The organism is Streptomyces sp. NPDC058469 (assembly GCF_042721125.1).
Lineage (GTDB): Bacteria > Actinomycetota > Actinomycetes > Streptomycetales > Streptomycetaceae > Streptomyces.
This window is the reverse complement of record NZ_JBHXME010000002.1, coordinates 1-56,643: the sequence shown is the minus strand read 5'-3', so window position 1 is coordinate 56,643 and position 56,643 is coordinate 1. Positions and strand designations below refer to the sequence as shown.

Genomic DNA, 56,643 nt, shown 5'->3' with positions numbered 1-56,643 from the left:
CTCGCACGCCGCCTCACCGCGCTCGGATTCGCCGTGGACCAGCACGACTTCCTCGACTTCCTCCCCGCCGGCCTGGGAAACCTGCTTTGCGGCAGCTATCACCGCCTGCTGACCCTGGCCCCTGCCGGCTACCAGCGGATCTACGCCGCCACCGAACACGCCGGGCGCCCCGGCCCTGCGGTGCGTGCCATGTTCCGCAGCGCGGAGCGCCGGATTCTGCGCGTGATCACCCCCGATACCCGGGCGGTCGTCTCGACCTATCCCGGCGCCAGCCAGGTCATCGGCGCCCTGCGGCTGCGCGGCCGACTCGCCGCCCCGACGTTCACCTACCTCACCGACTTCTCGGTCCACGCCCTGTGGGTCGCCCCCGGTATCGACGCCCACCTCGCCGCCCACGCCGTCCCCGCCGGCCAGGCCCACGCCCAGAACGCTGCCGGGGTCGTTGTCACCGGCCCCGTCGCCGACCCTCGCTTCACCACCGCCACCCCGGCCCAACGGCACGCCGCCCGCAGGCAGTTCGCCCTGCCCGCCGACGCACCCCTCGCACTGCTGGTCGCCGGGTCGTGGGGCGTCGGTCCGGTCCGGCAGGCCGCCGCCGAGATCCGCGACAGCGGCATGGCCAGGCCCGTCGTGGTCTGCGGACGCAACGAGGCCCTCGCCGACCAGCTGCGCGCCGACGGCATCGAGCACGTCCACGGCTGGACAAAGGACATGCCGGGCCTCATGCACGCCTGCGACGTCCTCGTCCAGAACGCCGGCGGACTCACCTCGCTCGAAGCCCTCGCCTGCGGGCTTCCCGTCGCCAGCTACCGCTGCATCCCCGGCCACGGCCAGACCAACGCCGCCGCCCTCGAAGAGGCCGGCCTGGCCGTATGGATCCGAGAGGCCGGGCAACTGGGCCCGATACTCGCCGAACTCCTCGACGGCCCACGCGGCCAGGCGCAGCGAGCGGCAGGCCTCGCCCTGCACCAATGCCGGCCGGGCCCCGCCGAGGCCATAGCCGCCGCAGCCACCCACCGGCCACCCGCCTCCGTGGCCCGCACGCGGATACGCCGACCGGCCCGGCGACGCGTCGCCGTCATGACCGCGGCCATGGCGATGACCGTCTCCCTGGGCATCGGCGCACCGGTCGCCTACGCCTACGGAGGGGCCGGCGCCCACCTCAGCGCGGTCGCCCGATACTTCGACGGAGACGACCGATGAGCCCCCGCTCACTGACACGAACCGCCCTCACCGCGGGCGCGGCACTGCTCCCCACGCTCGCCGCCCTCCACGGCGCACCCGTCATCTCCACCCTCGGGCCGCTGCGCAACCGCACCATGCCCCGCCTCGCCGGACAGGGCCGGCCCGACCACATCGCGCTGACCTTCGACGACGGACCCGACCACCTCTCCACCCCGCACTTCCTGCGCGCCCTGGAGGCCCGCGGAATCCGCGCCACATTCTTCCTGCTCGGCTCCATGCTGGTCCGAACCCCTGGCCTGGCCCAGGAAATGGCAGCCGCCGGACACGAGATCGGCATCCACGGCTGGCACCACCGCCCGCTCCTGCTGCGGCGCCCCCGCACTACGTACGACGACCTCGCCCGCACCCGCGATCTCGTCACCCAGGTCACCGGCCGGCCGCCCCGGCTCTTCCGGCCGCCCTATGGGGTGATGACCACTGGCGCCCACCTCGCCTGCCGACGGCTCGGGCTGACCCCCGTCCTGTGGACGGCCTGGGGCGAGGACTGGCGCAGCCGGGCCACCCCATGGTCCGTCCACGACACCGTCACCCGCGATCTCCGTGGTGGCGGCACCATCCTGCTCCACGACTCCGACTGCACCTCCGCGACCGGCTCCTGGCGCACCACCCTCGCCGCCCTGCCCCGCATCCTCGACACCTGCGCCGCCCACGACTGGCACACCGGCCCGCTCCGCGAGCACGGAACACCCCGGGTGAGCCAGGACGACCTGCACATCAAGCTCAGGAACCGACGCGCTCGTCCTGCTGGTATGCCCGCAAGGTGACGGAAGCACCCGGCCACGGCTGCTGAAGAGGGCGGAGTCGCCGCCAGTCGTAGGGCGGGTGCCCGAGCTTGGGACGCAGACGGTCGTAACCGTTGCTGACCACCCAGCATCCGACACAGACGACGATCAGTACCCGCGTCGCGAAGTCGGCGGGACCGGACCCCGGCGCCGTCAGTCCGCCGATCCCGGCCGTCCACAGCCAGTAACCCAACAGCGGATACACGGCCAACTGATGCCAGATCTTGGTCGGGGCGAGGGCCTGCTCCCGGGTGAAGAACCCTGCCCGCAACTCCGCACGCCACTGCACAAGGCCGAACCCGAGCCACACGCCGAGCGACGCCAGCCCGAACCACGGACCCGCCGGCCCGGTCGGCGCCCTCCCCTGCATCCGAGCGACCCCGAGTGCGACCGCCGCGGTCAGCAGGGGATCGCCGAGCAGGACCGCGACGAAACCGCTGCGCACTCCCATCAGCCGCCGCTCCAGCACCAGAGCCAGCAACCACAACGCCCCCGGGGTGACAGCAAACGTCGCCGCCGCCGCGACCCAGGGGCCGTGCTCCAGCGGCACGCCCAGCCAAGGGAGATAGAACCCGCTCACGCCATTGCCAACCGCGGGAGGTCGACCATGATTCCGCCGGCACCCACCACACGGCCACCGGACCCGTCTCAGCGCGCCCGCCCTTCTCCTTGATCCGCCCGGCTCGGTCAACGGACCGGGCTGCCAGGCTCCCCGTCCCGGTCCTGAGGACGAACTCCCGCTGATGGACGTACAGCGACGTCAGGAGCTGAGGGTAGTCCTGCGGATAGACGGCCTGACCAGCGAAGAGGTCGCGCGGCTCCACCCTCGGGCGAAGAGGGCGGGGCCTTTGCCATCGGTAAGGAACTCCGCTGCGCGCGGGTTCACTTCTCTCGGCTCCCAGGCGATGTGACCTGCGCATCCGATGCCGGGACTCTGCGTCTCGCATCTGGGGACGGTCCCGCATGGGCGCATAGTGGGCGTGCAGTGGACGTGCAGTGGACAGAAGGACCGGGAAGGATCAGGAAGGCCACAGCAGGGTTCGATCTCCTACAGCCTTCTGAACTGCGGAAACGGGACGATCGAGGCACGATTGGGGCAGGTTCGGAAGATCCCCAATGGACTCACAATCCGTCGGCCGTGGGTTCGAGTCCCACCCGCCCCACCTGTGCAGGTCTCTGACCTGCGGAAACGTTCATTTTTGGGTGTCGGAGCGTCAACTTCGCCTGAACGGACTGAATCCGCTGCTCGTGGGTTTGGAGTCTGGTGACGCTCTGGGGGGTTCCAAACCCTCTGACCTGCGGCGGAGTAGGTGATCGAGGTTGTCGCTCGCCGTCTTGGCGACTGCCCTGAGGGGCGGTGTCAAGGCCCAGGGGCCGTACAGGGGTCGGGACAGTGTGGCCGTGTCCAGGCGACGGTGCCTCCCGGTCGATAGTGCACCTGGTGTTCGGGGCGGCAGGTGGCTGCCGAGAGGGCGTCTGGCGATGGCCGAGCGGTCTGAAGGCAAGGAAACGGCCCGAAGAGGAAACGGCCCTGAACGCGCCAACCGAGTCGCTCGGCATGCGTCGTACCGCCCTGGCGGGAGGGCGGCCAGGCCCAGTACATCGTCCAGCCCATGTCGACGGAGGGCGTCAGCGGTACCGGCGCGACCCGCGTCCGGGCCCTGGAGCGCCTCGATCGGCCGCTCGCGCTACGGGAATTGGCCGTGCACGCCCGGATGGGCCCGCGCACGTTTGCCCGCCACTTCCAGGAGGAGACCGGCACGGGCCCCGGCCGCCGGCTGACTCAGCAGAGGGTGCATCGTGCCCGGCACCTCGTGGAGAGCCGCGACCTCCCGGTCGACCGGATCGCGGCAGAAGTCGGCTTCGCCACGACGGCGTCGCTGTGACAGCACCTGCACGCGACGATCGGGATCTCGCCCCAGGCATACCGGAACACCCTCCGACTCCGCCGCGCGGCGCCGGGCGGGCAGTGAGCTCTCCGACGCTGGTATTGGTGTGGTCGCTGGTCGCGAAGCCCGGCATCGTGCACGCGAGGATGTCGCTGCGCGGGCTCCGGTACTTCAGGACCAAGGCCGACGTCGTCTATCTGGATCTTCACAACGCCGTCGACGAGCATCTGGCAGCTGTGGACCGGCGGTTGAGCGAGGGGCATGACGCGGCCGGGGACGTGGCCGAGAGCTCGGTCGAGATCCTCAACCGGTTCATCGCCGACGAGGACAACAAGGCACGCGTGGTGCGCTCGTTCAGGTCGCCCAACTTCGACGCCAGGTCTCTGTGGACGGGTCGCTGGAGTGACCGGCTCGCCGGACTCCTGCGCGCGCACCTGCCCGAGAGCGATGACCGGGACCTCCGGGCGCGTACCACTGCGACCGTCTGCCTGAATACCGTATGGGCCGCCGTCCAGCAGTGGGCGGAGGAAGGCCTGGACGAGCCGCTGGAACCGATCCTGAGGAAGGCATTCGGACTTGCCACCGCCGCGGCGCGTGATGCGGAGGCGGCCGTGAAGGCTCGGCCGTTGTCCGGTCAGCTGGGCAACGACAGTCCGTTGAGGAGCACTTCGGCCACGTTCTCGGCGTAGAGCCGCACGCGCGTCTCCTCCGTCGACGTCAGCTCCGGGTTCATCATCGAGGCGAGCGCCATCTGGCCGTAGAGCGCGGATCCACCCGAGGTGAGGAGGAAATAGAAGGTCTCGTAGGGGACGTTCTTGATTCTGCCCTGAGCGTTCAGGAGTTCAAAAACGGGGATGAAGCGCGACCTTATGGGCTCGATGTAATGGTGGTAGAGATAGTCCAGGCGATCCGTGGCGGCCGCGCCTTCCAACGTGACAATGCGAGCCAGATGAGGGCGCGTTGCCGAGTACTCGATGAAATTACGGATCAGAACCCTCAACCGCACCATGGGGTCGGCCGATTCGTCGTCCGCCGCCACCAGGTAATCCACCAGCGGGCGAAAAGCCCAGTCGACGGCCGCCCGCCACAGATTCGCCTTCGACCCGAAGCGTTGGTAGAGCAGATTACGGCTCACGCCCAGCTCGTCATTTACCGTCCGCAGCGACACCCCGTTGTATCCATGCACCGAGAAAGCCTCGATCGCGGCGGCCATGACCTGGTCGGTCGGGGCGAGTTGCGCGTCTTTGGGCGGGCGACCTCGTGGGCGGGCGACGCGGGGCGGAATATCAGACATGGGGCCAGCTTAGCGGCCCCTCCTCTCCTCCGTGGGGGCGGAGGAGAGGAAGGAGAGGGGGACGGAGACGGGCGGACAGGGCGGCTACTCCTTTACCTGGTGAGCCTGTCGACGGGCTTGAATTTCGCTTCGCCGCCTTCGAGGTTCGAATTGAGGAATGCGTGACGATCGCGGCGATTGACCCGGTCGATCCAGCCGGCCACGCCGGGGACGTTCCGGCGCAGGGTCTCGCGCGTGAGGTTTCCGGGCACCCGGGCGAGAGGAGCGAAGCGCCACAGGCCGGTGTCGGGCAGGCCCGTATTCCGATAGCTTTCCTCGCCCAGGTAAAAGCGCGCATGACCGAGTTGTGCTTTGTAGCGCAGCTTGCCGTAGACCTGGCGCAGTCCCTGCGCGTCCTCCGGGGGGAGGTAGGTGTCCATGAACGACCTGCACAGTTCGCGGGAGTCGTCGTCGATCTTCGGCTGCTCGGAAAGTCCGAGCAGTAGGTTGGCCTTGAATCCCTCAGCCACCGTTTCCGGGTACCACGGTGCGTCGACGCCCATGAGGTATCCGACATAGCGCCAGTGATGCATCATCGCCTCGACATCGGCGTCGGTGGGGCGGTATCCGAGCAGCTTCAGCTGCATCCCGGGCGCGAACGAGCTGAGCAGCAGGGTCCCGGTCTGCGCGAACTGACTGATGGGCATGCCCAGCCGGTCCCGGTCCCACTCGGGGTGCGGCAGCAGGGTGTGACGGATCATCGAGTGCAGGACACGCACGAACACCGCCGAGCGGCGTCCCACGGCACCGGGTCGCATGGCCCCCGGTTCGGTGGTGTCCGTCCAGAGCCGCGAGGTCTCCACGAACCGGCCGAACGCCGACCCGCCGGTGTAGGCGCCGGTCAGCGCCAGCGGCTTGGCGACGGTCTCCAGGCCGTACGCGTTGAACGTCGACATGCCGAAGTACGGGTACAGCTCCTTGTACCGCCGGAACACCTCCGCACCGTGCTCGACCTTGTCCCAGTCCACCCACTCGGGGTCGGTGGTGATCTGGTCGAACAGCGCCACCAGTTCCGGGGACGGATCGCTGACGGTCTTGATGCCGCCGTGCAGCGCCAGCTCGACGTCCTTGCGCGCGCGGGACTTGCCCTTGGGCGAGGCGAAGGCGGCGTCGATGTAGGCGTCGCCCAGCCGGTCCCCGGTGTTCATGGCCCGCCCGAATGCCTTCGCCAGGTCCTCGGGGACGTCGAGTCGGCACTTGGCGAAGCGTTCGAGTTGCGCTTTGAGCGCGCGGCCCTGCGGGCTGTCGGCGGTCTCGAAGTACGTGAAGATCTTGGGGATCGCCACTTCGGTCGCTTCGGTCGACTGCGTCATTGATCTCACCGCTTTCGGGTAGTTTGGGTGTTTCCGGCGGCCAGTTCGCCCGCCAGGTCGCGGGCGACGCTGAGGGCGGCCGCTTCGTCCGCCAGGGAGGCATCGCGTCGTAGGAGTCCCGTGATGAACTCCGCGCCTCGCACGTCCAGTTGGGGCGGGCCCAGCAGCACATGGGTGTGGGGACTGCCCTCGCCGAGCGAGTAGGTATAGACCCGTTCCGAGCCGGTCACCCGCGTCACCGCCGCGCTCAACCGGGCCAGGAGCGGGCCGAGTTGGGCGGCCTCGGCGTCGTCCAGACACGCGAGTCCCTCGGTGTGCCGCAGCGTCTGGACGGCGACCCAGCCGGGCGCCGGTAGCGCCGGATGCGTGGACACTCCCCAGTGCCCCGTCCGCAGCAGCCAGCCGGGATCCGAGTCGGCGAGCGCGACGGCCCGTGCGCAGAGAAGGCATCCTTCGCCCGTCATGCCTCCTCCCGCCGTATTCCCGCATGCGGAGGGGCGATCGTGTTGGTCAGCGTGCCGATCCTGTCGAGCGTGACCGACACCACGTCGCCCGCCGCCAGGAACCGCCCGTCCGCGATGCCGGTCCCTCCAGGGGTCCCGGTGAGGATCACGTCACCGGCTTCCAGGGTCAGGAACGAGCTGACGTACGTGAGGAGTTGAGGGACTTGGAAGATGAGCTCGGCCGTCGAGGAACGCTGGCGTACGACACCGTTGACCTCGGTGGTGAGGTCCAGCGCGTCGTGCAGGCGCAGTTCGTCGGCGGTGAGCAGGGCGGGTCCGAGCGGCTTGAAACCGTCGAACCCCTTGGCGAGGGCCGGGCTGGCCATCGGGAGCGCCGGATTCTCACCCGACTGGACGTCGCGCGCCGAGATGTCGTTGGCGGCCGTCCCGCCGGCGACGAAGTCCCAGGCGGCCGCCTCGGGAATGTCACGGCCGGTTCGCCCGATCACGACGGCCAACTCGCCCTCGTAGTCGACCCGCTTCGGCGCGGATTCCGGCAGGCGGACGACGGCACCCGGGAAGGTGACGGCGGAACCGGGTATCAGGTGGAAGCGGGGGAGGGAGGGCAGCGGGCTGCCCGTCTCGGCCGCGTGGTCCCGGTAGTTGAGACCGATCACGACGATCTTGCCGGGACGCCGCACCGGGGGCGCGAATGTGGCGTGCTGTCTGCTGATCTCCTTACCGAGCCGCAGGCTCGCCACCTCGGCCAGCCTTCCCTCGACGATGAAGTCCTCCAGCGATCGGCCCGGGGCGTCGAGGAGTCGCAGTCCGTCGGGATCGACCCGGGCGAGGCCGTGGTCGGTCTGTGCGAGCAGCATGGTGTTTTCTCCGTTCCTCAGGCTCCGGCTGTTCCGCAGCACCTGGCAGACCGGCCGGTGACCTGGTCCACCAGGGCGTCGGTGTCCGCCGGGCAGGTGTCTCCGCGCCAGGCGACGATGCCGTCGGGGCGTACGAGCGTGATGGCCGCTCCGTACGCCTGGCGGGCGCCGTCCGCGCCGATCCACTCCTCGTCGAGGGGTATTCCCCGGGTCCGGAATGCCTGGGCCAGCGGCCCGCTGTCCACGGCGGGGGCGAGGTTCAGCAGGACGAAGTGCCCCTGGAAGAGGTCGAGGACGGAGCTGCCGTCGGCCAGTGCGACGTGCGGTGCGCGATGCCCGGGGCGGGCCGTGGGCACGTACTCCTGCGGGTCCGCGCGGGGCTCCGGGGTTCCGTCGGCGACGATGAGTGGCGACTGCAGGTAGTGCAGGCCGAGTTGAACCCCGAGGGAGCGCCACTCGGTCTGGCGGGTGGCCACGATCCGCTGACCTGCCAGGTCGCGCGCCTTTTTCTGGGCCGGGTCGTCCAGTTCCGGGTCGGGCAGGATCGCGTTGTCCGCACGGTAGTTGTGCCACGCACGGCGGACCATGCGCTCGGCGTGCGGGCGGCGCTCGGCGGTGTACGTGTCGAGCAGGGCGTCAGGGGCCCAGCCCCGCAGTACGCCCTCCAGCTTCCAGCCGAGGTTGGCCACATCGCCGAGACCGGTGTTCATCCCGTGCCCGCCCGAGGGCCACATCCGGTGCGCGGCATCGCCCGCCAGCAGCGCATGTCCCGACCGGAAGGACTCGGCGACCACCGCGTCGCCGCTCCACTCCCGGGAGTCGAGCACCTCGACGTCCCCGACCGGGCAGTCGAGGGCGTCGGCGATGGTGGCCCGCACCGCGGTGGCAGCGGGCGACTCGCCATCCGCGAGTGGGTAGGTGACGCGCCACAGGTCACCGCCGTCGAGTGAACCGAGGATCATGCGCCGGGGGTTGATCAGGTAGTACTGCACGGCAGGGGCGTGCGGAACACGGTCGCGCAGTCCGGGAAGCCGTACGAAGGCTCCTTGCCAGCGGGCCCGGACGTCGGCCGAGTTCCGCAGCGACCCGATGCCCAGGGCCCTGCGGACCGGCGAGGCCGCGCCGTCGCACGCCACCAGGTAGCGGGCCCGCACCGTCCTGCGGCCGTACGCCTGCGAAGAGAGCCGTACGGTGACGCCGTGCGTGCCGTCGTCGAACGCGTCGCACGTCCACCGGTAGCGCAGGTCCACCGTGGTCTCGGCGGCGGCGCGGGCCCGCAGGGCGGGGTCGAACCAGAACTTCGGCCACCACACGCCCCCTTCGGGGCTCAGCCCGTGCGTGGTGGCGTGCCGGTCCGCGTTGCAGGGGCGGGAGAAGCGGGCCAGCTCGTACGTGGTCATGCGGGACACGAACGAGATGTCCCGCGGAGCGTCCGCGGGGAAGCCGCTGCGGAGTACCGCGCCGGCGATCCCCCACCGGCGCAGGAGTTCCATGGAAGCGGTGTCGACGGACTCCGCCGTCGGATAGCGGACCACGCCGTCCTCGCGCTCGACGAGGAGCACGGACAGTCGGCGGGAGCCCAGTTCGATGGCGGTCGCAAGCCCCACGGGGCCGCCGCCCACGATCACCACGTCGTACGTCGTGTCGTCCGAGAGGTCGCCGGTGGGGCCCGGCGCCGAGGCGATGGTCATCGTTCCCAGACCAGTGCGCTCAGGTCCCGGCCGGCCTCGCGGCCCTTGAGCAGACGCTCGGGGTCGAGCGGGAAGCCGTTGGGATCGCTCCGGAACTCCTCGGTCGCCATGAAGTCCCGCATCTCCTGCTGCGAGGAGAAGTTCAGGGACGACAACTCGACGCGGTTTCCGTCCGGGTCGAGGTAGTAGAAGCTCGTCCCCGGGCCGTGGTTGGACGCCTCGACCGGAAGGAAGCCCGCCGCCTTCAGGGTGCCGTAGAGATCCAGCAGGGCGTCGGCGCTCGGCGTCCGCAGCTGGAAGTGGTGCAGTCCGCGCGAGGACCTGCCCGGTCCGAGGTCCGCGCATTCGAAGACGGCGATGCGCTCGGTGTAGGGGTGGTCGAAGTAGAAGTCGAAGAAGCAGATGCGCGACGGCTCGTCCGGGTCGTCGGACGGGGGCGGTGTCATCTCCACGCTGCGCGGCTGACCGAGCAGCAGCGAGTAGAAGTCACAGAGGCGGTCGTAGTCGGTCGTCCGCAGCACGACCTCGGACAGACGAATCCCTGACATTGTCTTTCGTCCTTGCCTGATAGGGGAGTTGGCGGCTCGTAGGAGCGTTGGTGGCTCAGTGGACGAGGACGGCCTTGACGGCCGTCCCCGAACGCACCTCGTCGACGGCCTTGTTGATGTCGTCCAGCGCGTAGGTGCGGATCATGGCCTCCAGCGGGAAGCGGCCCCTGCCGTGGAGGTCGAGGATGCGGGGAACGAGTACTGCCGGGGTCTGGTGGCCGACGATCGAGCCGGTCACTGTCCGTCCTTCGAGGAGTGCGAACGCGCTGGTCCGCAGCTCGGCGTCCGGAGCGACTCCGAGAATCGCGGCACTTCCCAGCGGAGCGAGCGCGGCTACGGCCTGCGACATCACCTCGGGTACGCCGCTGGACTCCACGCTGAAGTCGACGCCCGGTCCGCCGGTCAGTTCCCGTACCCGCTCGACGGCGAGGCCGTCGGCCGCGTCGACCACATCGGTCGCGCCCAGATGGGCGGCGAGGTCGAGCCGCGAGGAGTGCGGGTCGGTCACGATGATCCGTGCGGCGCCCGCCGCCGCGGCCGCCATGACCGCGCTCAGCCCGACGGCTCCCGCGCCGAAGACGGCCACCGTGCTGCCGGGCGTGACCTTCAGCAGGTTCCAGACCGCGCCGGCGCCGGTGACGACACCGCAGCCGAGGGGAGCGAGCACATGATCGGGCAGGTCCGTCTCGCCGACCTTGATCAGGCTGCTGGGCCGGCACAGCCCGTACCCCGCGAAGGACGACTGTCCGAAGAAGTGGTCGTGCACCGGCTCGCCCGCGGCATCGCGCAGCCCGACCGAGCCGTCGGCGCGCTGAGCACCGAAGTTCAGCGGGAAATGGAGGGGACAGTACGCGGGCCGTCCGCTCAGACAGTTGTGACAGGTGCCGCAGTAGCTGAAGCTGGCCACCACCCGGTCGCCCGGCCCGAACCCGGTGACGGCGGCGCCGACCGCCTCCACCACGCCGGCCCCCTCGTGCCCGGCGACGACCGGGAGGGGTGTGGGCATACGTCCGGCCGCCACCTCCAGATCCGTATGGCACAGCCCGGCCGCGGTGAAGCGCACCAGCACCTCGTCCGGGCGGGGATCGCCGATGCTCAGCTCCTCCAGCGCGAAGGGATCGTCGCTGTCCGGCCGGCACACCGCCGCTTTCACACTGTTCATGGCAAGACCTTCGGAGGGTGCGGCAGGTTCATCGGAGCGTGACCGGCTGGAGCCCGGGGAAGTGCGGGCCGACGAGCGGCGTGTCCGTGGCACGGAGCGTCTCCAGCCAGAGGACCCGAGTGGCCGCCGCGGCTGCGTCGTCCCAGTCGAAGCCGCAGCGCCAGTGCGGATGATCCAGCGCCGCCGGGTGGTGGAAGAGGTCACCGACCAGAGCGAGGCTCTGGCCCTGGGACTCGATCAGGGCGACGGACGCGCCTGGCGTGTGGCCCGGCGCGTGCACGAGACGCAGCCACTCGTACGGCGAGACGGCATCGCCCTCCCACAGCACGGCCGCGCCCCGCAGCGGAGCGACCTTGCCGTGTACGGCGTCGTCGGCGTCCCCGTCGACGAAGTGCTTCCAGTCCTCGGCATGGATGTGATGCCTGGCCTGGGGGAACGTGGGGACACTCGCGGTGGAGGCCCAGCCCACATGGTCGATGTGCAGATGGCTGAGGACCACATCGGTCACCGAGTCGAGCGGGCAGTCCAGCTTCTCCAGCCGCTCCGGCAGCAGTTCGAAGACCGGGGGCAGCTCGCCGTCGGGCAGCAACTGCGGGGCGAGCCCGCCGCCCAGGTCGAAGACGACTCGGTGTCCTCGCCGGTCGGTCGCCAGGAATCCGCCGAACGGGATCCGAAGCATCCCGTGCTGGTCGAGGACGCCGGGCAGTGCCTGCCAGACGGACATCGGAACGTCCGGGTAGAGCAGGTTCGGCGGCATCGGTATGACGCCGTCGGTGAGGGGTTCGACTGTCACATCACCTATCTGCATGTCTCGACCGTAACCATTAAAGTGTCAAGCGTCAATTTAATAGAGCTAGGGATGAAGCCTTGCTGGTTTCGCAGCGTCCGGTATGGGTGTGTGTAAATTGACGCACAACAGTTTGATGCTTAGGCTCGATGGCACACCCAAGAGCAGAGGAGCACCGTCGTGCCTGGTCAACGGATTGATGTGCACACTCATGGCGTGTCGGACGAAGCGATGATGGTGATCGCGGGCCGGGGCTTCCGGCCGACCGGCGGATACCGCATCTCGGTGCGATGGACGCCGGAGGCCGCGCTCGCCTACATGGACCGGCAGGAGATCGCCGCCCAGCTCGTGTCCATGCCGATCTCGTTCGCGGGGGCGAACGACGACCCGGACTTCGGCACGCGGCTGGCCCGGCTGATCAACGAGGGGCACGCCGAGCTGATCGCGAAGCACCCCGGCCGCTTCGGGGCCTTCGCGACGCTTCCGGCGGACGGTCCCGACGAGGCGCTGGCGGAAGTCGCGTACGCCCTGGACGAGTTGAGGCTCGACGGAGTGGTGCTGACCTCGAACGTGCTGGGGCGCTACTTCGGCGACCCGTCCCTCGAACCCGTACTCGCGGAGCTGGCACGGCGCGAAGTGCCGGTCTTCGTCCACCCCGAGGACTGCCCGCACATCGACGTCCTCGGATTCGGCCGGCCGAGCTCGATCGTCGAGTTCCCCTTCGACACCGCGCGCACCATCACCAACGCGCTGTACACCGGTGTCTTCCAGCGGCATCCCGGGCTGCGGCTGATCCTGGCGCACTGTGGAGGGGCGCTGCCCACGCTCGGGTGGCGGATCGGCGAGCACACCGTCATGGGGCGGGGGCCGGAGGACGCGGACATCGATCCCGCCCACGTCGCCGAAGTCCTGCGGGGGCTCTACTACGAGACGGCACTCGCCGGCAGCCGCAACTCCCTGCTGCCGACGCTCGAAGTGACCTCGGCCGACCACATCCTGTTCGGAACCGACTGGCCTGCGGCCCCGGAACCCACGGTCGTGCGCAACATCGAAAACCTCACCGGCTTCGACGGCTTCACCAAGGACGAGCTCCGGGGTGTGGAGCGCGACAACGCGCTCAGGCTGTTCCCGAGGTTCGCCTGACACTGGGTGGGTGTCGTAACTCAGGACCAGTCTCCGACGAGTTCGAGGTAGGCGTGGCCGGTCACCTGCTGTCCTTGATGGATGCCGGTGACGGTGGCTGCGCCTTCGAACTTGGTCAAGGAGGGTTCCTTCACTGTCGGGGCGACTGCTCTGAGGGTCGATGCCAAGGCGCAGGGGCCGTGCAGGGGCCGGGACGAGGCGGTCGCGTCCAGTCCGGCGGTGTCTGCGGGCCGATTCGGTGTCCCCCGGCTGCACGGCATGGGCTGCCATCCACGGCACGGCGCCAGCGGTCGTTGTCGGGCCGGCAACGAAGGCGGGGCGGAGGCCGACGTCTGGTGAGCACGCGTGGGAACCCCTACGGCTACCACACCGGATCCATCCGGCCCCACGACACCGCCGTCTCCCTCCAGGGTCTCGTCCGGGCTGGCTTCCCTCGGGCAGCGGCCTCGCTCGCGGCCGGCTTGCTCACCGCCGCCGCGGACTTCGACACCCGCCTGCCCGAACTGTTCGCCGGCCACGGCGCCGAAGCCGGCGGACGCCCTGCTTCCTACCCCGCCTCACCCCGCCTTCTGTCGAGCGCAGGCATGGGCAGCGGCGGCGTCGGTCCTCGTGCTTGAGGCCGCCCTCGGCCTCGACGCGGACGTGCCTCGCGGCACGGTGACGGTTGCACCCGCGTTCGCACGCGCATACGGCCCACTGCCGGTGAGCGGGCTCCAAGTCGCCGGACGCCCACTGAGAATCACCGTCGGGCCAGACGGCACGGTAAACGTGGTGGCGCCGGAAGGGCCGGCGATCGGCACACCCAAAACGGTGCAGACGGGTCGAGCATGATCAACCTCGACATGGTCTGCCTCCTTGGGCCGCTGCCCGGCGGAGTCGGTCTGCCCCTCCGCCCCGCGGGGCAGCACGCACCGCACACCGCGACGCGCATGGCCTGACCTTTGCGGTTCCCTTGGCTTTCGGGTCCGTCCCGGCAGCGTCCGGGGTCCGGCTCGCGGTGTGCCGGTCCGCTGAACGGAACAGGGCGAGACGCGCGGCTCCCGGGGCGTCAGCCTGATTGCTCACAGGCCGGTGCCATGGGGGAGTTGGGCGGTGGGCGTTGCGGCCCGCTGTCGTCCCGCGAGTTCAGGGGGAGAGTTCGGCTCGCTACGCCGCGGGTCTCCGCCCTTCCAACGCCGGTCCTGTGACGGAGCCGCTTTCTATCGGAAGGACGGGAAACCGAGTGTCCAGATTCGCGAGAACCTTGTTCAGAGCGTTCGCGGCAGTCCTGTTGGCCGCGGCCGGCACGATCGCCTGGGGTGGGGTGGCAAACGCGGAGTCCGTCACGCCGCTCGCCCCCGGCGAGTTCCACGAGATTCGCAACAACTTTCACACGCCCCCGATGTGCCTTCAGCCACGCGAGCAGGCATTCGGCTCACCCATCATCCAGATGCCGTGCGACGGCAGCAGCGCCCAGGGCTGGCTCAGGCTGGACATGGGCGGCAACCACTACCGGTTCGCCAACACGCTGGGCCTGTGCATCTTCACCGACGACAACCCCGTGAACGGGTCGCCGCTCTGGCTCGACGAATGTGCGGTCAGTGGCGGCACCACGGTCAGCAACGCGGAGTGGACGTCCACGCACCCGCTGCCCAATGTCGACGTCCGGCTGAGCACGCATGTGCACTTCGCAGAACACAACTTCTGCATTGACGAGCCAGGTGGCTCGGGTGCCTCGAACCTGGCTGTTCAGCTCTTCGCCTGCAACACCTCGATCGCCCAGAGGTGGAGCGTCGGCTTCAACTGACCGCCTCGACGTCCCGACACCGGATCGGCCGCCCGCGAGTCCCTGGGCGGCCGATCGACACGGTCTGCCCCACTGGGGTCCCGCCCATCGCGAAGGGATCCGGGGACGCGGGCGTGATCCGAGCGGCGCGGCGTTCCTGGCCAGGGCCGACGCCTCGGGCATGGTCGCGTGGTGCCGGGTGGCGATGCCTCGCGCGGCCTTGCCGAACATGGATGTCCACACCCGCCCACCCGCGAAGCGACAGCGACAGCGCGTACGTACATGGAATACGTACTCCTACCGACGTGCCCCTGACACCCGTGCCGTGTCCTTGAGGTCATGACGACACCGAGCGTGAAACGCGCAGATGCCGAAGAACGTCAGGTCGGCGGTGGTGGGCGTATGGGTCCACGCCATGCTGAACCCGGCGCCGGGCGCCCTGATCCAGAAGGGCGCGCAGGCGATGGCCTGGCCTCCCGTGTGCACCGCCTCGCTGAGCTGCGGAAGCGGCAGCGCACCAGACCTACGTCCTCGGCTGACCTGTCGACACGCTGCGGCCCAGGTTCATGCGCAGTCTGGAGGACTGCACAGGGCTGACACTGATCAGCACGTCTGACCTGCAAGAACGGCGTGAATCGGCAATGATCGGCAAGGGCCGCCCGAGTGAATCCGCTGCTCATGAGTTGAACAGCGTTGCTGGCAGCGTTAGTTCGGACTGTTCTGACCTGCACCGATGTCGTGTCTCGCAGCCGGGAACATGGCCGCGAGCGGCCTCTGTGGGCGGCCGGGTGCCCAATTCGGGACGCCGGCAGGACGCGGGGAATCGGAAGTGGCTGCTTCGGTGTCATCCTCACGCCCGCTCGGCACTGCTGTTCCTCACGCCTGCCCGGCACCGCTGTGGTGGGTGGCGCGCTGTGTCGGCAGACGATCAGGGTGCTGTGCGGCTCTTGGACGGCCGGGCAAGCGCCCCCCGTGGTGCCGGAGAAACCGCCCGTACAGAAAACGGCCCGAAGGGATGCCCACCGTGCGGCCTGTGCTGCCCGGTTGTCCTGGGCCGCTTCCCGGTTCTCATGGTCGTCGTCGACGAGGGTGACAGCCTCCGAACCATCGCCATGACGACCTGCTTCCCGGAAGCTACGTCTGGGCGGACCATCAATTCGCCCAATTCGCCGCCGAACACGACGTCTGATGCGTGTACTGCCCGGTTGTGCCCCGGTCGCCGTTACCGTCGCCGTCCTGCGCAGTAGCTTCCTGGAGGTCCCTCAGCCATGGCCGAGCCCACCACCCCACCGCCGCTGCCGGCAGGACGACGCCCTGCGTGGCTGACCCGCAACGTGAGGGTGCTGTGCGGGGTGTCCTTTCTCCAGGACGCGGCCAGCGAACTGCTCTACCCGATCCTGCCGATCTTCCTGACCGTGGTGCTCGGCGCCCCGCCCGCCGTCGTCGGTGCGATCGAGGGACTCGCCGAGGGCGCGGCGTCGATCACCAAGGTGGCCGCCGGGCGCCTCGCGGACCGGTTCGACCGGCGCCCCCTGATCGGCGTCGGCTACGGGCTGGCCGCAGTGGGCAAACTGCTGATCGCGCTCGCGACCGTCTGGCCCTTGGTGCTTCTCGCCCGGGTCACCGACCGGCTCGGCAAGGGCATGCGCGGGGCGCCTCGCGACGCCCTGCTCGTCGAGGGCGTCCCGAAGGGGCAGCGCGGCAAGGTGTTCGGTCTGCACCGGGCCGCCGACACCGCCGGCGCGGTGGTCGGCCCGCTCGTGGGGCTGGTCCTGTACGAGGCGCTCGACCACCGGTTGCGCCCGCTGTTCTGGATCGCCGTGATCCCCGCCGTCGCGTCGGTCGCGCTGGTCGCCGCCGTCCGCGACCCACGAACCAAAGGGACAGGCGGTTCCTCGACGCGGGCCTCCCACACACCCTGGCGGTCCCTGCCTCGCCCCTACTGGCGCGTTCTCGGGGTGCTGCTCGCCTTCAACCTCGTCAACTTCCCCGACGCGCTGCTCCTGTTGCGTGCTCACGACCTGGGCCTGTCCACGGCTGGCGTGGTGGGCGCGTACGCGGTCTACAACCTCGTCTACGCCGCCTTGTCCTACCCCGCCGGGGCGCTGTCCGACCGCTTGCCGCGCTCGCTGGTCTTCGCCTCCGGCCTGGTCTTCTTCGCGATCGGCTATCTGGGCCTCGGCCTGATCCACAGCCCCTGGCCGGTGTTCGTGGTGCTGCCGCTCTACGGCGGTTTCGCGGCCTGTACCGACGGCGTCGGCAAAGCCTGGATCTCCACGCTCGTCCCCGACCACCAGCAGGGCACCGCGCAGGGCCTCTACCAGGGCGCGACCGGTGCCGCTGTCCTGGTGGCGGGCGTGTGGGCCGGGCTCGCCTGGGGCGCCGACGGCCACCTCCCGCTGCTGGTGGCAGGTGGCATCGCGCTGGCCCTCGCCGGTGTGCTGCCGGTCATGGCCCGTGCGCGGACCGTAGCCATTTGACCCGGAGTCCCCGATGAAGGCGAGACGAGCCGGTCGGCTTCCAGCCATGTGTAGTGACAGGTTCTGGTCAAGGGCTGTCCAAAAGCCGGACGCCTCGGGCCACCGGTGGTCGGGTCGTCCCCGACGGCTGTATCCGTGCCCGTTTGGGAGGACCTGGTGTCAGCACCAACCCGCAAGAGACGGTGGCTCACGATCTGCGCCATCACCGCATCCGCCGCACTTGTCGCGATACCCGCCGGCGCCACGCCCGGCGCGGACGGCAGCCCCTTCGGCGCCCGCGCACTCGCTCAACTCGCCGCAGAGCGAGGCCAGTCGGTGGGTGCCGTCAGCCCCAAGGCGAAGGCCGAGGACGACGGCGGCGGTGACGACGGCAACGAGGCCGACGAGATAGCCGAGGGCGCCGACCAGTACGCCGAGGCCCGCACCTCACCCGGCATCGTGGCTCCGGGCGCGTACGGAGCCGCCTGGACGAGTCTGACCAACCTGCCGAGCACCGGCGGTAGTTGGCGCAACATCACAAACCTGCCGTACAACTCCGACGACCCGCGCTACCGCGACTACGACTCCAACTCCAGCGGCGGCTCGGGCAACGTCACCGGCCGGATGGCCGCGATGGCCGCCGACGACGACGGATACGTGTACGCGGGCAGCGCGGGCGGCGGAGTGTGGCGCTCGCACACCGGAGGCGGCCGCTGGCAGCCCGTCAGCGACAAGCTGCCGGCGCAGTCCACCGGCGCGCTCGCGCTGGACGGCGCCGGGCGGCTGTGGCTGGGCACCGGCGAGGCGACGACCAACGCGGACGCGTACCTCGGCAGCGGTGTCTATGTCCTGTCGAACCCCCGTCACGGCACGTTCTCCTCCCGCAGCCGGGTCGGCGGCGACGAGCTGGAGTCCACCACCGTCCACGAACTGCGCTTCGGCGGCGGCAAGGTGTGGGCGGCGACCAGCGAGGGCGTGTGGAGCCACTCCACGAAGAAGCTGAGCGGCGCGTGGAAGCTGGAGTTCGCGCCCAACCCCGACTATCTGCCGGGCGGTTCACTCGCGAACGACGCCTCGGCCGCGTACAAGAACATCGCCAACGACATCGCGATCGACCCGAAGGACCCCTCGAAGGTGGTCCTCGCGGTCGGCTGGCGCAGCGGTGACGACTACAACGGCTTCTACACCAAGGTGAACGGCGTCTGGACGCGGATCACCAGCGGCCTGGGCGACCTGCCGTCCGACGCGGACAACGTCGGCAACGTCACCTTCGCCCGCTCCGCCGACGGCTCCCGGTACTACGCCATCGACCAGTCCCCGGAACAGCTCAACACCAACCCGGACAGCGGCCTTGAGGGCATCTACGTCTCCAAGTCCGGTTCTCCCACCGGCCCTTGGACGAAGATCGCCGACTACAAGGGCCTGGCCGCCGACGGCTCGGCGCTGACCTCCAGCGGCTACATGCCCGGCGTGCAGGCCTGGTACAACCAGTTCCTGACCGTGGACCCGGCGAACGCGGAGCACGTGTACGCGGGTCTGGAGGAGGTCTACGAAACGAAGGACGGCGGCAGTACCTGGTCCACGGTCGGCCCGTACTGGAACTTCGGGTTCCCCTGCTGGAGCATCGACCCCACCAAGCAGACCGGCGACTGCAGCCCGACCACCCACTCCGACCAGCACGGTGTCGCGATCGGCAGCTACCACGGCAAGAGCTTCGTCTACGTCGGCAACGACGGCGGCGTCTACAAGCGCCCGCTCGACGGCGCCCAGGACTCCTCCGGCCACGCCACCGACTGGACCTCGCTGAACGACGGCACCATCGACACCCTCCAGTACTACTCGGTGGGTGTCGGCAAGGACCTGACCCACGGCGGCGTCTCCGTCACCGGTGGCCTGCAGGACAACGGCCAGTCGATCCTGCGCAGCAACGACACGGTGATGGGCTCCGACTTCGGCGGCGACGGCGGCGACACCCTCACCGATCCGGCCAACGGCTGCAACATCGCCGAGGAGTACGTCTACCTCGCCATCCAGGTGACCCAGAACTGTGCTGTCAACGACGGCAGTTGGGTCACCGACCCCAGCAAGATCACGTCGTACAACGTCGCACCCGCCGACAACGCCACCGGTGAGGCCCGCTTCATCGCACCCATCACGGCCGACGCGAAGAACAGCTCGACCTGGATCGCCGGCGGCCGCCACATCTGGGTCCAGACCCACGGTTACGCCATCCGCAGCGGCGACGAGTGGACCAGCGTGTACGACCTCGGCGCCGGCCGCACCACGACCGCCGTCGCTGCCTCGGGCGGCAAGGTGTACGCGGCATGGTGCGGCCCCTGCAACAACCAGGGCTTCGCCCGCGGCATCTCCGTCGGCAACGTGGACGGCACCGGCTGGCACGACATCACGCTCCCGGCCACCGGCACGGACGGCACCGTACCCAACCGCTACCTCAGCGGCTTCGCCATCGACCCCAAGAACGCCGACCACGTCTACCTCGCGGTCAACGGCTTCTCCCGGCACTGGACCGAAGGCCCCGGCGCCGGAATCGGCCACGTCTTCGAGTCCGCCGACGGCGGCACCACCTGGAAGGACATCTCGAAGAACCTCCCCGACGTGCCGGCCAACTCCGCGGTCGTCACACCGAACGGCGGCCTCGCCGTCGCCACCGACCTCGGCGTCGTCTACCGGGCGCCGGGCCGTACGACCTGGAAGCGCGTCGGCAACCTCCCGGCTGTCGCCGTACTTCAGTTGAAGCTGAGCCCCGACGGCAAGACGCTGTACGCGGCCACCCACGGCCGCGGCATCTACACGATCAACGTGCGCGACTGCGACTGACGCAGCGACGTCCGACGGGGTGATCCCGGATTGTCGGGGTCACCCCTGTGCCGTGTACGGCACCACGCTCACGTCGAGCGTGAAGGCGACGCGCGCCGCGCCCGCCACGTCCGGCGCCTTCGCCGCTGCCGTGATCTTCGCGGTACCGCCCCGGGTACCCGCACAGCGCAGCGAGGCGTGGGCCGAGCCGTCCGGCGCCAGTTGCCACCCGGACACCACCACGAAGACGGGAGCGGAGCTCCGCAGGGCCGTCCACCGCTTGTCGTCCGTACGGGGCTTCAGGACGAGGGACACCACCGTCCCGGGCCGCACGCACAGCCGCTGCTCGACCGGTGCACCAGGGCTGACGGTGACCTCCGCACGCCCGGCGGAACAACTCCCCGCCGAAGCGGGCGTCGACGTAGGGGGCGACGGCTCCACAGACCGGCTCCCGGATGTCGCTCCCGCGGCTCCGTCGCCCGCCGAAGAGCCGCAGGACGTCAGGACGAACACCCCGGCGACCATCCACGCCTTGGTCCACGATCGCATGCCAGAACCTCCCGGCCCGTCTGCGCCGATACCAGCATGCCCCGCCGACGCCGATCAGGTCGCCCACACGACCGGTGCGGGCCCTCCTTCTATCGGGGCGTGCCACAGAGGGCGGCCTGGTCGGTCATCGTCCGGACGGGGCGCAGCGCGCGGCCGACCGCCGGCCGGGTCAGGGCGTAGGTGCAGGCGAGCATGACCGCGTCCAGGGCGAGTGAACCCACGAGCAGGGTGTCGGCCCAGCTCCGGTACGGGGCAAGGTCCAGCGCGGTGACCACCGTGGGCCGGCTCCGGGCTCCGGGGACCGGGTGGGAGCACAGCCGCAGGGGCGGTGGACCGTGGTGGTGAGGCACCGCTGTCCACCGCGCCCGGCGAGCGCATTGGCGACGCGGGGCAACTGGCCTGCGGCCGACGGCTGTTCCAGCAGATGTCGGCCGGCGTAGATCCACACGGTGGCGTCGAGCAGGTCGTCGTGGGACGTCTCCAGGACACGCACCGTCGTACCGCTGGTGCCGCCGGTCGTCGCGACGGCGGCGGCCCGGCTGCGCAACCCGCGCAACGTGCCCGTCGTCTCCGTCGCGTCGGGCGTCCGACGCGACGGAGAGCCAGAAGGCCACGGCGCACAGGCACAGGCCCACCGGGGCCGAGGGCGAACAGCCGGCCGCGCCTCGGCCCTGGCACCGGCGGGCGACCGCGTCGCCACCCTCGGCAGTCCGGTCCTGACCGGACTGCTCAAGCTCCCCGGCTTCGCCGCCCACGGCGAACTCATCCACCCGCTGCTCAGCCTTGCGGGCTACCTCGTGGTGCCTGCCGCCGTGACGCCCTGCCCGGGCGACCCCACCGCATCTTCGTCACCGCTGCCGCGCTGCCTGAAACCCGCCGATCGCGAGGCCCTCCTCGCCCACGAACGCGCCCAAGCGCGCCCCTACTTCCCCCTACTTCCTGGCCGCCGCGGAACTCGCCGCCCGCTGCCACGCCGCCCAGACTTCGCACCTGCTAGTCGCCATGCGCGCGCAGCTGATGTTCGTAGGCGAAGATCACGACCTGCACTCGGTCGCGGAGTCGCAGTTTGGTGAGGATGCGGGTGATGTGGGTCTTGACGGTGGCCTCGGTGAGGAAGAGGCGCTCCGCGATCTCGGCGTTCGACAGGCCGGCGGCGATGAGGTGGAACACGTCCCTTTCGCGGGGCGTCAGTTGGGCGAAGAGCGCGCCCGCGTCGTCGGCGCGGGGCCACGGGGCGATCTGGGCGAAGCGGTCGACGAGACCGCGGGTGATGCGCGGGGTGAGGACGGCGTCGCCGGAGGCCACGGCGCGGATCGCCGCCTGGAGCACGGCCGGGACGACGTCCTTGAGGAGGAACCCGCAGGCTCCGGCGCGGAGTCCTTCGAAGGCGTATTCGTCGAGGTCGAAGGTGGTGAGGATGAGAACGCGTGAGGCCGTCTCGGCGGTGATGTGCCGGGTCGCCTCGATGCCGTCCATGACCGGCATGCGTACGTCCATGAGCACCACGTCCGGCAGCGTGCGCCGCGCGAGGTCGACCGCCTCCTCCCCGTTGGCGCCTTCGCTGACGACAGTGATGCCCGGCATCGTGTCGAGGAGGCTGCGGAAGGCCATGCGGACGAGTGCCTGGTCGTCGGCGAGGAGGACCGAGATCGTCATCGCGGTTCCCCCAGCTTCAGTTCGCCGGAGACGACCCACCCGGACACGGTGGGCCCCGCCCGGAGGTCGCCGTCGAACATGGCGACCCGTTCCCGCATCCCGGTCAGCCCGTTGCCGGCATTTCCCGCGGCGCCGGTCCGGGCGGTCGGCCTGCCGTCGTCGGTGACACTGAAGCCGACCAGGTCATCGCCGCAGTTCAGGACGACATCCACCTTCGACGCGTCTCGGGCGTGCTTGACGACGTTCGTGAGTGACTCCTGGAGGATCCGGTAGAGCGTCGTCTGTGCCTCCGCGCTCAGGGTCTCCCGGCTGCCGGTCTCGGTCAGCCGGACGTCCAGGCCGGTGCCGCGGGTCTCGTCCACCAGGGCCTTGAGCGAGCCGAGGTCGGGCTGAGGGGCGCGGTCGCCACCGTCGTCCGCGCGCAGGACGCCGAGGAGGCGACGCATTCCTGCGAGGGACTGCCGACCGGTCGACGCCGCCTGGAGCATCTTCCCGCGGGCGCCCTCCGGATCGGTCGCCGTGGTCGCCGCCGCGGCCTCGGAGAGGGCTACGACGACCACCAGACCGTGGGCGACGATGTCGTGCATCTCCCGCGCGATCCGGGTGCGCTCGGCCGCCGCGGCGAGCTGCGCCTGCTGGGCGCGCTCCTGTTCCAGACGCTCCGCACGGTCCTCGATGGAGGCGAGGTAGCGACGCTGGGCCCGCACGGTGGTGCCGAGGAAGAACGCTGTGGCGGCCAGCCCGCTGAGGATGACGCAGGCGTCGTTGACGCTCGCGGCCGGGGCGAACCGCACCGCCACCAGGACGACGCCGAGTTCGACGGCCGCCGCGGCGCCGAGCGAGTGCCGCAGACCGCGGCGGGCGGCGACCGTGTAGAGCGCGACCAGGATCGCGAACTCGGAGAACGAGACCGTGCCGAGCGCCCAGGTCGCCATCGCCACGGCCCAGCAGAACCAGAACACGGCGACCGGAGCCCGGCGGCGCAGCACGAGGGGACAGATCACCGCGATCGCCAGCACCCAGTTCAGCACCCCTGACCGGTTGTAGAGCAACTCGTGCGACGCGGCGACGGCGCACAGGACGGGCGGCCCGAGGAGCAGTACGAGGGACAGCGGCGGGCGGTCCCGGGACAGTCGGTGCGCCGGCTGGAGGTGCTTCACCCTGCCGACAGTACGGAAAGGCGGTACCGGCGGCGTCAATCGAAGGTCTTACATCCGCCGGAAAGTGGCCACCATTGTCGGATGTGCCGGTCCCGGTGCCGCTTTTAGCCTCGCGGCATGAGAACTCGACCAGCGACCATGGCCATGAAAGTGCCGGAGATCACCCTCATCTTCTGGATCGCGAAACTGTGCACCACCGGATTCGGTGAGTCCTTTTCGGACTACGTCTTCTTCAACGACTACATCGGACAGCATCTGGCCATGCTCATGGGCCTCGGCCTGCTCCTCGTATGCCTGGCCGTGCAGATCACCGCCACGAAATACATTCCGTGGGTCTACTGGCTCGCGGTGACGGCCGTGAGCATATTCGGGACGATGTCGGCGGACTTCCTGAACAAGGATCTGGGGATGCCGCTCTACGCCTCCACGCTGATGCTGGTGGTCGTCCAGGCCGCCGTCTTCGCCGCCTGGTACGCGACACAGCGGACCCTGGACGTGCACACCATCAACAACCGTCTGCGGGAGCTGTTCTACTGGCTGACCGTCCTGTGCACCTTCGCTCTGGGAACAGCCGCGGGCGATTTCGCGGCCGTGACCCTGGGACTCGGCACCTTGGCCTCGTCCTTCGTCTTCCTGGGGATCATTCTGATCCCGGCAGCCGGCTATCGCTGGTTCCGTCTCAACGAAGTCCTGGCCTTCTGGTTCGCCTACACCATCACCCGCCCCCTGGGCGCCTCCGTCGCGGACTGGCTTTCCGTACCCGCCCCTTATGGGGACGGACTCCAATTGGGGACCGGGCCCATCAGCCTGGTCCTCGGAATTCTCCTCGCCGGAGTCATCGCGGTGATCGGATCACAACACCGCCGATCCGGTCCCCCGAAAGCGGCACCCCTGGAGGCGGCAGCTGAGGGCCGTTGACCACGTCGGCAACGGCCGCGGTCATCCATGGGTCCCCGCCAGTCCGCGATGCTGTTGGCGAATCCGGTGCGGCTGGGCCACCTCTCCGAAAAAGTGTGACGCTTCTGGGGAAAGTGTCACACTTTCTCGGCTGTGTATGGCTGCTCCGGCCTGCTGACGGGATTGGCCAACAGCGTCGTCCGCTGACGGGGACTCCGGGTCGGAGTCGTGCGGTCGCTTCCGGGCTCCGCGAGGCTGAGTACAAGGCTCGATGCCGTCGTCATCCGTACCCCGGCGGCGATGACGTTCTGCTTGCTGCAGCCAGGGCCGAAGGGGAGCGTGAGTTCATCGCCGAGTACGGGAGCGCACTGGACCAGGCCCCGAAGCGGAAGTCGGCCGTGCCGCTCGACCGGGACCCGTCAGAGTTCCAGGCGGTAGCCGTGCCCCCGCAGGGTGGTGATGCGGGGCAGGCTGCCGGAGTGGGCCGAGGTGTCGGCTGCCTCGGTGAGGCGGCGGCGCAGGCCGGCCATGGTGACGTCGAGGGTCTTGGTGGAGCCGAACCAGTTCTCGTCCCAGACCTCGGCCATCAGGGTCTCCCGGGAGACGGCCTCGCCCGGGTGCAGGGCGAGGACGGCGAGCAGGTCGAACTCCTTGGGGCGCAGCGGCACTTCCTCGTCGTGGAGCGTGCAGCGGCGGGCTGAGACGTCGAGGACGAGGTCGGCCAGGTGGACGGGTTCCTGTGGTGGCGCGGCGACGACGCGGCGGCGCAGATGGGCGCGGAGGCGGGCCAGCAGCACGGAGAGGCTGAAGGGTTTGACGAGGTAGTCGTCGGCTCCGGCGTCCAGCCCCGCGATCACGTCGATGTCGTCGGTGCGCGCGGTGAGGATGATGATCAGCAGGTCGGGCCGGCGGGCGCGCAGGGCGCGGGCGACGTCGAGGCCGTCCATGTCGGGCAGCCCGAGGTCGAGAAGCAGGACGTCGTACGAGGACCGCGCGGCCTCGGCCAGGGCGCCGGAGCCGGTGCGGCTCCAGGTGGGTGCGTAGTCGTTGCCGCGCAGGCCGGTCTGAAGGTGGCGGCCGATGGTGTCGTCGTCCTCGACGACCAGGACGCGCGGTCGGCTGCGGTCGGCGGTGGCGGGCATGCGCATGGGCGACAGCCTAGGAGCGGGCGGCTCGCCGGTCCGGTACGGCGCGGTCACAGGTCGCGCAGTTCCTCGACGGCCGGGCGTCCGGCGCTGCGGATGCCGTTGAGGGCGGCGGCCAGTACGGCGGCCACCGCGGCGCCCGCGGTCAGGATCAGGTAGCCGGAGGGCACGGACAGGCTCGCCGGAGGTGGGTCGAAGACGCCCGTGAGGACCTTCACCAGCATCTCCGACAGCGCCCAGCCGATGAGCGCGCCGCCCGCCAGTCCGCCGGAGGTCAGCAGCAGCGCCTCGGTGAGGACCATGCCGCGCAGTTGGCCGGGTTTCGCGCCCAGCACGGTGGCGATGGCGAAGGTGCGGCGGCGTTCGGCCAGGCCGAGGGCGAGGACGAGTCCGCCCGCTCCGGCGGCGAGCAGTACGGCGAAGGCGAGTTCGATGCGGGTCAGGCCGGCCAGGTCGACGGACGTGAGGCTGGTGCCCACGCTGCCGCGGGTCTGGGTGAGGTCGGTGACGGTGGCGCTGGTGCCGAGTTGGTTCCGCAGGTGGGCGGCGACCTGCTTCTGGTGGGTGCCGCCGGTGTCGACCAGGAACGCGCCGACCGCGTCGTTGCCGGTCGCCTTCGCCACATAGGCGGCGTTGGCGACGAAGAAGCTGTCCTTGGGGGCGGTGGGGAACTCCTTGACGATTCCGGCGTAGTGGAAGGGGACGGTGCGCAGGGCCTTGGTGCGGGCGTCCTGGACGCGGAGGTTGACGGTGTCGCCGGGGGAGAGCTGGAAGTCGTGGACGGTCTCCACGCTGACCAGGAGGTTGTCGGGGCGTTGGGTGAGGCGCTGCATGAGCTGGCGGGCGGTGCCGCCGGCGAAGTAGGCGTCCTGGAGCGAGGTGGCGTGGGCGATGGTGTCGGGGCGGACGCCGTAGAGGTCCTGGAGGTCGGAGCCGACGTAGGCGAAGCGGTGCTGGACGGGCTCGACGTGCCGTACGCCGGAGACCTTCAGCGTGCTCGCGGCGCCGGGCGGGACATGGGTGCCCGGCGGTTCGGTCACGGTGACGTCGGCGCCGTTGGTCAGCCGTGCGTCGGCCTCGGCCTGCTGGTGGTAGGTGGCGTTGAAGACGGCGGTGGAGATGGCGAACGACACCGCGAGGGCGAGCAGCACCACGGAGCGGGCCAGCGGGCGGCGGCGCCGGGACAGTACGGCGGCCGTGGTGCCGGCGAGGGTGGCGGTCAGGGGGCGGGCCAGTCGGGCCAGGGCCGGGCGGCCGTGGGTGAGGGCGAGCAGGGTCAGGCGCCACAGCAGCAGGGCGGCGCCGATCCACAGCAGGGCCGGGCCGAGGAAGGCCCAGTAGGAGACGGAGAGGGTGGGCACGCCCTCGGGGGCGAGAACGAGGGCGTACTGGTTGCCGGAGGAGGCGCGGAAGACCAGCCACGAGCCGATGAGCAGTGCGAAGTCGAGGCCGTAGCGCATCCACCAGGGCGAGCGCGTGGCCCGTACGCCGCTCTCCTTGCGGGTGTTGGCGACGGTCACCGAGCGCAGGTCGCGCAGGGCGGGGACGAGGACGGCACAGGCGGCCACGGCGGCGCCGAGGACGAACGCGATGCCGTACCAGATGGCCCAAGTGCCCGCGCTCGCGCCGAAGGAGACGGCGCCGAAGGCGAGGCGCCCGGTCAGCGCCGCGATGCCCAGACCGGCGAATCCGCCCACGCCACCCACCAGTGCGGCTTCCAGGCCCGCGAGCCCGGTGATCTGACGGGGACGCAGCCCGCGCAGTCGCAGCAACCCCTGTTCCTGGCGGCGCCGTTGGCCGCCCGCCGAGGCGACCGCGGCGGTCAGTGCGGCGGCCAGGACGGCGCCGGGTACGCCGAGGAAGAGGAAGAGGATCTGGGCGTAGAGGGCGTCCTGGCGGGCGGAGTCGAGGGCGGCACCGAGGTTGTCGCCGACCAGTGCGCCGCCCGAGGTCTTGGCTTCGAGGTGGTGGGCGGCGCCGGTGACGGTGCTGAAGGCGGCGGCCGGGTCGGCGGGCAGATGGGCGTCGCGGGCGACGTGGATCTGGGTGGTGAGGTCGGCGGCGCCGCGGGTGAGGGAGGCGAACCGGGCGGCGGGCAGGAGGATGACGTTGTCGGGGGGTGCGGTCGGCTGGGACTGGGTGGGGGCGCCGACGTTCTGGAACAGGGAGTCGGCCTGGGGCAGGTCGACCACGCCGTCCACGCGCACCTGCCGCGGTCCGGCGCCCGGCAGTTGGATGGTGACGGTGTCGCCGGGGGCGGCGTGCAGGTTGGCGGCGGTCTGCTGGGCGAGCAGCACACCGGTGGGCGAGCCGGAAAGAGGGCGGATCTCGCCGGGGAACAGGTGGCCGTAGCCCGGTGGCAGGCCGAGGGCGATGCCGGGGCCCGTGGTCTGGGTGCTGCCCTGTACACGGGCGGTGAGGCCGGTGGTGCGGGCGTATCCGACCGGGAGGGCGGTCCGGGTACCGGGGTCCGTGCGGACCTGCCGCAGAACGGAGTTGGCGTCCGCGCCGGGCTGCACCTCGACCTGCCAGTCCACGGCGACCGAGCGGACGGCGCGCTGGGTCATGGTCGCCTTCGAGGCGGTGAGGAAGGAGCCGAGGGAGGCGACGAGGGCGACGGCGAGCGCGATGCCGGTCATGGCGGCCAGCAGCCGTCCGGCGCGATGGCGCGCCAGACTCCTTGCCCACGAGGTGATCATGGCGTGTCCTCCGGTGCGAGCAGTCGTCCGTCGCGCATGGCCCGCCGGACGGTGAGCCGGGCGGCGACAGCCGGGTCGTGGGTGGTGACGACGAGGGCGGCGCCTGTACGGTCCGCCGCGGTCAGCAGGGCGTCCAGCACGCGGGCGCCGGTGGCGTGGTCGAGGCGGCCGGTCGGCTCGTCGGCGAGGATCAGGCGTGGTTCCTGGGCGAGAACGCGGGCCACGGCGACCCGCTGGGCCTGGCCGCCGGAGATCTCCTCGGGCAGCCGGTCGGCGAGGTCGGCCGCCCCGACCAGACCGAGCGCCTCGGCGACCGGACGACGCGTCCGCTCCTCCGGCCGGCCGGCGAGGACGAGAGGAAGCGCGGTGTTCTCCGCGACGTCCAGGGCGGGGACGAGGCTGTCGGCCTGGAACACCAGCCCGATGTCGGCACTCCCGCCCAGGCCGGGCCAGGAGACGGTGCCGCCGGTGGGGCGTTCGAGCCCGGCCAGCAGATGCAGCAGGGACGACTTGCCCGACCCGGACGGCCCTACGATCGCCAGCCGGTCGCCGGGCCGGACGCTCAGGTCGGACCCGTGCACGGCCACCACCGCCGTCGCGCCCCGCCCGAAGGTCAGCGCCGCGTCTTCGCAGAGGACGAGTACGTCAGTGCCGGACATCGCTCGCCTCCTGTGTTTCCCGGGTCTGTTCGTCGTCCAGGGCGTTCACCTGGTGGGTGATGCGGTCGGTCTCGGGGGTGGCTTCCTTGGCCGTCGTGGCGTGTCCGATGGTGGGTGCCGTGTTCTTGCGGAGGATGAGTACGTCAGTGCTGGACATTGCTCGCCTCCTGTGTTTCCTGGGTCTGTTCGTCGTCCAGGGCGTTCACCTGGTCGGTGTTCCGGTCGGTCTCGGGGGTGGCTTCCTTGGCCGTCGTGGCGTGTCCGATGGTGGGTGCCGCGTTCTTGCGGAGGATGAGTACGTCAGTGCCGGACATCGCTTGCCTCCCGTGTCTCCCGGGCCCGTCCGTCGGTCAGGGTGATCACCCTGTCGGCGATCCGGACCGCCTCCGCGCTGTGCGTGACGATCAGTACCGCGCAGCCGTCCGCGGCCCGCTCCCGGACCATCCGCAGCACCAACTGCTCGGTGCCGCCGTCGAGTTCACCGGTCGGTTCGTCGGCCAGGAGCACGGCGGGGGAGTTCGCGAGGGCCACGGCCAGCCCGGCGCGCGCCAGTTCACCGCCGGACAGCTGCCGCGGCAGGGCGCGGGTCCGCCGGCCGAGCCCCACCTGCTCCAGCAGTGCCTCGGCGGAGACGGAGGGATGGCCGCGTACCGCCCGCTGGGCCAGGCGGATGTTGTCCCGCACGGTCAGGTGCGGCAGCAGGTTGCGGCTCTGGAGCAGGACGCCGATGTGGCGGGCGCGCAGCCGGGCCCGCTCGGTCTCCGGCCGGTGGCTGATACGGACGCCGTCCACATGGACGTCGCCGCCGGAGGGTTCGTCGAGTCCGGCCAGGCACGCCAGCAGGGTGGACTTGCCCGCTCCCGAGGGGCCGACGACGGCGACCGTCTCGCCGCGCCGCACCGTCAGCGACACCCCGCGCAGGGCCAGGGTCTCCTCCTCGCCCGCACGGTAGAACCGGTACAGCTCGCGGGCGGTGAGCGCGTCATCGTCGTACGACCGGGTGGGCACGACGGTCACCGCCACGCGAAGGAGTCGCTGACGATCCGCCACGGGTCGACGTTGTCGGCGTTGACCGGCCCGGACAACGTCAGGTCGACCTCATGACCCTGCCGGTAGAAGGCGTACCGCTCGAACGTGTCCCGCACCACCTTGCCGGTGACCGGGTCCTTGGCGGAGTCGCCCTGATAGGTCAGCCGGACGACACGGCCGGCGTGCCGGGTCACCTCGGTCGCCTTCGGTGCCGCGAACTTCGGTACCTGCGTCTTGAGTTGGGGCACGACGGTGTTCGTGACGGAGCCGACCGTGGGCGCGGCGGAGGCGGTGGCCGTGGTGACGCGGACGGTGTTCAGCTTGTCCGTGAACACGGTCGTGGCGCCCTGACCGGTGCGGGCCCAGCCCTCGGGCACCTTCACCGTGAAACCGGTGAAACCGGTGCCGGGCCGGTACGCCACGTACACCTGGTTGTCGGGGATGTCGCCGGGCGGATTCGACTCGGTGGGCGCGGGGGTCGCCCCGGCGTTGCCCACGCCGGCCGGGGCAGCGGACGTAGCGGACCCCGAGTGCGAGCCGGACCCTGAGTGCGAGCCGGAGCCCGAACAGCCGGTGATCACCGCCGCGACCAGCGCCAGTCCTACGGCGGCGGATGTGCGTACAGGTGCCATGGTCACTGCCCTCCCGGAAAGCCTGCGACCGGAGATCGGTCATGGCACCGACGCTAGGAGGCGGCCGGTTAACGCCCGGCACGCCGACGGTTAGACGACGGCAAAAGCGCGTGGCGCACCACCTCCGCGCAGGCCGGCGGCCCGCAGGATGAAGGCATGAGACAGCGTGTCGTGCGAGTCGCCCTCACCGCCGCCCTGGTCGCCGTGGCCCTCCTCGCCGTCCCGCTGGCCCTGGCCATCAGGTCGTCCCTGTACGCCGACCAGCGCGACACCCTGGAGCGCGCGGCCCTGTCCGGCGCCGTGCGGGTCAGCCCCGACTACACGACCGGCGATCCGGTCGAACTGCCCGCGCCGCCGGCCGGAGGGCACCTAGGCCTGTACGACACCCACCTGCGCCTGCGGGCGGGCAGCGGCCCCAGGACCGGTGACGCGGCGGTGCGGCGAGCCTTCGGCGCGACGGTCGTGCGCGGCCACTCGGCCGGTGATCTCACCGTCGCCGTGCCGGTCTCGCACGCCGAGCAGGTCATCGGCGTCGTCCGCGCCTCCTCGCCCACCGACGCCGTACGCGCCCGCGTCCTCGCCGTGTGGGCCGTCCTCGCCTGCGCCTGCGCCCTCGCCCTGACCGTGGCGGTCCTGGTCGCCCGCCGCCAGGCGCGGGTGCTGGCCGCCCCGTTGGAGGACCTCTCCCGCCACAGCCGGGCCGTCACCGCCGGCGACCTGAGCGCACGTGCCACGCCCAGCGGCGTCGCCGAGATCGACCAGGTCGCCCGCACCCACAACGAGATGCTGCACAGCCTCACCGAACTCCTGCGCCACGAACGGGACTTCACCGACAACGCCTCCCACCAGCTGCGCACCCCGCTGACCGGACTGCAGCTCACCCTGGAGGCGGGCCTCGCCCAGGACGACGACGCCCGGCTGCGCCCGGCGCTGGAGGAGGCGCTGGCCACCACCCGTCGCCTGCACGGCACGGTGGAGGAGGTGCTACGGCTGTCCCGTTCCCCTGGCCTGCCCGGTACTCCGGCCCCGTCCGTGCCGGTCGCACGGCTGCTGGGGGAGACCGAGGACCACTGGCACGGGCTGTTCGCCCGCGACGGCAGGCGGCTGCTGTGCACCACGGGTGACACGCCGGGCGACGCCCGCGTCCCCGGTGCCCCCGTCGCCGAGATCCTCGGCATCCTGCTGGACAACGCGCGCGTGCACGGCCGCGGCACCGTGCACCTCACGGTCCGGGACCTCGGCGACGCGCTCGCCTTCGACGTCGCCGACGAGGGCGGCATCGAGACGACCCGGCCCTTCGAGCGCGGCCACACCGGTGACGGAGAGGGAGAGGGCATCGGCCTCGCGCTGGCCCGGGACCTCACCGTCTCCCTCGGCGGCAGACTCTCCCTGACCGGCCGCCGCCCCACCACCTTCACCGTGCTGGTGCCGGTCCGTCAGGACGGGACCGGAGACGGGACGGGGGACGGCGACGGCTGAGGACGCCGTCGACGTCGCGTCTGCGGGCGTCGTCCCGGGGCGCCGCCGGGAGCCGCCGTGGTGGTCCTCGCGTACGAGCACCACCTGCGTACCCATGGAGCGTGACCCGCTACGACACCGCGGGGGACGCGGGCCGCAGTCTGGCGACGACCCGGTTGGCGGCCGTCTTCTGCAGCAGCCCGTAGGCGAGCACCGGCAGCAGCAGGTGGGGCTTGTCGGGCAGCGAGGTCGTGATCAGTACCGCGCTCGCGCTGCTGTTGTTCATGCCGCAGGCCAGGGTCAGCGACGAGGCCACCGGCGCGTCCAGCCGCAGGATGCGGGAGGCCAGACGGCCCAGCACGAAGGACAGCAGGCACACCAGGGCGGCCACGGCGAGGGCGGCGGTGAACAGCAGCGGACGCGGTTGGGTCAGGAAGGAGCCGAGGGCGCCGCTTGCGTTGACGTAGGTCAGGACCAGCGAGCCGGCCAGCGCCGAGGGCACCACGGCACGCAGGAGACGGCCCTGCCACGACGGAGGCAGCACGAGCGCGCACAGGAGACCCGCGGCGCAGGGCAGGACAACCGTGGCGAGGGTGAATCCGCTGTGGGCGGAGCCGCCCGTACTGGTGAGCGTCTGTGCGTAGCCGCCCCTGAGCAGCGGTGCCAGCGCCGCCAGCAGGAGTGGTGTGGTGAGCGGACTGAGCAGGGTGGAGGCGAGGACGAGTCCGACCATGGTCGGCTGGTCCCCCTCGCCCTTGCTGGTCCATACGGTGGCGCCGGCGGCCACCGGCATGGCCACGATCAGGATCATCGCGGTGAGCAGTCCGCTACCGCCGTCGGAATCGGGGGTGCCGCGCAGCAGGAAGGCGACGAACGGCACGACGAGCAGCGGAATCGCCAGATGCAGTGCGAGCCCCGCCAGCATGGCCTTGGGGCGCCGTAGCACGCGGCCGAGCGCGCGGACGGGTACCTGGAGCCCGGCCGAGAGGAGCACCAGGGACAGCAGGAGCGAGGTGGTGTTCAGTGTCAGGTGGGCCGGTCCGCCCAGCGGCACGGCGTGCGGGCGGCGCAGCCACAGGCCGGGCCCCGGCAGGAGCAGAGCGGCGGCGTAGGAGACGAGGACGGCGCGGCCGAGCCGACGGCGCAGCCAGTTCGTCGCACGGTCAACAGGCGAGTGGGAAACAGCGGGAGGGTTCACGGCGGCCTTCTTCCGTCACGAGGGCAGGGGCGGGACGGGACGCCGGTATGCGCGGGTTGTGCGGGTGGATGTACATGGGGGCATCCTTCTCGGACGGTACGTGTGGGGCTGGTGATCAGCACGCGCAGTCAGGATGCGTTCAGGTATCCACTGGCACGGTCGTGTCTCATGACCTACGGACTGTCCGAAACACCGGAAGCCGAACGGGACGCCAAGGGTCCCACCCGGCACGCGCACCGCCTCCGCCTCCGCCTGAACAAAGTCCCCGAGATCACGGTCTACTTCTGGATCATCAAGGTGCTGTGCACGACGGTCGGCGAGACCGCGGCCGACCTGCTGAACGAGAAGGCCGGCCTGGGCCTGACCGGCGTGTCGGTGCTGATGAGCGCCCTGCTCGCGGTCGTCCTGGTCGTCCAGTTCCGTACGACCGCCTACCGCGCGGGCGTGTACTGGCTCGCCGTAGCCCTGATCAGCGTGGTCGGCACGCTGATCAGCGACAACCTCACCGACAACATGGGCGTCCCGCTGGAGACCACCACCACGGTGTTCGCTATCGCCCTCGCGGTCGTCTTCGTCGTCTGGTACCGGCGCGAGCGCACCCTGTCGATCCACAGCATCGACACCACCAGCCGTGAGGCGTACTACTGGCTGGCGGTCCTGTTCACCTTCGCCCTCGGCACGGCGGCCGGCGACCTGGTCTCCGAGCGCATGAACCTCGGCTACTGGCTCTCCGCGGTCCTGTTCGCCCTCGCCATCGCCGCCGTGGGCATCGCCCACTTCGCCCTCGGCCTGGACGCGGTGTGGAGCTTCTGGATCGCCTACATCCTCACCCGCCCCCTGGGCGCGTCGATCGGCGACTACCTCTCCCAGCCGACCGGCGACGGCGGCCTGGGCCTCGGCACCGTCGGCACCAGCGGGCTCTTCCTGGCGGTCATCCTCGGCATGGTGGTGTATCTGACGGTGACCCGCAAGGACGTCGCGGACACGGGGAGCGTGCCACAGCAGGTGGCCTGAACGGACAGGGAGAAGTTCAGGGAACCCCCGACAGGATCGTCCGCCACGGTCCGCGCGTATGCCACAAGGCGCTCGTCCCCTTCAAGGGGACGAGCGCCTTCTCGGCACCTCCGGGCAGGCGCCGTGCCGTGGTGACGTGGTCATGGCCCAGGCAGGCCGCGAGTGGATCGCCGATCACCCTCCGGCGCCGAGATCCATGTACGGCTGCCGGTCAGTTGCCGGGCGGCTGCGCGGTGACCTCGATGCGGGCGCTGCTGATCGTCATGGGAGTGCCGGTGACGGCGATGAGGTACATGCGCTGATGCCCGCCGGGCAGCGCGTGGTGACCGCCGGCCGGCCGTACGACGTATACGGCCGTGCTGTGCGGGGCGAGAGCGGTGGGGCCGCTGGTGATGGTCCACCAGTTGGAGGCGCCCTGGCCGACGCGGCTGGCGAAGTGCGGGGTGAGGGTGGTGCCGGTGGTGTTGGCCGCCCGTACCGTCACGGCGGTGACGGCGGGGTGGGACCGGCCGCTGAAGCGGGCGGTGAGCGCCATACGCAGCGGAGGCGGGCTGGAGGCGGCGATTCCGGCGCAGATCACGGCAGGCGTGACGAGTGCAGCGGCGAGGATGGCCTTGGCTCGGTGGCCTGTGAGGCGGGGGATCCGGGGCTGCCAGGCGGAGGCCAGGGAGGAGGTGGGGACGGTCGCCGCGGCGGCCAGCCACAGCGGGGTCATCATCAGGAAGTAGCCGTCCTGGGAACGTGTGGCGAGGTAGAAGGACAGCCAGGGCAGGACGGTCAGTGCCGCTCCCAGGCGGCGGGCGAACAGCAGGGTCGCGGCGAGCAGGCCGACGAGGAGCAGCTCGCTGGCGTAGGAGTAGTAGTCGAGGCGGCTGCTGCCGTCGGTGAAGTAGTAGGAGATGCCCATCAGGCCCTGGCCGTGCAGGATCGCCTTCTGGGTGAGGGGCAGCAGCAGTCCGTGCAGCCAGGCGGAGAAGCCCTGGGCGGCGAAGTAGGCGTTGATGCCCGCCCATGTCAGTGCGGCGACTCCCGCGAAACGGGCCAGCACGGCCGCCGCGGGGCGGCCCCCGAGTTCGCCGCGCCGTACCGCGTACAGGCCGATCAGCAGGAAGGGGGCGAAGAACCAGGCCAGTTGCTGGGCGGCGCAGGCGGCACCCAGGCACACGGCCCGCAGCACCCCGCTCCGGCCCAGGCGTCCGCCCGCTCCGGTGGTCGGCCAGTAGACCGTCACCGGGATCAGCAGGGCCAGGGCGACGATCGCCGGGTAGCCGGAGCGGGCGTAGCCGGGGAGGATGCCGAATCCGAGGCACACGGCGGTCGCCGCCGACCGCCAGGGAGCGGGCAGCAGTAGCCACAGCGTGACCGTTCCGGCGATCAGCGCCCCCGTGGTGACCAGGGTGGCGGCCGCCGAAGTGGGCAGGAGGGCGTGGACCGGTGCGGCGAGCAGGGCCGTCAGCGGTGGATAGCCGTACGTGTAGTCCGCCGAGCCGGACATCGTCTTGGTCAGGCCGGAGTTGGACGTGCCGAACAGCCAGGGCCAGGGCTGTCCGTAGATGGGGCGCCCGTGCGCGATCTCGTTCGCGGCCTGCGCGGTCAGTACGCCCTCGTCGGTGCCGATGTGCGTCAGCCAGTAACCGCAGACCACCAGGGCCACCGCCAGGACGAGAACTCCGGCGTCCACCCGCACCAGGGCCCGTCGACTTCGTACGGTCAGTGCGAGCACCCCGCACACGAGGATCCCGGCGTAACAGACGGAGATGACCGCGGCGACGGGCGGATGGGAGAGCATCGCCCGGGTCCAGGCCGAGCGGGTGCCTATGAACAGGCTGATCGTGCCGATCAGCGTCATGCCCCGGTGCCACTGCTGGGGGTTGTCCGCGTCGCCGGAAGCCCGCGGCCGGCCGGCGGCGGGCGGGCGTGTGTAGCCCCACCGCACTCCCCAGTCGACGGTATGGGCGGCCGTATCAACCTTCTCCATACTCGGCTACTACATCACGTAGAGGAAAGAGGGGCACTCCAGGTTCGTCCGAATGAGGTGAGAGCGTCATAAGAAAGTGGCCCGGTGTTCAGGAGCGGCAGGCTCCATCACGCGCGCGACGCCATCGCGGAGGACCTTGCGGCCAGTCCTCTCCTTCTTGGGTTTCTTGGGTAAAACCAGGTCTGCTTGGCGAAGACCCGACCACTCATTCCGGGTGTGTTCACACACGAGCCGTTTCCGGTACACAGGGCGCGACTCTGCTGGGTCCGGCACCCGCAGCCCGCTCGAACACCCGGGAGAGTCCAGATGTCCAGACGTCACGTCAGGCCCGCCGCCATCGTCGCCGCCGCCGGAGTCCTGGCCGGGCTGACCGCCGCCCAGCCCTCCGCGTCCGCCGCCGCCTCCCGTCCTCGGGCCGCAGCCAGGCACGTCCTGCTGATCTCCGTCGACGGGCTGCACCAGTCGGATCTGGCCTGGTACACCGCCAGACACCCGAAGTCCGCGCTGGCCCGACTGGTCGGCGGCGGCGTGGAGTACACCCACGCCAGGACCACCACGCCGTCCGACTCCTTCCCCGGCATGGTCGCGCAGGCGACCGGCGGCAGCCCCGGCACCACGGGCATCTACTACGACGACACCTACAACGCCGCGCTTCTCCCGGCGGGAACCACCAGCTGCAAGGGCGTCAAGCCCGGGGTCGAGGTGGACCTCACCGAGGATCTCGACACCGACCAGGCCTCCATCGACGCCGGTCAGGGCCTCGCTGGCCTGCCGGACAGCATCCTGTCGATGACGGGCCACCCGGCGAGCCTGATCAACGCGTCGAAGCTGCCCGTCGACCCGAAGACCTGCGAGCCGGTGTACCCGCACTCCTACCTCAAGGTGAACACGATCTTCGAGGTGGCCCGCCAGGCGGGTCTGCGTACCGCGTGGTCGGACAAGCACGCCGCCTACGAGATCCTCAACGGCCCCTCGGGCACCGGCGTCCAGGACCTGTTCACCCCGGAGATCAACAGCGACGCCCTCGGCTACGCCGCCGGCAACGACTGGACCACGGACAACAAGGCCACCGAGCAGTACGACGGCTACAAGGTCAAGGCCGTCCTCAACGAGATCGACGGCTACGACCACAGCCGCACCCGCAAGGTCGGCACCCCGGCGATCTTCGGCCTCAACTTCCAGTCGGTCTCCACCGCGCAGAAGCTGCCCACCTCGGACGGCCTCACCGGCGGCTACACCGCCAAGAACGTCCCCGGCCCGCTGCTGGTGAAGAACCTGGACTTCGTCAACACGGAGATCGGCGCCCTGACCGCCGAGATCGGCAAGCGGCACCTTTCCGGCAGCACCACCGTCATCCTCTCCGCCAAGCACGGCCAGTCGCCCACCGACCCCGCCGCGCTCACCCGCGTCGACGACGGCCCGCTGCTGGACGGCCTCAACGCCGCCTGGAAGAAGCTCCACCCGGCCGCCGCCGACCTGGTGACGCACGCGGTGGACGACGACGCCATGCTGCTCTGGCTCTCCGACCGCTCCGCGGCCGCCACCGCCTTCGCCAAGAAGTACCTGCTCGCGCAGAGCGGCACCGGCACCGACATCAACGCCAAGCCCAAGGCCTACACCAGCAGCGGCCTCAGCAAGGTCTACGCCGGCCAGGCCGCGGCCGACTACTTCCACGTCAGGGCCGGCGACGCCCGGGTCCCGGACCTCCTCGGTGTCGCGCGGTACGGCGTCGTCTACACCGGCGGCACCAAGAAGATCGCCGAGCACGGCGGCGGCCACTCCGACGACCTCGACGTCCCCCTCGTCGTGTCCGGCGCCTCCGTTCCTGACGGGGTACGCGACTCCGCGACCGTGCAGACCAAGCAGATCGCACCGACGATCCTGAGCCTGCTCGGTCTCAACCCTCGCTCCCTGCAGGCCGTGCGCGAGGAACACACCACCGTGCTGCCGGCCGGCTGACGGCTCGGCCCCCCGGCCGACCGGAACCCGGCCCGACCTGGACGACTACGACAATCGGCGTAACCCCCCACCAACCCCGCGACCGACGGTTCCATGGCGGTCGCAGGGGGGCAACTCCCTTCCATCGATGCCCAATTGGCTCGGCTGTCCGGGGGATTGCTGGTGGGTGGGAAGACATGGACGTATCCCAATGGGGCGGTTGTCCGGGTGGCTGATTCCCAAGCGCCACGGCCTCCGCAGCCCGAGGGGAAACCCGTCCCGGCAGGTACAGGTACAGGTACAGGTGCCAGCGGGAGCGGGAGCGGTGGTGGGCGTCGGCGGAAGCGGAAGGCGGCGCGGCGGTCTCAGGTCGCGCAGTCCGCGCAGCGTCAGGCGCGACAGCGTGCGGTCGAGGCCGCGCGGGAAGCGGCGCGCAATGGGGTGGGCCGTGGAGCGGTCCGTGAGGTGGTGGCCGGAGGCGGCTCGTCGGACCTACTGGGCAGTTCGGGGCGGCGAGGCGTCGATCGGTCCTCCTGCGAGGTTGCCGCGTCGGACTCGGTGCCCCGGCCCAGGATTCGGCAGATTGCGCTCCGGCCGCCCGGCCCGGGGCCGCTCCACGAGCGGGAACGCGAGCGCTACGGCGATGAGTACGCGGACCCCATGAAGCTCCTTCTGGCGAAGCTCTCCAGCGGGCAGCACACAGCGGCCGCCGGTGAGCGGTCCGGGCGTGGGGATCGGGATCCGGTGGAGGAGGAGTGGCGGGCCCATGACCGGAGTGGCCCGTACGGGCAGGAGCGGCGTCGGCGGAACTGAGTCCCGGGCCGGTGTCGGGTGGCTGGTCGCGGGCCAGGAGGTGCCGGTCGTGCGGCTTGCCCTGTCTCGGACGTCACCGGTGTCGGGAAGTCCGGCCGCTTGAACGGCCGCCGCGCCACCCCCGTACCCCCTGTCGTGACCCACCAGACACAGCAGTCATCATCCCGAGGCCACGCCTCCCGCCTGCGCCGCGGTGCCGCGCTCGCCCTGCTCCCGCTGGCCGTCGCGTGTGGCGGCGGTGAGGGCGACGACGCCGCGGACCGTAAGCGGGCGGGGGCGGCGCGGACCGCCGTGACCGCCGCGCCCGAGGCCGGTGTTGTGGCGCCCGCCAAGGTCGAGGTGATCGCCGGGCTGACCGGTTGTACCGCCGAGATCCGGGTCGACGCCGACGAGTTGCGTGAAGGTGTGTGCCGTACAGGGCAGGGGGAGTACCGGATCACCACCTTCCCCGAGGAGCGGTTCAAGGCGACCTGGCTCGACAGCGCTGCCGTGTACGGCGGCAAGTATCTCGTCGGTACGCGTTGGGTCGTCAGTGCGCCGCCCGAGTTGCTGGAGGGGTTCCGGTCCCGGCTCGGCGGGGCCGTGCAGGAGCTGCGCGGTGTTGGACCCGTGGCGCCCTGAGTCAGTCCTCCGTCCGGAGGTGGGCCAGTACTTCCTCCAGTGGCAGGTCGAACCGGTCCTTGTCCCCCGTCCATTGGCGCAGCACCGTCGCCGCGCCCTCCGCCACGGCCGGCGGCAGTCCCGCCGTGCGCAGGGTGGCCGCGATCTCCTCCAACTCCGGTGCCCAGCGCCAGGCTCGGGCGGCGACGCTGGGCAGCTGGTCGGTCTCGGCGAGGATGTTGGACGTCAACGAGCCTGCTTCGCGGGCGAGTTCGGCGGCCACACCGTGGTGCGCGGCCAGGGCGTGCGATACGGCGGCCAGGACGCGAGCGGACTTCTGGTACGACGCGTACGCCATCTTCAGCGCCGACGCGGCACCGATCTCGGCGTCCAGAGGGCGGACCACCACCTGCGTGTCCTCGAACGCCCTTGCCACGTCCGCGACTTGGCTTCCGTCGCCGCTCAGGTACAGGCGCGGGGCGCTGCCCGGGCCGGGCGGGCCGCCGACGATCGCGCCGTCGAGCATCGGTACGCCGCGCTCCGCGCACGCCGCCGCGATACGCCTCGTGCGGTCCGGGCTGATCGCGTTGGCCTCGACGTACACGCCTCGGAACGGGTGGGTGAGGACCTCGTGCGCCACGTCCTCCGCCGCGTGCGGTGGGCAGACCGACAGGACGAAGTCGCTTGCGGCCAGGGCGGATTCGAGGGAGGCGGCCGCCTCCAGGCCTGCCTCGCGGGCCCGTTGGAGGCTGGCGGGGCTTCGGCCCGTCGGGACGTACAGCACTCGGGTACCCGTACGGGTCGCCTCGCCGCCTACTTTCGCGCCCATGGCGCCGGGGTGCAGAAGCGTGAACGTGGTGGTCATACGCCTTACCGTACGGACGTCTCAGGGGCGGTCTCCTCCCCTGGGAGTAGGCCGCCGCTCCCGACTCCCTCTGGGGAGGCAGACCAAGTGCCTCCGCAAGGGCGATGTTCTTGAGCATCGCGAGGACGAGTGTGGGGCATAGGAGAGGGGCATAGGAGATATGAGCCTCGGGAGGGCGCCATGAACCGACAGATCCGCGTTCGCGTCAGTCGCCGGCCCATCACGCCTCGCGACGACACCATCGACCGCAGGACGCCCTCGGGGCGACTCCTGCCGTACTGAAACCCGTAAAGGCCCGGACCGAACCCGTAAAAAGGCCGGACCGAACCCGTACGGGCCCGGCTACAGGGGCGACTGCCAGCTCACCGTCGTGCCGTCAGTCCCTCCGTCAGTCCCTCCGTCGTCGTACACCCTCAGTCGTACGGCGTCCCTGCCGTCCGGCAGGGGTGTCGTCGTGTCGATCGTGATCTCCAGGCGGGAGACACCGGCGCGGTGGGACGCGGTGGTTAGGGCGCGGCGGAGGGCAACAAGGAGTTGGGTCGCCACCTGGTCGGGGACGAGGGTGTCCACCGGGCCCTTGAAGTGGGTGGAGGGTGGGAAGCCCAGGAGCGCGGAGGCGCCCGCTGCCTCTCGAAGTACCTTGCCGCGTAGGGTGGTTGGGGCTTCGGCCGGGGGCTGTTGCAGGGCGAAGATCGCCGTGCGGACCTCCTGGATGGTCGACTGGAGTTCGTCCACCGCGCGGCCGAGGAGCCCGTGGGCCTGGTCCGTCTCCTCGGTTCTGCGCTGCGTGGACTCCAGCATCATGCCCGTGGCGAACAGGCGTTGGACGACCAGGTCGTGCAGGTCGCGGGCGATGCGGTCGCGGTCCTCGTAGACCGCGAGGCGTTCGCGGCTGTGCTGCGCGTCGGCCAGGACCAGGGCGAGGGCGGCCTGCGACGCGAACTGCGTTGCCAGCAGGCGTTCTACGGCCGTGTAGGGGCGGTCGCCCGGGCGGCGCGGGAGGGCGAGGGTGCCGATGAGACGGCCGTCCGCCTGGAGGGGGAGCATCATGCTCGGGCCGAACCGGTGCCGTACATGCGTCGTCATGCGGGGGTCGGTCGCCGAGTCGTCGATGAACACCGGTTCGCCGCCCAGGAGTTGTACGAGGACGGGGCTGCCGGGCTCGATGGTCGTACCGACGATGTCGCCCGGGTCCTCGTGGGCGGACGCGGTGACGATCTCCATGCCGCCGGCTGCCGTGGGCTGAAGGATCACGCCCGCAGCCGCGTCGGCCAGGGCCCGGGCGCCCTCCGCCACCGTCACCAGTGCGTCGGCCGCCCTCTCGCCGGTGAGCAGCGCGGTGGTGACGGCCGCCGCGCCCTCGATCCAGCGTTCGCGCTGCCGGGCCGTCTCGTACAGGCGGGCGTTGCCGATCGCGATGCCGGCCTGGGCGGCGAGGACGTGCAGGAGCTGCTCGTCCTCGGCGGTGAAGGGGGCGTCGTGCCGCTTGCCGGCGAGGTGGAGGTGGCCGAACACCTCGTCGTGGACGTGGATCGGCACGCTGAGCACCCCCGCGGGCGGCGGCTCGGCTCCGCCGGTACGGATCTCGGTGAGGCCGTCCTGCCCGGGGTCCGTGGTCCCGAGCGCCGCGTACCGTGCGCCGGTCAGTTCGGCCGCGCCGTCCACGATGTGCTGGAGCGTGGTGCGCAGTTCGAGCTCGGAACCGACGCTCAGGACGGCTTCGAGGAGGCGGGAGAGGTCCGGGACGCCGTCACCCACCTCGGCCGGGTCGGGGCTCAGGTGGTGGCCAGCGGGTCCAGGACCAGCGGCTCGATCTTGCCCTCCAGCATGTAACCCAGGCCCTGTACGGCGCACACGTCCGGCCGCTCGGCGATGTGCACCGGCATACCGGTCGCCGCGCGCAGCATCTGGTCGAAGCCGGGGAGCAGCGCGCTGCCGCCGACCATCATGATCCCGCGGTCGGCGAGGTCGGCCACCAGGTCGGGCGGGCAGTTGCGCAGCACCCGGCCGATGCCGTCGAGCACGGCGGTCAGCGGGGTCTCGATCGCGTCCCGTACGGCCGCGGTGTCGACCCGTACGGAACGGGCGAGGCCGCTCGCCACGTCCCGGCCGTGGATCTCGGTGGTGGACGGGCCGTGCGGGGTGAGACCGTTGCCCGAGAGGGCGAGCTGCAGCGGGCGTACGGACTGGCTGGGGAGCATCAACTCGTGCTCGTGGCGCAGGTGTTGCACGATCGCGTGGTCCACGGCCTCGCCGCCCACCGGGATGCGTTCGGCGGTGACGATGGAGCCGAGGGAGAGCACGGCGACCTGGGTCGCGGCGGCCCCGCACACCATGATCATGGTGGCCTCGGGCCGCTCGACGGGGAGCCCGCAGCCCACCGCGGCGGCGATCAGCGTGTCGACCAGTTCCACGCGGCGCGCCCCGAGCCCGACCAGCGTCTCGATCGCGGCCCGCTGCGCCAGCGGATCGGCGTCGTGCGGGGTGCAGGCCGCGGCCCGCAGCCGGGGCTTGCGGCGCAGGGCGCGGCGGACCTTGTCGCCGATCAGATGCCGCAGCATGCGCTGCGCCATCTCGATGTCGACGACGGTTCCGCCGGACACGGGCCGGACCACGCGGATGTAGTCGGGCGTACGGCCCGTCATCTTCTCCGCGAACTCTCCTACGGCGATCAGCGCGCCGGTCCGCGTGTTCACGGCGGCGGCGGACGGCTGGTCGACGACGAGCCCGGCACCCTTGACGTAGACACGGGTGCGGGCCGCTCCCAGGTCGACGGCGAAATGGCAGCGTCGCAACTGCTCCAGACTGACGGTCATGGCAGGTTCTCCCGAGAGCGGACCGGGGCTTCGCCGGGTGGCGGGCCTCTTTCGCATCGTGCGGGGGTGGGGGAGTGGGCGCGCCTTGTGGTGGGCCGGGCGGGGTGCGGCTAAATGGGGGTATTTGTCCGCAATGCCCTAGTTAAAGAAGAAGTAAGGGGCAAAGGGGGACGTCTTCGTGACGCCGTGTTGGCGGGAAGCCGCCAGGGCGTCAATCCGCCAGCCCCGCTCAACTCCCCTGCACCACAAGGCACACGACACTCTTCGCAGCACTCGACGACTCGACGGTTCGACGAAGAGGGGCGTGCATGAGCAGAGGACCAGTCAGACGCGGGGCGGTGCTGCTGTCGGCCGGGCTCGTGGTCGCGTTGTCGCCGGCCGTACAGACACACGCGGCCACCGCCACCCCCGCCACGAACACCATCCCCGCCACGAACACCACCCCCACCCCCACCGCGAACGCGACCCGCACCGTCACCCTCGTCACCGGCGACAAAGTCACCGTCACCGACCTCGCGGGCGGCCGGAAGACCGTGAGCGTCGAGCGCCCCCGGGGCGCCACCGGCGCCGTCCGCACACAGATGGCGAACGGCGACATCAGCGTCGTACCGGACGAGGCTCTCCCCTATCTGCGGGCGGGCGCCCTGGACCGTCGGCTCTTCGACGTGAGCGAGCTGATACGGCAGGGGCTCGCCGATCGGAAGACCGACGAGCTGCCGCTGATCGTGACGTACGACAAGGGGGCGCCGACCGCGACCCCGCGCGGCGCCGAGCGGACGCGGACGCTCGCCAGTGTGCGCGGGGCCGCCGTCGACGCGGACAAGGGGCGCGGGTTCTGGCGGGCGTTCACCCGGCAGGACGGGGTGCGGAAGGTCTGGCTGGACGGGCGGGTCAGCGCCGACATGGCGGCGAGCAACGCGCAGATCGGTACGGCGCACGCGTGGGAGGCCGGGCTGACCGGCAAGGGGGTCACAGTCGCCGTACTGGACACGGGAGTTGACCTCTCGCATCCCGACCTCGCCCAACGGGTCTCCGTCACCAAGAGCTTCATCGACGGCGAGGACGTCGCCGACCGCAACGGACACGGCACCCACGTCACCTCCACCGTCGGCGGCAGCGGTGCCGCATCCGGCGGGCAGGAGAAGGGAGTTGCCCCGGACGCCACCCTCGCCGTGGGCAAGGTGCTCAGCGACCAGGGGTCCGGGAGCGAGTCGCAGATCATCGCCGGGATGGAGTGGGCCGCGCGGGACGTGCACGCCAAGGTCGTGTCCATGAGCCTCGGTTCGACCGAACCCAGCGACGGCACCGACCCCATGGCGCAGGCCGTGAACACCCTCTCCCAGGAGACCGGCGCCCTCTTCGTCATCGCCGCCGGCAACACCGGCACCCCCTCGTCCATCGGTTCACCCGGCGCCGCCGACTCCGCGCTCACCGTCGGCGCCGTCGACGCGAACGACCAGGCCGCCTACTTCACCAGCGCCGGGCCGCGCTACGGCGACAACGCGCTCAAGCCCGACCTCTCCGCACCCGGCGTCGACATCCTCGCCGCCCGCTCCCAACTCGTCGACGGCAGCGGGTACTACACCTCCATGAGCGGTACGTCGATGGCGACGCCGCACGTCGCGGGGGTGGCCGCGCTGCTCGCCCAGGAGCATCCCGACTGGACCGGCGCGGAGATCAAGGACGCGCTGATGTCGACGAGCAAGCAACTCGACTCGTCTGTCTATGAGTTGGGTGCCGGGCGGGTGAGCGTGCCCGATGCCGTCGACGCCCATGTCACCGCCACCGGTAGCGCCGACCTCGGCTTCTACAGCTGGCCGTACGACGGCAACAAGCCGGTCACCAGGACCCTCACCTACGCCAACTCGTCCTCCGACGACGTCCAGTTGAGCCTGGCCGTCCAGGGTGCCCCGGCCGGTGTCGCCACCCTCGCCGACTCCACCCTCACCGTGCCCGCGCACGGCACCGCCTCCACTACCGTGACAGGCGACGGTTCGAAGGCCGAGGTCGGTAACACCAGCGGGCAGGTCGTCGCCTCCGTCGCCGGAACTCCCGTCGCGCACACGGCGTTGGGGCTGGTCAAGGAAGAAGAGCGGTACACGCTCACCGTCCACGTGAAGGACCGGGACGGGGCTGCCACGGCCGCCGACCTGGTGGTGCAGCGGCTGGCCCAGGGCTACGACCCCTACCCGGTAGCTGTCGGAGACTCCGGGACGCTCAAACTCCGCCTCCAGCCCGGGACTTACGGCCTGACCTCCTTCCTCGACGTGCGCGGCAGCCACGGCGCCGACTCGCTCGGGCTCGGTTTTCTCGCGGCGCCGCAGATCACCCTCGACCGGGACCGCGAGGTCACCCTCGACGGGCGGCGACTCAGAGAGGTCAGCGCCGAGGTTCAACAGCGCACAGAGACACGACAGTTGGTCATGGAGTACGACCGGAACGCGAACGGCTCCGATCTCTTCGACGCCGTTCAGGTGCCGGTGATGTACGACAGTGTCTTCGCCGCCCCGACCGACAAGGTCACCCAGGGCGGCTTCGAGTACCGGACCGTGTGGCGGCTCGGCAAACCGCTGTTGGAGGTCAAGGGGGTCGGTGAGGCCGTTGTCCAGCCGGGTGGCACGTTGACCGAGGGGCACAGCCGGCTGCCGTTGGTGGACGTCGGGGACGGTCCCGTCACCGGTGTCGTCCGGGGGCGCGCGGTGCTCGCCCATCTCGCCGACGGCGCCGATCCGGTCGCGCTCGCGCAGGCCGCCCAAGACGCCGGCGCCAAGGCGTTGTTCGTGACGGACGACGCGGCCGGGCGGCTCAACGCCTGGTGGGGAGCGGACGACGGTTCCGACCGCACACTTCAGATCGCCTCGGTGAATGCCGCCGACGCGGCACGGCTGCGGGCGGCGAAGAGGGTCGACATGACCGGGACGCGCAACACGCCCTACACGTACGACCTTTCGGCCGGACACCAAGGGGCGATCCCGGACGCCGATCTGACCTACGCGCCCAGCCGTCGTCAACTCGCCGTCCTGGACACGAAGTTCCACGCGGTGAAGCCGGTGAGCGGCGGGGAGTTCCGCTACTCGATCACCGACGCCTTTCCCCTCGGGCTCGGCTTCCTGGAGCGGATCGACTACCCGGCCGTGCGGACCGACTACGTGTCGACCGGTCCCGGGCAGCGCTGGTCGGAGTCCGTGACGGTCGGGGACGGCACGCTGGAGGAGCGCAGCGGGCTGGTCCAGTACACGGGCGGAGCGCGTCGCACCCTCGACTGGTTCAAGCCCGTATGGCATCCGTGGCTCGGCACCGGACTCGGGTGGGGGCAGCAACGGTCCGGCAACCAGCTGCAGTTCAACACTCCCGGCTGGGGTGACTCCGGGCCCGACCACACCGGATTCGGCGATGTGTGGAGCGAGGGCAGCGGCATGACGCAGACCACCGAGGTGTACCGGGACGGCACCCTGGTCGACCGGCGGACCAGCTCCGGCGCCTACGACTGGGACGCCCCCGCCGACGAACACACCTACAAGGTCGTCACCGACACCGCCCTCGACCCCGACCGCTGGGAACTCTCCACCCGGGGCCACGCCGAGTGGACCTTCAAGTCGGCGGCCACGCCCGCCGATCGGTGGACCTTCCTGCCCCTCCTCAACCTCGCCTTCGACATCGACACCGACCTCGCGGGCGATGTGCGGGGCGGCGGCCGGGTACCGGTCGGGATCAGCGCCTCGTACGTGGTGGGCGCGCCGGACACCGGGGCGATCGTCGGCGGCACGCTCCAAGTGTCGTACGACGACGGGAAGTCGTGGCGGTCGGTGCAACTCGGCGGGGCGGGTGCGAAGTGGCACGGGACGCTGACCGTGCCGCGCGGCGCTCAGTACATCTCGCTGCGGGCCTCCGCGAGGGACGACCAGGGGGGTTCGGTCCGACAGGAGATCGTCCGGGCGGTGGGAGTTCGGTAGGTCAGCCGGCGTCCGGTAATTCAGACGGGCGGCGCCGTCTCCTTGGGAGGGGAGACGGCGCCGTCGTTCACGTTCATTCGGGTCGTGTCGTCGTCCGGATCACGCCCAGTTCCGCCAAGTCCTGTGGACGGATGTGGAGTTGGTCAGCCGTCGACTCCGTCTCCTCCGGTGGCCGTTTCAGGATCGCGGCCGCCGACTCCGGCGCGATCACCGAGAAGTAGCTGTCCGGTGTGGCCCAGGTGTTGCCGGGGGCGGCCAGCGCCAGTGCGCCGCCGGAGCCGCCCTCGCCGATCAGCAGGGTGGTGAGCGGGGTGCGGGCGGAGGCCACCGCGCCGAACAGGTCGGCGATCGCGGCGCCCGCTCCCTGCCGTTCCGCCTCGGCGTCGTTCGCCGCGCCCGGGGTGTCCACCAGCGTCAGCACCGGGATGCCGAGCCGGTCCGCGAGCCGGATCAGGCGGGCGGCGGTGCGATAGCCGGCGGGACGGGTCGCCGTCCCGGCCTGCGCGGCGTAGGCGATCGTCCGGCCCTCGTGCTCGCCGAAGCCGCACAACATGCCCGCGTCGGTGCCGCCGCACCGGTCGCCGCTGATCGCGAGCCGGTGAGTGAAGTAGGCATCCAAGTAGCTTGCCGCGCGCGGGCGTTGGGGGGAACGGGCGCGCTGCACGGCTTCCCAGCCGGTCGCCGGGAGGTCGGCCGCGACGCGCTGCACGGCCTCTTGCGCGGCCGCCGGTGGGCCGGCCGGCGTGTGCCGGGTCGACCGGGCGCGCTGCTCTGCGTCCAGCCCGGTCCCCGGGAGGTCGGCCTCGGCGTGCCGGGCCGATCCGGAGTTCTGCACCGCGTCTCGCGCGGTCGCCGCTGGGCCGGCCGAGGTGTGCCGAGTCGACCGGTCGAGCGCCGCTGGCACCGGTGCCTGTCCGGCCCACGGTGTGGTCAGCAGCCGCAGCCACCTCCCCAGGGTCTCCTTCAGCTCCTCCGGTCGTACGACCGCGTCGGCCGCGCCCGCCGTCACCTGGGCCTCGGCCGTGTACGCCGTCGGGTCCGCGTCCGGTGGTCGGACGCGGGAGCCCGCGAAGCCGACCTGGGCGCCGGGCAGCGCCATGATCACATCGGCGCCCGCGCCGAGCGTGGCCCAGCCGCCGCCCGTGGTCGGGTCGCGCAGTACCGCGATCTGCGGCAGGCCGGCCTCCCGGGTGAGCACCGACTGGCGTGCCACGCGCTGGAGTTGGGTGAGGGCGATCATGCCCTCCTGCATCCGGCTGCCACCGGTGGCGACCAACGCCACGACCGGCAGCCGGTGTTCACGGGCGTACGTGTACGCCGCTTCAAGACGGTCCCCGGTGCGTTCGCCGAGCGAGCCGCCGAGGAAGCCGAACTCGAAGGCGATCAGCACCGCTTGCGTGCCCGCGACCGTCGCCGTGCCGCAGATCACCGACTCCGACTCGCCGGTGCGGTCGGCGGCGCGGGCGCGCGAGGCGTCGTAGCCCTGCCAGGCGAGGGGGCCGTCGGGCTTGGACTCCCGTGCCGGGTACGGGAGTTCGTCAAAGGCGTCCGCGATGAGGGCGAGCGTCTCGCGCGCGGACAGGCGTTCAGTCACGAGTCAGGGCCCGCTTCAGGATCTTCCCCATGTCGTTGCGGGGGAGTGCGGCGATGTGGTGGACGACGCGAGGGCGCTTGTGCGGGGCGAGGCGGCTCGCCACATGATTGGCCAACTCATCGAGTCCTGGCGGGGATTGGGGGTCCGTCGGCACGATCCAGGCCACGACCCGTTCGCCCAGGTCGGGGTCCGGTTCGCCGGTGACGGCGGCCTCCCGTACCCCGGGGTGTTCGAGGAGGGCGTTCTCGATCTCGCCCGCGCCGATCTTGTAACCCCCGCTCTTGATCAGGTCGGTGGCCTTGCGGCCGACGATCCTGACGTAGCCGTCGGGGTCGCGCACGGCCATGTCGCCGGTGCGGAACCAGCCGTCGGCGGTGAAGGCGGCGGCCGTGGCGTCGGGCCGGTTGAGGTACTCGGTGAAGAGGTTCGGGCCGCGCACCTGGATCTCGCCCACACTCTCGCCGTCGTACTCCGGGAGAGGGGTGCCGTCCTCCTCGACCAGCCGCAGTTCCACGCCGGGCAGCGGGATGCCCACGGTTCCGGCGCGCGGCTCGCCGTCTGCCCGGACACTGGTGTTCATCAGGGTCTCCGTCATGCCGTAGCGCTCGATCACGCGGCGGCCGGTCGCCGATGTGATGCGTTCGTGGTCGTGGACCGGGAGCGCGGCCGAGCCGGAGACCAACAGGCGTGCCCGGCCGAGGGACTTGGCGAGTTCGGGGTCGTCGGGGAGGGTCTCGGCGATGCGGTGGTACATCGTCGGGACGCCGAACAGCATCGTCGCGCCGTCGTTCAACTCCCGTGCCACGCCCTCCGTGCTGAACCTGCCGAGGTGCCGCACCGAGCCGCCGCGCCGCAGCGGGCCCAGGATGCCCAGCACCAGTCCGTGCACATGGAACAGCGGCAGCCCGTGCACGAGGACGTCCTCGCCGGTCCACTGCCAGGCGTCGGCGAGCGCGTCCAGCGTCGCGGCGATCGCCCGGCGCGGGATGACCGCGCCCTTGGGCGGGCCGGTGGTGCCGGAGGTGTAGACGACGAGGGCGGGGTCCTCGTCGGAGCCGGACGACCGCTCCCCGGCGACCGGGCCCACCGCGCGCAAGTCGACGTCGACGCGCTCCAAGTGCCGTAGCGGAGAAGGAAGTTCGTCGCCCGGTGCGGCCAGGATCAGGGTCGGTGTGCTGTCCGTGAGGATGTGGCCGAGTTCTTTCTCGCCCGACTTCGGGTTGAGGGGGACGGCCGCAACCCCCGCCTGCAGTACGGCGATCACCGCGACGGCCGCCTCCAGCGAGGAGGTGGCCCACACGGCGACCCGGCCGGCACCAATGCACCGGGCCGCGAGGGCGTCCGCCGCCGCGCCCAGCTCCGCGTACGTCAGGGACCGGTCACCGAACCTGAGAGCAGGCTGGTCGCCAGGGTTCGTCAGGGCCGGGAAGAGGGTGGACACGCGGCGCACTCCTTAACCGTCGGGGGCAACGGTCCCCGGACGTCGGGGACACCCCCGTTCCTACACCACGTCCGCCACCACACAGCTGATGTTGTCCGGACCCCCGGCCTCGTTCGCCGCGTCGACCAGGGACCGTACGGCCTCCTCCGGGTCCGGGTTCGCGGTGAGGAGTTCGCGGATCCGGTGCTCCGGGACGACCGCGGTCAGGCCGTCCGAGCACAGGAGGTAGCGGTCGCCGCGGCGGGTGTCGTGGAGTTTCAGGTCGGGGGCGGCGGTCGTCAACGCCTTGAGGAGCATGGCGCGTTGAGGGTGGGAGCCGGCCTCCTCCGGCGTCAGCCGACCCTCGTCGATCAGCGACTGGACGACCGAGTGGTCGTGGGTGATCCGGAAGAGCCCGCCGTCGCGCAGCAGATACGCGCGCGAGTCCCCGATGTGCACGAGCGCCAGCTTCGAGCCCGTCCACAGCAGCGCGGTCAGGGTCGTGCCGTTCTCGCCGGGATCGGCCACGTCACGGACCGCGTCGGTGGCGCCCCGTACCGCCTCCTCCAGGAGGTTGAGCACATTGCCCGCCGGCACCTCCTCGGTGTCCAGGAAACGCAGCGCCTCCACCGCCGCGCCGCTCGCGGGCGCACCCGCCGGGCCGAACCCGTCGGCGACCGCGAGCAGCCGGGTGCCCGCGTACGCGGTGTCCTGGTTGGAGGGGCGGACCAGGCCGCGGTCCGAGTGGGCGGCGTAACGCAGTTCCAGCATGGTGGTGTCCTTTCCCGGTGCGGCCGACACGGCCGCGAGATGGTCGACGAGGAACCCGGCGAGATCCCGCCGCACGGCCGTCTCCGCCTCGACCCGGGCCCAGAAGGCGCGGATCTCGCGGGTGGCGGCGGCCGGTTCGAGGGCGCACACCTCGCGGATCCCGGCCAGCGGCATGCCCAGCCGCCGCAGCCACGCGACCAGCCGCGCCCGCTCCAGCTGTGCCACCGCGTAGTACCGGTATCCGCTGTCGGGGTCCACGCGCGCCGGCCGCAGCAGCTCCAGCTCGTCGTACAGCCGCAGCGCCTTCGGCGACAGCCTGCACGCCCGCGCGAAGGCCCCGATGGTCAGCATGTTTCCCGTTCCGCCCATGTGCGCCTCGACCTCTTTCGGTTCCGTCACCGATGCTGGGGCTTCACCAAAGGGGAAGGTCAATCCGGTTGCCTCGGTTGCGGGAGCCGTGGTTAACCTGCGGAAACGATCTACCGCCGAACGATCCACCGCCGCTCTACCGCCGTACGAAGCTGGAGGCTCCCGTGCCCCGTATCGCGCTCGCCACCTACGACCCCGGACCCAAGCCCAGCAAGGACCGTGACCTTCCGGTGCTGGTGGAGGCGTTGCGGGCGGCCGGGGCCGAGGCCGTCGGGGTGCCGTGGGACGACCCGGGGACCGACTGGAGCGCGTACGACCTCGTCGTCATCCGTTCCACCTGGGACTACAGCTGGCGGCCGGCCGAGTTCGTGGCGTGGGCCGAGCGGACCGCGAAGGTGACGCGGCTCGCGAACCCGGTGCGGGTCGTGCGGTGGAACACCGACAAGCGGTACCTCGGCGACCTCGCGACGGCCGGCGTGCCCGTCGTACCGACCCGCTATCTCGCCCCCGGTGACCCGGCCGACCTCCCCGACGACCACGAGTACGTCGTCAAGCCGACCGCCGGCGCGGGCGCGCGCTTCGCCGCCCGCTACACGCCCGACGAGCACGAGACGGCCGTACGACAGCTGGAGCGCATGCATGCGGAGGGGCTCACCGCGATGGTGCAGCCGTATCTGACGAACGTGGACGTCAGCGGGGAGCGGGCGTTGCTGTTCTTCGGGGGGCGGTTCGTACACGCCTCGCGGAAGGGGGCCGTGCTGGCGCGGGGGACGGCGTACGACGACGACAAGGTGTCCCACCCGGACCTGGAGCCGTGGACGGCGACCGAGGCCGAACTCTCCGTCGCCGAACGGGCGTTGGCCACCGTACCGGACGCTCCGGAGCTGCTGTACGCGCGCGTGGACCTCGTGGACGGGCCGGACGGGAAGCCCTGTGTGATGGAGCTGGAACTCGTCGAGCCGAACCTCTTCCTCGATCTGCATCCGGGGTCGTCGCTGGCCGTGGTGGTCGAGGCGATTCTGGGGGCGGCCGCTAGTCGCTGACCGCCGTTCGTTGGAGGAGGCCCCAGGTGAACTCGGCCGCGCATCGGTGGCGTACGCCCTGGGTGTCCGGGGCGGTGAAGGCGAGGCCCCAGCGGGTGGGGGCCGTGCCCTCCAGGGGGCGGGCCGGGGCGAAGGCGCGGGCCGCCTCGTCGACCGTGCAGGACCAGGGGGTCAGGTCGTCGAGGGTGTGGAGGGGCGGGCCTTCGGCACCCGGGGCGCGGACCAGCCATTCGTTCCACACGGCGCCGTTCGGAGCGGTGAGCACCTCGAAGCGGAGGTCGGGCCAGAGGTGGAGGGGCCACTGCCGGGCTTCGCAGTCCAGGTCGCCGATCTTGCGGGCGGCCGTCGACTCGGGGGTGCCGAGGATCGAGCGGTACCGGGAGGCGGCGGCCCGGCCGCGCGGGGAGTGCAGCATGGCCTGCCAACGCTTGTTGGCCTCGCGCATGTCGGCGATCGAGGCGCCCAGCTCATGACGGGCGTTCTCGACCAGGTCCGGGTTGTGGTCCGCCATGCGGCGCAGCAGGACCAGCTGGAAGTCGAGGGGGCTGAAGGGGCGGGCGGGGCGTTTCGCTTCGGGCATGCGATCCATCGTCGCGCACGGCACTGACACCGGGGGCCCGGCCGTCGGGGAGGAACAGGACCGAGTTGACGTAACGGGGGCCGCGGGCGAAGGGCAGGACGCGGCGCAGCAGGCCCTGGGAGACGACGTACGAGGTGCGGGCCTGGTGCTCCTCCAGGGGGAAGGTCGCGAGCCGGACCCAGTCGGTGTCCGGGAGGACCCAGCCCTCGTAGCCGAGCAGCGACAGGTACGTCACCACCGGTGCGATCGGCTGGATGCGGGACTCCAGTTCGACGAAGAGCGCGGGGCGGTCGCGGGTGAGGAGGCCGGTCGCGCCGTGCAGGACGGCCAGTTCGTTGCCGTCCACGTCGATCTTGATGAAGCCGACGTCACGGAGGTTCAGGCCGTCGAGTGTGACGCAGGGGACGTGTACGGCTCGGGCGTGGATGTCCCGGCGGACCAGGGAGGACACACCCCGGTCGCCCTCGTCGTCCGGCGGCAGCCAGAGACGGGCGGTGCCGGGGCGGTCGGAGGCGGCGGCGGGGATCACCCGGCCGTGCGCGGGGGCGGCCGAGGCGAGCAGGCGCGCCAGGTGGGGGACGGGTTCTACGGTCACCACCTCGCGCGCGTGTCTCCACAGGCGGTGCGTCCAGGGGCCGTACCAGCCGCCCACGTCGACCGCCGTGCCGCAGCCGGGCGGCAACAGGTCGCCCAGGCGGGCCAGTTCGGGTTCGAAGCGGGGGTAGACGGCGCGGGCGGTGGCGGCGACCAGGCGGGTGGGGAGGAGGGGCGCGAGACGGGCGGTGAGGGTGCGGGGAACGGAGGTGTGGGACGTCGGGGTGCGGGGCTTGGAGGCGCGGGGCTTGGAGGTCATGGGGCCATCCGTTTGAGGAGTTCCAAGTGCTCGGCGTCGTCGGTCACTTGCTCTCCGGACGAGGGCAGCAGTTGCGGGATGCCGTCGACGATGGGGTAACGGCGGCGCAGGCGCGGGTTGTAGAGGGCGTCCGTGGGGAGCAGGTGCAGCGGGCCCTTGTCGAGTGGGCAGGCCAGGATCTTCAGCAGCGGGTCGTCCGGGTTCATGGGGGCGTCAACTCCTTCGCCTCGACCGGTGGTTGAGGCGCGTTGTCGTGCTTCGGCATGGTCAGCAGGACCACGACCGCCAGGGCCGTGCCCCCGATCCGCAGGGCCAGGCGCAGCGGGTCGTGCGGCAGGGCCTCGCCGAACGCGAGCGTGCCGAGCACCGCCGTGAACAGACTGGTCACCGTCGTACAGACCGGCACGATCAGCGAGGCCCGGCAACGCTGCAGCGCCGCCTGGGACATGACCAGGCCGAACGCGCCCGTGAACAGCAGGAGATACGGGTACGGGGACCGGAGCAGCCCAACTACCGCCCCGCCCAGGTCACTTGTCGTCAGATAACTCGACACCCCCTTGATGGCGAGCGAGCTGACCCCGTACAACAGGCCCACCGCCACGCCGTATTCGACGCCCGTGGTGGGCAGCCGGTGCCGGTGGCCCGCGCTGCGCTCGGTGGACCGGTACAGCCAGACACCGGCCGCCAGCGAGGGCACGCAGACCAACAGGATCAGCGGGTAGGGCGCGTTGCGGCTGACGTGGTCCGAGCCCTCCTTCAGCGACAGCACCACCATCAGCAGGGCGACGAGGATCGCGCCGAGCGCGTACCGTTCGCGGCCGCTGGTCTCCTCGCCGAGCATGCGCGCGGACAGCAGCACGAGCAGGACCAGGCCGGACACGAAGATGCCCTGCGCGGCGGCGATCGGCAGCGTCCGGTACACGGCGAGCTGCGCGCCGAACCCGGAGGCGAGCGCGAGGGACCCCCCGATCCACAGCGGGCTGCCCAGCACCAGCCGCAGCAGCCTCACCGGTTGACGGACCGTCACCTCGGGCAGGGCCACGAGCGCCCGTTTCTCCAGGACGAAGCCGGTGCTGTACAGGACGTTCGCCAACAGGGCCGCCGCCACTCCCCACCACACGACCGCGCCCCTACGTCTTCCGCGCGTGCAGCAGCAGGATCGACGCCAACGGCGGTCTGGCGCAGGCCAGTCGGTCGAGGGGGCGGAGTGCTCGTGGTACGCCGTGGAAGGGAGCGCCCTTGAGTCCTACGACCTCGAAGCCGGCCGCCGTCACGAACTCCCTGAGCGCACGCGGGGTGTAGAGCCGCAGATGTCCTACGACCTCCTTGCCCGGGCGGCCGTGGATCGCGCGCAGGCTCACCTCCGAGAACACGGGCTGGACGCCGACGAGCAGCAGGGCGCGGTTGTACCAGGCGGCCAAGTTCGGTGTGGACAGCATGAGATGGCCTCCCGGGCGCAGGACGCGGCGGATCTCGGCGAGGGCGGTGTCCGGGTCGACGAGGTGCTCGATCACCTCGCTGAACAGGACGGCGTCGGCGGAGGCTGTGTGGAGTGGCAGTGCGGTGAGTTCGCCTCGGACCGTGTACGGGAGGTGGGTGCGGGCGCGGGTGAGGGCGTCCTGGGACCAGTCGACGCCGATGATGCGGTGGCCGGTGAGGAGGGGGCTCGCGGTGGCCGCGGCCGTCGCGTCGCCGCAGCCGATGTCGAGGATCGTGCGGGGGTGTTCGGTGGCCGGGGCCGGGCCGAGGGCGGTGGCGAGGACGCGGGCCTGACGGAGCGTGCGGGAGGGGCCGGAGGCGACGGGGACGGCGGGGTTCTCGTAGAAGTCGCGGAGGTCGTCGTGTGCCGGGGGGTGTGCCGGGGGCGGGGGGTGGCGTGGGTTCGGGGTCGTGCTGGTCGTCATGTGGGGTGCTCCTCCGTCGTGTGCAGGTAGTGCTCGAAGAGGTCGCGGAGGTGGGCGCCGTCGCCGGGGCCGAGGAGGGCGCTGGACCAGCGGAGGGCGACGTGCAGCTTGCCCGCGGTGGACGCTGTCGTCACGGTGAGGCCGCGGGGCATGCGGGCGGGGGCGGAGAACCAGACGGCGTGCGCGCGGCCCGCGGTGTCGCCGAAGTCCAGGGTGTACGGGATACGGCCGATGTTGCTCAGGAGCGTGGTCGAGGTCCAGGGGGCGGCTGCTCTGCGTAGGCCCCGGGTGAGGGTCGCGCGCCATGCGACGGGGACGACCGGGGCGGTCAACAGGGCTGCGCCGTGGCCCAGTTGGGGGCGGGGGAGGGCTTTGAGGGCGCGGGTTCGGGTTGCCGTGCGGTGGAGCAGTTCACCCATGGTGTGGTGCCGGTCGATTTTGGTTGCCTCCGCCAACTCCTCCGGGGCGAAGGTGACTTCTACGAGTCTCGTGCCGTTGCCGATCGGCATGTCCGTGCCTCGGGGGCGGTCGTCCACGGGCATCGTGATGCGCATCGGGCGGGGGTGTGCGCCGTGTTCGCGGTTCCAGTGGGCGATCATCAGGGCCGTCGTGACCATGAGTTGGTCGTTCACCGTGTACGGGGAGCCCTTGGGGCGGTGCGGGACGGGGAGTTCGGTGAGGAGGAGGCCGTTGCCGGGGGTGGGGGCGGGGGCGGGGGTGCCGGGGGCCACTCGGGCGGGTGGGGTGGGCGTCTCCATCAACTCCTGGACCTGGGTCCGCACCCTGATCGGCATG

48 protein-coding genes, 1 tRNA gene and 3 pseudogenes (1 of these 52 only partly in view) are annotated in these 56,643 nt (G+C 71.1%); 18 read left to right on the top strand and 34 right to left on the bottom strand.

Annotated features, from left to right (window positions below):
* Nucleotides 1-1,203, top strand: the 3' portion of a protein-coding gene (locus tag ACFWP5_RS01485) for a glycosyltransferase (RefSeq protein WP_384148749.1). The gene continues 135 nt to the left of window position 1, outside the view; only the last 1,203 of its 1,338 coding nucleotides appear in the window; the start codon falls outside the window, past its left edge; the stop codon is at nucleotides 1,201-1,203.
* A complete protein-coding gene (locus tag ACFWP5_RS01480) occupies nucleotides 1,200-2,009 on the top strand; it encodes a polysaccharide deacetylase family protein (RefSeq protein WP_384148747.1) in 810 nt (269 codons plus the stop codon). Before ACFWP5_RS01485 ends, ACFWP5_RS01480 begins: the two co-directional genes overlap by 4 nt.
* On the opposite strand, the gene ACFWP5_RS01475 is transcribed toward ACFWP5_RS01480, so the two are convergent.
* Nucleotides 1,966-2,607, bottom strand: coding sequence for a hypothetical protein (locus ACFWP5_RS01475; protein WP_384148745.1), 642 nt, complete (start codon nucleotides 2,605-2,607; stop codon nucleotides 1,966-1,968). The genes ACFWP5_RS01480 and ACFWP5_RS01475 overlap by 44 nt on opposite strands.
* Nucleotides 2,608-3,120: 513 nt before the next feature.
* On the opposite strand from ACFWP5_RS01475, the gene ACFWP5_RS01470 reads away from it, so the two are divergent.
* From ACFWP5_RS01470 to ACFWP5_RS01460, 3 genes and pseudogenes are all read left to right on the top strand, one after another.
* Nucleotides 3,121-3,190 (top strand) — tRNA-Val (locus ACFWP5_RS01470).
* 352 nt (nucleotides 3,191-3,542) lie between these two features.
* Nucleotides 3,543-4,000, top strand: a pseudogene (locus ACFWP5_RS01465) (helix-turn-helix domain-containing protein); the annotation flags it as partial.
* Nucleotides 3,997-4,605 carry a hypothetical protein gene (locus ACFWP5_RS01460; protein WP_384148743.1) on the top strand — a complete coding sequence of 203 codons (609 nt, stop codon included), beginning with the start codon at nucleotides 3,997-3,999 and terminating at the stop codon, nucleotides 4,603-4,605. The pseudogene ACFWP5_RS01465 and the gene ACFWP5_RS01460, both read left to right, overlap by 4 nt.
* Here ACFWP5_RS01460 and ACFWP5_RS01455 read toward each other — a convergent pair.
* The 8 genes from ACFWP5_RS01455 to ACFWP5_RS01420 form a co-directional block, all read right to left on the bottom strand.
* Nucleotides 4,551-5,210 carry a TetR/AcrR family transcriptional regulator gene (locus ACFWP5_RS01455; protein ID WP_384148741.1) on the bottom strand — a complete coding sequence of 220 codons (660 nt, stop codon included), beginning with the start codon at nucleotides 5,208-5,210 and terminating at the stop codon, nucleotides 4,551-4,553. The genes ACFWP5_RS01460 and ACFWP5_RS01455 overlap by 55 nt on opposite strands.
* A gap of 92 nt (nucleotides 5,211-5,302) precedes the next feature.
* Nucleotides 5,303-6,562 (bottom strand): oxygenase MpaB family protein, encoded by a 1,260-nt coding sequence (locus tag ACFWP5_RS01450; protein ID WP_384148739.1) that lies wholly within the window; start codon nucleotides 6,560-6,562, stop codon nucleotides 5,303-5,305.
* A gap of 5 nt (nucleotides 6,563-6,567) precedes the next feature.
* Nucleotides 6,568-7,026, bottom strand: a complete 459-nt coding sequence (locus tag ACFWP5_RS01445) for a hypothetical protein (protein WP_384148737.1) — start codon at nucleotides 7,024-7,026, stop codon at nucleotides 6,568-6,570.
* A complete protein-coding gene (locus ACFWP5_RS01440; protein WP_384148735.1) occupies nucleotides 7,023-7,883 on the bottom strand; it encodes a fumarylacetoacetate hydrolase family protein in 861 nt (286 codons plus the stop codon). The genes ACFWP5_RS01445 and ACFWP5_RS01440 overlap by 4 nt, the downstream gene beginning before the upstream one ends.
* A 17-nt stretch (nucleotides 7,884-7,900) precedes the next feature.
* Nucleotides 7,901-9,574: an FAD-dependent monooxygenase gene (locus tag ACFWP5_RS01435; RefSeq protein WP_384148733.1), complete on the bottom strand. Its 1,674-nt coding sequence runs from the start codon at nucleotides 9,572-9,574 to the stop codon at nucleotides 7,901-7,903.
* Nucleotides 9,571-10,122 (bottom strand): VOC family protein, encoded by a 552-nt coding sequence (locus ACFWP5_RS01430; RefSeq protein WP_384148731.1) that lies wholly within the window; start codon nucleotides 10,120-10,122, stop codon nucleotides 9,571-9,573. Before ACFWP5_RS01430 ends, ACFWP5_RS01435 begins: the two co-directional genes overlap by 4 nt.
* 55 nt (nucleotides 10,123-10,177) lie before the next feature.
* Complete coding sequence (locus tag ACFWP5_RS01425) at nucleotides 10,178-11,284, bottom strand: NAD(P)-dependent alcohol dehydrogenase (protein WP_384148729.1); 1,107 nt, start codon at nucleotides 11,282-11,284, stop codon at nucleotides 10,178-10,180.
* 28 nt (nucleotides 11,285-11,312) lie between these two features.
* Complete coding sequence (locus ACFWP5_RS01420) at nucleotides 11,313-12,092, bottom strand: MBL fold metallo-hydrolase (protein WP_384148727.1); 780 nt, start codon at nucleotides 12,090-12,092, stop codon at nucleotides 11,313-11,315.
* Nucleotides 12,093-12,251: 159 nt separating this feature from the next.
* On the opposite strand from ACFWP5_RS01420, the gene ACFWP5_RS01415 reads away from it, so the two are divergent.
* The 5 genes from ACFWP5_RS01415 to ACFWP5_RS01395 all read left to right on the top strand — a co-directional run bounded on the left by ACFWP5_RS01415 (nucleotide 12,252) and on the right by ACFWP5_RS01395 (nucleotide 20,276).
* Nucleotides 12,252-13,214 carry an amidohydrolase family protein gene (locus ACFWP5_RS01415; RefSeq protein WP_384148725.1) on the top strand — a complete coding sequence of 321 codons (963 nt, stop codon included), beginning with the start codon at nucleotides 12,252-12,254 and terminating at the stop codon, nucleotides 13,212-13,214.
* Between the two features lie 335 nt (nucleotides 13,215-13,549).
* A complete protein-coding gene (locus ACFWP5_RS01410; RefSeq protein ID WP_384148723.1) occupies nucleotides 13,550-13,831 on the top strand; it encodes a hypothetical protein in 282 nt (93 codons plus the stop codon).
* Nucleotides 13,832-14,484: 653 nt separating this feature from the next.
* Nucleotides 14,485-15,000, top strand: coding sequence for an RICIN domain-containing protein (locus ACFWP5_RS01405; RefSeq protein ID WP_384148721.1), 516 nt, complete (start codon nucleotides 14,485-14,487; stop codon nucleotides 14,998-15,000).
* A 1,247-nt stretch (nucleotides 15,001-16,247) separates the two neighbouring features.
* Complete coding sequence (locus tag ACFWP5_RS01400) at nucleotides 16,248-17,459, top strand: MFS transporter (protein ID WP_384148719.1); 1,212 nt, start codon at nucleotides 16,248-16,250, stop codon at nucleotides 17,457-17,459.
* Between the two features lie 156 nt (nucleotides 17,460-17,615).
* A complete protein-coding gene (locus ACFWP5_RS01395; RefSeq protein ID WP_384148717.1) occupies nucleotides 17,616-20,276 on the top strand; it encodes a glycosyl hydrolase in 2,661 nt (886 codons plus the stop codon).
* Nucleotides 20,277-20,315: 39 nt separating this feature from the next.
* Here the strand turns inward: ACFWP5_RS01395 and ACFWP5_RS01390 are convergent, their stop codons facing one another.
* The 4 genes and pseudogenes from ACFWP5_RS01390 to ACFWP5_RS01375 form a co-directional block, all read right to left on the bottom strand.
* Nucleotides 20,316-20,804: a hypothetical protein gene (locus ACFWP5_RS01390; protein WP_384148715.1), complete on the bottom strand. Its 489-nt coding sequence runs from the start codon at nucleotides 20,802-20,804 to the stop codon at nucleotides 20,316-20,318.
* 113 nt (nucleotides 20,805-20,917) lie between these two features.
* A pseudogene (locus tag ACFWP5_RS01385) lies at nucleotides 20,918-21,351 on the bottom strand (sensor histidine kinase); the annotation flags it as partial.
* Nucleotides 21,352-21,797: 446 nt separating this feature from the next.
* A complete protein-coding gene (locus ACFWP5_RS01380) occupies nucleotides 21,798-22,460 on the bottom strand; it encodes a response regulator (protein WP_384148713.1) in 663 nt (220 codons plus the stop codon).
* On the bottom strand, nucleotides 22,457-23,620 hold the full coding sequence (locus ACFWP5_RS01375) for a sensor histidine kinase (protein WP_384148711.1): 1,164 nt from the start codon (nucleotides 23,618-23,620) through the stop codon (nucleotides 22,457-22,459). The genes ACFWP5_RS01380 and ACFWP5_RS01375 overlap by 4 nt, the downstream gene beginning before the upstream one ends.
* Before the next feature lie 117 nt (nucleotides 23,621-23,737).
* Here ACFWP5_RS01375 and ACFWP5_RS01370 point away from each other — a divergent pair, with 117 nt between their 5' ends.
* On the top strand, nucleotides 23,738-24,538 hold the full coding sequence (locus tag ACFWP5_RS01370) for a hypothetical protein (protein ID WP_384148709.1): 801 nt from the start codon (nucleotides 23,738-23,740) through the stop codon (nucleotides 24,536-24,538).
* Between the two features lie 398 nt (nucleotides 24,539-24,936).
* Here the strand turns inward: ACFWP5_RS01370 and ACFWP5_RS01365 are convergent, their stop codons facing one another.
* The 7 genes from ACFWP5_RS01365 to ACFWP5_RS01335 are packed head-to-tail and all read right to left on the bottom strand — an operon-like array spanning nucleotide 24,937 to nucleotide 30,681.
* Complete coding sequence (locus tag ACFWP5_RS01365; protein ID WP_384148707.1) at nucleotides 24,937-25,665, bottom strand: response regulator transcription factor; 729 nt, start codon at nucleotides 25,663-25,665, stop codon at nucleotides 24,937-24,939.
* 47 nt (nucleotides 25,666-25,712) lie between these two features.
* Entirely contained in the window at nucleotides 25,713-28,361 is a 2,649-nt protein-coding gene (locus ACFWP5_RS01360) for an FtsX-like permease family protein (protein ID WP_384148705.1), read from the bottom strand.
* Nucleotides 28,358-29,020, bottom strand: a complete 663-nt coding sequence (locus tag ACFWP5_RS01355) for an ABC transporter ATP-binding protein (protein ID WP_384148703.1) — start codon at nucleotides 29,018-29,020, stop codon at nucleotides 28,358-28,360. Before ACFWP5_RS01355 ends, ACFWP5_RS01360 begins: the two co-directional genes overlap by 4 nt.
* The gene (locus ACFWP5_RS01350) at nucleotides 29,007-29,177 is read right to left on the bottom strand and encodes a hypothetical protein (RefSeq protein ID WP_384148701.1); all 171 of its coding nucleotides are present in this window, start codon (nucleotides 29,175-29,177) and stop codon (nucleotides 29,007-29,009) included. The genes ACFWP5_RS01355 and ACFWP5_RS01350 overlap by 14 nt, the downstream gene beginning before the upstream one ends.
* Nucleotides 29,164-29,334, bottom strand: coding sequence for a hypothetical protein (locus ACFWP5_RS01345; RefSeq protein ID WP_384148699.1), 171 nt, complete (start codon nucleotides 29,332-29,334; stop codon nucleotides 29,164-29,166). Before ACFWP5_RS01345 ends, ACFWP5_RS01350 begins: the two co-directional genes overlap by 14 nt.
* Nucleotides 29,321-30,028 (bottom strand): ABC transporter ATP-binding protein, encoded by a 708-nt coding sequence (locus ACFWP5_RS01340; RefSeq protein WP_384149065.1) that lies wholly within the window; start codon nucleotides 30,026-30,028, stop codon nucleotides 29,321-29,323. The genes ACFWP5_RS01345 and ACFWP5_RS01340 overlap by 14 nt, the downstream gene beginning before the upstream one ends.
* Nucleotides 30,029-30,033: 5 nt before the next feature.
* On the bottom strand, nucleotides 30,034-30,681 hold the full coding sequence (locus ACFWP5_RS01335) for a hypothetical protein (RefSeq protein WP_384148697.1): 648 nt from the start codon (nucleotides 30,679-30,681) through the stop codon (nucleotides 30,034-30,036).
* Between the two features lie 156 nt (nucleotides 30,682-30,837).
* Here ACFWP5_RS01335 and ACFWP5_RS01330 point away from each other — a divergent pair, with 156 nt between their 5' ends.
* Entirely contained in the window at nucleotides 30,838-32,160 is a 1,323-nt protein-coding gene (locus ACFWP5_RS01330) for a sensor histidine kinase (protein WP_384148695.1), read from the top strand.
* Nucleotides 32,161-32,269: 109 nt separating this feature from the next.
* Here the strand turns inward: ACFWP5_RS01330 and ACFWP5_RS01325 are convergent, their stop codons facing one another.
* A complete protein-coding gene (locus tag ACFWP5_RS01325) occupies nucleotides 32,270-33,337 on the bottom strand; it encodes a sodium-dependent transporter (RefSeq protein ID WP_384148693.1) in 1,068 nt (355 codons plus the stop codon).
* A gap of 168 nt (nucleotides 33,338-33,505) precedes the next feature.
* On the opposite strand from ACFWP5_RS01325, the gene ACFWP5_RS01320 reads away from it, so the two are divergent.
* On the top strand, nucleotides 33,506-34,351 hold the full coding sequence (locus ACFWP5_RS01320; RefSeq protein ID WP_384148691.1) for a hypothetical protein: 846 nt from the start codon (nucleotides 33,506-33,508) through the stop codon (nucleotides 34,349-34,351).
* 211 nt (nucleotides 34,352-34,562) lie between these two features.
* Here the strand turns inward: ACFWP5_RS01320 and ACFWP5_RS01315 are convergent, their stop codons facing one another.
* Entirely contained in the window at nucleotides 34,563-36,329 is a 1,767-nt protein-coding gene (locus tag ACFWP5_RS01315; protein ID WP_384148690.1) for a hypothetical protein, read from the bottom strand.
* A gap of 306 nt (nucleotides 36,330-36,635) precedes the next feature.
* On the opposite strand from ACFWP5_RS01315, the gene ACFWP5_RS01310 reads away from it, so the two are divergent.
* The 3 genes from ACFWP5_RS01310 to ACFWP5_RS01300 all read left to right on the top strand — a co-directional run bounded on the left by ACFWP5_RS01310 (nucleotide 36,636) and on the right by ACFWP5_RS01300 (nucleotide 39,701).
* Entirely contained in the window at nucleotides 36,636-38,288 is a 1,653-nt protein-coding gene (locus ACFWP5_RS01310) for an alkaline phosphatase family protein (protein WP_384148688.1), read from the top strand.
* Between the two features lie 639 nt (nucleotides 38,289-38,927).
* Nucleotides 38,928-39,080, top strand: a complete 153-nt coding sequence (locus ACFWP5_RS01305; RefSeq protein ID WP_384148686.1) for a hypothetical protein — start codon at nucleotides 38,928-38,930, stop codon at nucleotides 39,078-39,080.
* Nucleotides 39,081-39,215: 135 nt separating this feature from the next.
* Nucleotides 39,216-39,701 carry a hypothetical protein gene (locus ACFWP5_RS01300; RefSeq protein ID WP_384148684.1) on the top strand — a complete coding sequence of 162 codons (486 nt, stop codon included), beginning with the start codon at nucleotides 39,216-39,218 and terminating at the stop codon, nucleotides 39,699-39,701.
* 1 nt (nucleotide 39,702) lies between these two features.
* Here the strand turns inward: ACFWP5_RS01300 and ACFWP5_RS01295 are convergent, their stop codons facing one another.
* The 3 genes from ACFWP5_RS01295 to ACFWP5_RS01285 form a co-directional block, all read right to left on the bottom strand.
* Nucleotides 39,703-40,545: a DUF1932 domain-containing protein gene (locus ACFWP5_RS01295; RefSeq protein WP_384148682.1), complete on the bottom strand. Its 843-nt coding sequence runs from the start codon at nucleotides 40,543-40,545 to the stop codon at nucleotides 39,703-39,705.
* Between the two features lie 342 nt (nucleotides 40,546-40,887).
* Nucleotides 40,888-42,303, bottom strand: a complete 1,416-nt coding sequence (locus ACFWP5_RS01290; protein WP_384148679.1) for a GAF domain-containing protein — start codon at nucleotides 42,301-42,303, stop codon at nucleotides 40,888-40,890.
* A 17-nt stretch (nucleotides 42,304-42,320) separates the two neighbouring features.
* Nucleotides 42,321-43,361: a rod shape-determining protein gene (locus ACFWP5_RS01285; RefSeq protein WP_384148677.1), complete on the bottom strand. Its 1,041-nt coding sequence runs from the start codon at nucleotides 43,359-43,361 to the stop codon at nucleotides 42,321-42,323.
* 308 nt (nucleotides 43,362-43,669) lie between these two features.
* Between ACFWP5_RS01285 and ACFWP5_RS01280 the strand changes: the two genes are divergently transcribed.
* Nucleotides 43,670-47,314 (top strand): S8 family serine peptidase, encoded by a 3,645-nt coding sequence (locus tag ACFWP5_RS01280; RefSeq protein ID WP_384148675.1) that lies wholly within the window; start codon nucleotides 43,670-43,672, stop codon nucleotides 47,312-47,314.
* A 73-nt stretch (nucleotides 47,315-47,387) separates the two neighbouring features.
* Here ACFWP5_RS01280 and ACFWP5_RS01275 read toward each other — a convergent pair whose 3' ends face one another.
* Genes ACFWP5_RS01275 through ACFWP5_RS01265 form a run of 3 tightly spaced genes read right to left on the bottom strand, consistent with a single transcriptional unit; the run spans nucleotide 47,388 to nucleotide 51,468 of the window.
* Nucleotides 47,388-48,908, bottom strand: a complete 1,521-nt coding sequence (locus ACFWP5_RS01275; RefSeq protein ID WP_384148673.1) for a carboxyl transferase domain-containing protein — start codon at nucleotides 48,906-48,908, stop codon at nucleotides 47,388-47,390.
* The gene (locus ACFWP5_RS01270) at nucleotides 48,901-50,349 is read right to left on the bottom strand and encodes an acyl-CoA synthetase (protein WP_384148671.1); all 1,449 of its coding nucleotides are present in this window, start codon (nucleotides 50,347-50,349) and stop codon (nucleotides 48,901-48,903) included. Before ACFWP5_RS01270 ends, ACFWP5_RS01275 begins: the two co-directional genes overlap by 8 nt.
* Nucleotides 50,350-50,409: 60 nt before the next feature.
* Nucleotides 50,410-51,468, bottom strand: a complete 1,059-nt coding sequence (locus tag ACFWP5_RS01265) for a MerR family transcriptional regulator (protein ID WP_384149063.1) — start codon at nucleotides 51,466-51,468, stop codon at nucleotides 50,410-50,412.
* A 164-nt stretch (nucleotides 51,469-51,632) separates the two neighbouring features.
* Between ACFWP5_RS01265 and ACFWP5_RS01260 the strand changes: the two genes are divergently transcribed.
* Nucleotides 51,633-52,511, top strand: a complete 879-nt coding sequence (locus tag ACFWP5_RS01260) for a RimK family alpha-L-glutamate ligase (RefSeq protein ID WP_384148669.1) — start codon at nucleotides 51,633-51,635, stop codon at nucleotides 52,509-52,511.
* Here ACFWP5_RS01260 and ACFWP5_RS01255 read toward each other — a convergent pair.
* From ACFWP5_RS01255 to ACFWP5_RS01230, 6 genes and pseudogenes are all read right to left on the bottom strand, one after another.
* Complete coding sequence (locus ACFWP5_RS01255) at nucleotides 52,501-53,091, bottom strand: hypothetical protein (protein WP_384148667.1); 591 nt, start codon at nucleotides 53,089-53,091, stop codon at nucleotides 52,501-52,503. The genes ACFWP5_RS01260 and ACFWP5_RS01255 overlap by 11 nt on opposite strands.
* Nucleotides 52,979-53,944, bottom strand: coding sequence for an FkbM family methyltransferase (locus ACFWP5_RS01250; RefSeq protein WP_384148665.1), 966 nt, complete (start codon nucleotides 53,942-53,944; stop codon nucleotides 52,979-52,981). The genes ACFWP5_RS01255 and ACFWP5_RS01250 overlap by 113 nt, the downstream gene beginning before the upstream one ends.
* Nucleotides 53,941-54,150, bottom strand: coding sequence for a Trm112 family protein (locus ACFWP5_RS01245; protein ID WP_019060261.1), 210 nt, complete (start codon nucleotides 54,148-54,150; stop codon nucleotides 53,941-53,943). Before ACFWP5_RS01245 ends, ACFWP5_RS01250 begins: the two co-directional genes overlap by 4 nt.
* Complete coding sequence (locus ACFWP5_RS01240) at nucleotides 54,147-55,052, bottom strand: hypothetical protein (protein WP_384149061.1); 906 nt, start codon at nucleotides 55,050-55,052, stop codon at nucleotides 54,147-54,149. Before ACFWP5_RS01240 ends, ACFWP5_RS01245 begins: the two co-directional genes overlap by 4 nt.
* A 22-nt stretch (nucleotides 55,053-55,074) precedes the next feature.
* Nucleotides 55,075-55,848, bottom strand: a complete 774-nt coding sequence (locus ACFWP5_RS01235; RefSeq protein ID WP_384148663.1) for a class I SAM-dependent methyltransferase — start codon at nucleotides 55,846-55,848, stop codon at nucleotides 55,075-55,077.
* Nucleotides 55,845-56,643 (bottom strand): annotated as a pseudogene (locus ACFWP5_RS01230) (condensation protein); the annotation flags it as partial. The gene ACFWP5_RS01235 and the pseudogene ACFWP5_RS01230, both read right to left, overlap by 4 nt.

Bases quoted from the DNA above. Each gene is read 5' to 3' on its own strand.
- ACFWP5_RS01480 (WP_384148747.1), top strand. From the start codon at position 1,200: ATGAGCCCCCGCTCACTGACACGAACCGCCCTCACCGCGGGCGCGGCA.
- ACFWP5_RS01455 (WP_384148741.1), bottom strand. From the start codon at position 5,210: ATGTCTGATATTCCGCCCCGCGTCGCCCGCCCACGAGGTCGCCCGCCC.
- ACFWP5_RS01450 (WP_384148739.1), bottom strand. From the start codon at position 6,562: ATGACGCAGTCGACCGAAGCGACCGAAGTGGCGATCCCCAAGATCTTC.
- ACFWP5_RS01445 (WP_384148737.1), bottom strand. From the start codon at position 7,026: ATGACGGGCGAAGGATGCCTTCTCTGCGCACGGGCCGTCGCGCTCGCC.
- ACFWP5_RS01440 (WP_384148735.1), bottom strand. From the start codon at position 7,883: ATGCTGCTCGCACAGACCGACCACGGCCTCGCCCGGGTCGATCCCGAC.
- ACFWP5_RS01435 (WP_384148733.1), bottom strand. From the start codon at position 9,574: ATGACCATCGCCTCGGCGCCGGGCCCCACCGGCGACCTCTCGGACGAC.
- ACFWP5_RS01430 (WP_384148731.1), bottom strand. From the start codon at position 10,122: ATGTCAGGGATTCGTCTGTCCGAGGTCGTGCTGCGGACGACCGACTAC.
- ACFWP5_RS01425 (WP_384148729.1), bottom strand. From the start codon at position 11,284: ATGAACAGTGTGAAAGCGGCGGTGTGCCGGCCGGACAGCGACGATCCC.
- ACFWP5_RS01420 (WP_384148727.1), bottom strand. From the start codon at position 12,092: ATGCAGATAGGTGATGTGACAGTCGAACCCCTCACCGACGGCGTCATA.
- ACFWP5_RS01400 (WP_384148719.1), top strand. From the start codon at position 16,248: ATGGCCGAGCCCACCACCCCACCGCCGCTGCCGGCAGGACGACGCCCT.
- ACFWP5_RS01390 (WP_384148715.1), bottom strand. From the start codon at position 20,804: ATGCGATCGTGGACCAAGGCGTGGATGGTCGCCGGGGTGTTCGTCCTG.
- ACFWP5_RS01380 (WP_384148713.1), bottom strand. From the start codon at position 22,460: ATGACGATCTCGGTCCTCCTCGCCGACGACCAGGCACTCGTCCGCATG.
- ACFWP5_RS01370 (WP_384148709.1), top strand. From the start codon at position 23,738: ATGAGAACTCGACCAGCGACCATGGCCATGAAAGTGCCGGAGATCACC.
- ACFWP5_RS01365 (WP_384148707.1), bottom strand. From the start codon at position 25,665: ATGCGCATGCCCGCCACCGCCGACCGCAGCCGACCGCGCGTCCTGGTC.
- ACFWP5_RS01360 (WP_384148705.1), bottom strand. From the start codon at position 28,361: ATGATCACCTCGTGGGCAAGGAGTCTGGCGCGCCATCGCGCCGGACGG.
- ACFWP5_RS01355 (WP_384148703.1), bottom strand. From the start codon at position 29,020: ATGTCCGGCACTGACGTACTCGTCCTCTGCGAAGACGCGGCGCTGACC.
- ACFWP5_RS01350 (WP_384148701.1), bottom strand. From the start codon at position 29,177: ATGTCCAGCACTGACGTACTCATCCTCCGCAAGAACACGGCACCCACC.
- ACFWP5_RS01345 (WP_384148699.1), bottom strand. From the start codon at position 29,334: ATGTCCGGCACTGACGTACTCATCCTCCGCAAGAACGCGGCACCCACC.
- ACFWP5_RS01335 (WP_384148697.1), bottom strand. From the start codon at position 30,681: ATGGCACCTGTACGCACATCCGCCGCCGTAGGACTGGCGCTGGTCGCG.
- ACFWP5_RS01330 (WP_384148695.1), top strand. From the start codon at position 30,838: ATGAGACAGCGTGTCGTGCGAGTCGCCCTCACCGCCGCCCTGGTCGCC.
- ACFWP5_RS01320 (WP_384148691.1), top strand. From the start codon at position 33,506: ATGACCTACGGACTGTCCGAAACACCGGAAGCCGAACGGGACGCCAAG.
- ACFWP5_RS01315 (WP_384148690.1), bottom strand. From the start codon at position 36,329: ATGGAGAAGGTTGATACGGCCGCCCATACCGTCGACTGGGGAGTGCGG.
- ACFWP5_RS01310 (WP_384148688.1), top strand. From the start codon at position 36,636: ATGTCCAGACGTCACGTCAGGCCCGCCGCCATCGTCGCCGCCGCCGGA.
- ACFWP5_RS01305 (WP_384148686.1), top strand. From the start codon at position 38,928: ATGAAGCTCCTTCTGGCGAAGCTCTCCAGCGGGCAGCACACAGCGGCC.
- ACFWP5_RS01295 (WP_384148682.1), bottom strand. From the start codon at position 40,545: ATGACCACCACGTTCACGCTTCTGCACCCCGGCGCCATGGGCGCGAAA.
- ACFWP5_RS01285 (WP_384148677.1), bottom strand. From the start codon at position 43,361: ATGACCGTCAGTCTGGAGCAGTTGCGACGCTGCCATTTCGCCGTCGAC.
- ACFWP5_RS01280 (WP_384148675.1), top strand. From the start codon at position 43,670: ATGAGCAGAGGACCAGTCAGACGCGGGGCGGTGCTGCTGTCGGCCGGG.
- ACFWP5_RS01265 (WP_384149063.1), bottom strand. From the start codon at position 51,468: ATGGGCGGAACGGGAAACATGCTGACCATCGGGGCCTTCGCGCGGGCG.
- ACFWP5_RS01255 (WP_384148667.1), bottom strand. From the start codon at position 53,091: ATGCCCGAAGCGAAACGCCCCGCCCGCCCCTTCAGCCCCCTCGACTTC.
- ACFWP5_RS01250 (WP_384148665.1), bottom strand. From the start codon at position 53,944: ATGACCTCCAAGCCCCGCGCCTCCAAGCCCCGCACCCCGACGTCCCAC.
- ACFWP5_RS01245 (WP_019060261.1), bottom strand. From the start codon at position 54,150: ATGAACCCGGACGACCCGCTGCTGAAGATCCTGGCCTGCCCACTCGAC.
- ACFWP5_RS01235 (WP_384148663.1), bottom strand. From the start codon at position 55,848: ATGACGACCAGCACGACCCCGAACCCACGCCACCCCCCGCCCCCGGCA.